The 57,671-nt window shown below is 50.2% G+C and carries 50 protein-coding genes, 1 tRNA gene and 1 other RNA gene (1 of these 52 running past the window's edge); 21 read left to right on the top strand and 31 right to left on the bottom strand.

The features are described 5' to 3' along the window. Positions 1-951 carry the 3' portion of an RNA polymerase sigma factor RpoD gene (gene rpoD, locus ABDW13_RS01895; RefSeq protein ID WP_343550710.1) on the top strand. 891 nt of this gene lie to the left of the window's left edge, so only the last 951 of its 1,842 coding nucleotides appear in the window; its start codon lies off the left edge, out of view; it ends in the stop codon at positions 949-951. Positions 952-999: 48 nt separating this feature from the next. Here the strand turns inward: rpoD and ABDW13_RS01890 are convergent, their stop codons facing one another. From ABDW13_RS01890 to ABDW13_RS01880, 3 genes are all read right to left on the bottom strand, one after another. Further along, a complete protein-coding gene (locus tag ABDW13_RS01890) occupies positions 1,000-1,758 on the bottom strand; it encodes a substrate-binding domain-containing protein (RefSeq protein ID WP_343550709.1) in 759 nt (252 codons plus the stop codon). Positions 1,759-1,847: 89 nt separating this feature from the next. Next, on the bottom strand, positions 1,848-2,363 hold the full coding sequence (mug, locus tag ABDW13_RS01885) for a G/U mismatch-specific DNA glycosylase (RefSeq protein ID WP_343550708.1): 516 nt from the start codon (positions 2,361-2,363) through the stop codon (positions 1,848-1,850). Beyond that, positions 2,360-2,947, bottom strand: a complete 588-nt coding sequence (locus ABDW13_RS01880; RefSeq protein WP_343550707.1) for a TetR/AcrR family transcriptional regulator — start codon at positions 2,945-2,947, stop codon at positions 2,360-2,362. The genes mug and ABDW13_RS01880 overlap by 4 nt, the downstream gene beginning before the upstream one ends. A gap of 135 nt (positions 2,948-3,082) precedes the next feature. On the opposite strand from ABDW13_RS01880, the gene ABDW13_RS01875 reads away from it, so the two are divergent. Both ABDW13_RS01875 and ABDW13_RS01870 read left to right on the top strand, forming a co-directional pair. Beyond that, positions 3,083-3,883: an SDR family oxidoreductase gene (locus tag ABDW13_RS01875; RefSeq protein WP_343550706.1), complete on the top strand. Its 801-nt coding sequence runs from the start codon at positions 3,083-3,085 to the stop codon at positions 3,881-3,883. A 168-nt stretch (positions 3,884-4,051) separates the two neighbouring features. Further along, positions 4,052-4,127: transfer RNA gene (locus tag ABDW13_RS01870), tRNA-Ile, on the top strand. A 140-nt stretch (positions 4,128-4,267) separates the two neighbouring features. On the opposite strand, the gene ABDW13_RS01865 is transcribed toward ABDW13_RS01870, so the two are convergent. The 13 genes from ABDW13_RS01865 to ABDW13_RS01805 all read right to left on the bottom strand — a co-directional run bounded on the left by ABDW13_RS01865 (position 4,268) and on the right by ABDW13_RS01805 (position 20,931). Further along, positions 4,268-4,714, bottom strand: coding sequence for a P27 family phage terminase small subunit (locus tag ABDW13_RS01865; RefSeq protein WP_343550705.1), 447 nt, complete (start codon positions 4,712-4,714; stop codon positions 4,268-4,270). A gap of 35 nt (positions 4,715-4,749) precedes the next feature. Beyond that, a complete protein-coding gene (locus tag ABDW13_RS01860; protein ID WP_343550704.1) occupies positions 4,750-5,196 on the bottom strand; it encodes a P27 family phage terminase small subunit in 447 nt (148 codons plus the stop codon). A gap of 176 nt (positions 5,197-5,372) precedes the next feature. Next, positions 5,373-8,018 (bottom strand): DEAD/DEAH box helicase, encoded by a 2,646-nt coding sequence (locus ABDW13_RS01855; RefSeq protein ID WP_343550703.1) that lies wholly within the window; start codon positions 8,016-8,018, stop codon positions 5,373-5,375. A 59-nt stretch (positions 8,019-8,077) separates the two neighbouring features. Beyond that, on the bottom strand, positions 8,078-9,100 hold the full coding sequence (locus ABDW13_RS01850) for a DUF1837 domain-containing protein (RefSeq protein WP_343550702.1): 1,023 nt from the start codon (positions 9,098-9,100) through the stop codon (positions 8,078-8,080). Between the two features lie 216 nt (positions 9,101-9,316). Further along, positions 9,317-11,383 carry a replication endonuclease gene (locus ABDW13_RS01845; protein WP_343550701.1) on the bottom strand — a complete coding sequence of 689 codons (2,067 nt, stop codon included), beginning with the start codon at positions 11,381-11,383 and terminating at the stop codon, positions 9,317-9,319. Between the two features lie 66 nt (positions 11,384-11,449). Then, positions 11,450-11,827, bottom strand: a complete 378-nt coding sequence (locus ABDW13_RS01840; RefSeq protein ID WP_343550700.1) for a hypothetical protein — start codon at positions 11,825-11,827, stop codon at positions 11,450-11,452. Positions 11,828-11,874: 47 nt separating this feature from the next. Beyond that, on the bottom strand, positions 11,875-12,075 hold the full coding sequence (locus ABDW13_RS01835) for a helix-turn-helix domain-containing protein (RefSeq protein ID WP_343550699.1): 201 nt from the start codon (positions 12,073-12,075) through the stop codon (positions 11,875-11,877). 79 nt (positions 12,076-12,154) lie between these two features. Further along, the gene (locus tag ABDW13_RS01830) at positions 12,155-12,772 is read right to left on the bottom strand and encodes a hypothetical protein (protein ID WP_343550698.1); all 618 of its coding nucleotides are present in this window, start codon (positions 12,770-12,772) and stop codon (positions 12,155-12,157) included. Further along, positions 12,759-14,183, bottom strand: a complete 1,425-nt coding sequence (locus tag ABDW13_RS01825; RefSeq protein WP_343550697.1) for an integrase family protein — start codon at positions 14,181-14,183, stop codon at positions 12,759-12,761. The genes ABDW13_RS01830 and ABDW13_RS01825 overlap by 14 nt, the downstream gene beginning before the upstream one ends. Before the next feature lie 322 nt (positions 14,184-14,505). Beyond that, a complete protein-coding gene (locus ABDW13_RS01820; protein ID WP_343550696.1) occupies positions 14,506-15,210 on the bottom strand; it encodes an MgtC/SapB family protein in 705 nt (234 codons plus the stop codon). Positions 15,211-15,551: 341 nt separating this feature from the next. Further along, entirely contained in the window at positions 15,552-17,375 is a 1,824-nt protein-coding gene (locus ABDW13_RS01815; protein ID WP_343550695.1) for a TolC family protein, read from the bottom strand. 5 nt (positions 17,376-17,380) lie between these two features. Then, complete coding sequence (locus ABDW13_RS01810) at positions 17,381-18,622, bottom strand: HlyD family type I secretion periplasmic adaptor subunit (RefSeq protein WP_343550694.1); 1,242 nt, start codon at positions 18,620-18,622, stop codon at positions 17,381-17,383. Then, entirely contained in the window at positions 18,619-20,931 is a 2,313-nt protein-coding gene (locus ABDW13_RS01805; RefSeq protein WP_343550693.1) for a type I secretion system permease/ATPase, read from the bottom strand. Before ABDW13_RS01805 ends, ABDW13_RS01810 begins: the two co-directional genes overlap by 4 nt. 258 nt (positions 20,932-21,189) lie before the next feature. On the opposite strand from ABDW13_RS01805, the gene ddlA reads away from it, so the two are divergent. Then, on the top strand, positions 21,190-22,284 hold the full coding sequence (gene ddlA, locus ABDW13_RS01800; RefSeq protein WP_343550692.1) for a D-alanine--D-alanine ligase: 1,095 nt from the start codon (positions 21,190-21,192) through the stop codon (positions 22,282-22,284). Positions 22,285-22,303: 19 nt separating this feature from the next. On the opposite strand, the gene ABDW13_RS01795 is transcribed toward ddlA, so the two are convergent. The 3 genes from ABDW13_RS01795 to ABDW13_RS01785 form a co-directional block, all read right to left on the bottom strand. Next, complete coding sequence (locus tag ABDW13_RS01795; RefSeq protein WP_343550691.1) at positions 22,304-23,728, bottom strand: diguanylate cyclase; 1,425 nt, start codon at positions 23,726-23,728, stop codon at positions 22,304-22,306. A 288-nt stretch (positions 23,729-24,016) separates the two neighbouring features. After that, on the bottom strand, positions 24,017-25,498 hold the full coding sequence (locus tag ABDW13_RS01790; protein ID WP_343550690.1) for a SulP family inorganic anion transporter: 1,482 nt from the start codon (positions 25,496-25,498) through the stop codon (positions 24,017-24,019). Positions 25,499-26,186: 688 nt separating this feature from the next. Next, a complete protein-coding gene (locus ABDW13_RS01785; RefSeq protein WP_343550689.1) occupies positions 26,187-26,996 on the bottom strand; it encodes a 5'-nucleotidase, lipoprotein e(P4) family in 810 nt (269 codons plus the stop codon). A 108-nt stretch (positions 26,997-27,104) separates the two neighbouring features. On the opposite strand from ABDW13_RS01785, the gene ABDW13_RS01780 reads away from it, so the two are divergent. Further along, the gene (locus ABDW13_RS01780) at positions 27,105-27,827 is read left to right on the top strand and encodes a polyphenol oxidase family protein (protein ID WP_343550688.1); all 723 of its coding nucleotides are present in this window, start codon (positions 27,105-27,107) and stop codon (positions 27,825-27,827) included. A 28-nt stretch (positions 27,828-27,855) separates the two neighbouring features. Here the strand turns inward: ABDW13_RS01780 and ABDW13_RS01775 are convergent, their stop codons facing one another. The 4 genes from ABDW13_RS01775 to ABDW13_RS01760 all read right to left on the bottom strand — a co-directional run bounded on the left by ABDW13_RS01775 (position 27,856) and on the right by ABDW13_RS01760 (position 31,945). Next, positions 27,856-29,175 carry a gluconate:H+ symporter gene (locus ABDW13_RS01775; RefSeq protein WP_343550687.1) on the bottom strand — a complete coding sequence of 440 codons (1,320 nt, stop codon included), beginning with the start codon at positions 29,173-29,175 and terminating at the stop codon, positions 27,856-27,858. A gap of 80 nt (positions 29,176-29,255) precedes the next feature. Continuing rightward, positions 29,256-30,020: a gluconate 5-dehydrogenase gene (idnO, locus tag ABDW13_RS01770; RefSeq protein ID WP_343550686.1), complete on the bottom strand. Its 765-nt coding sequence runs from the start codon at positions 30,018-30,020 to the stop codon at positions 29,256-29,258. A 9-nt stretch (positions 30,021-30,029) separates the two neighbouring features. Beyond that, positions 30,030-31,061 (bottom strand): L-idonate 5-dehydrogenase, encoded by a 1,032-nt coding sequence (idnD, locus tag ABDW13_RS01765; protein WP_343550685.1) that lies wholly within the window; start codon positions 31,059-31,061, stop codon positions 30,030-30,032. Between the two features lie 182 nt (positions 31,062-31,243). Then, positions 31,244-31,945 carry a response regulator transcription factor gene (locus ABDW13_RS01760; RefSeq protein ID WP_343550684.1) on the bottom strand — a complete coding sequence of 234 codons (702 nt, stop codon included), beginning with the start codon at positions 31,943-31,945 and terminating at the stop codon, positions 31,244-31,246. 485 nt (positions 31,946-32,430) lie between these two features. Here ABDW13_RS01760 and ABDW13_RS01755 point away from each other — a divergent pair, with 485 nt between their 5' ends. The 3 genes from ABDW13_RS01755 (at position 32,431) to ABDW13_RS01745 (ending at position 39,133) form a co-directional block, all read left to right on the top strand. After that, entirely contained in the window at positions 32,431-36,084 is a 3,654-nt protein-coding gene (locus tag ABDW13_RS01755; protein ID WP_343550683.1) for an ATP-binding protein, read from the top strand. A 99-nt stretch (positions 36,085-36,183) separates the two neighbouring features. Continuing rightward, the gene (locus ABDW13_RS01750; RefSeq protein ID WP_343550682.1) at positions 36,184-36,807 is read left to right on the top strand and encodes a response regulator transcription factor; all 624 of its coding nucleotides are present in this window, start codon (positions 36,184-36,186) and stop codon (positions 36,805-36,807) included. 322 nt (positions 36,808-37,129) lie between these two features. Then, complete coding sequence (locus ABDW13_RS01745; RefSeq protein ID WP_343550681.1) at positions 37,130-39,133, top strand: NADPH-dependent 2,4-dienoyl-CoA reductase; 2,004 nt, start codon at positions 37,130-37,132, stop codon at positions 39,131-39,133. Here ABDW13_RS01745 and rlmG read toward each other — a convergent pair whose 3' ends face one another. Next, on the bottom strand, positions 39,134-40,252 hold the full coding sequence (rlmG, locus tag ABDW13_RS01740) for a 23S rRNA (guanine(1835)-N(2))-methyltransferase RlmG (protein WP_343550680.1): 1,119 nt from the start codon (positions 40,250-40,252) through the stop codon (positions 39,134-39,136). A gap of 81 nt (positions 40,253-40,333) precedes the next feature. On the opposite strand from rlmG, the gene ABDW13_RS01735 reads away from it, so the two are divergent. Further along, a complete protein-coding gene (locus ABDW13_RS01735; RefSeq protein WP_343550679.1) occupies positions 40,334-40,834 on the top strand; it encodes a M48 family metallopeptidase in 501 nt (166 codons plus the stop codon). On the opposite strand, the gene ABDW13_RS01730 is transcribed toward ABDW13_RS01735, so the two are convergent. Next, positions 40,831-42,519 (bottom strand): chloride channel protein, encoded by a 1,689-nt coding sequence (locus tag ABDW13_RS01730; protein WP_343550678.1) that lies wholly within the window; start codon positions 42,517-42,519, stop codon positions 40,831-40,833. The genes ABDW13_RS01735 and ABDW13_RS01730 overlap by 4 nt on opposite strands. A 139-nt stretch (positions 42,520-42,658) precedes the next feature. Between ABDW13_RS01730 and ABDW13_RS01725 the strand changes: the two genes are divergently transcribed. From ABDW13_RS01725 to sstT, 3 genes are all read left to right on the top strand, one after another. Beyond that, positions 42,659-43,645: a Gfo/Idh/MocA family oxidoreductase gene (locus ABDW13_RS01725; RefSeq protein ID WP_343550677.1), complete on the top strand. Its 987-nt coding sequence runs from the start codon at positions 42,659-42,661 to the stop codon at positions 43,643-43,645. A gap of 254 nt (positions 43,646-43,899) precedes the next feature. After that, positions 43,900-44,871 carry a TerC family protein gene (locus ABDW13_RS01720; protein ID WP_343550676.1) on the top strand — a complete coding sequence of 324 codons (972 nt, stop codon included), beginning with the start codon at positions 43,900-43,902 and terminating at the stop codon, positions 44,869-44,871. A gap of 230 nt (positions 44,872-45,101) precedes the next feature. Continuing rightward, the gene (gene sstT, locus ABDW13_RS01715; protein WP_343550675.1) at positions 45,102-46,349 is read left to right on the top strand and encodes a serine/threonine transporter SstT; all 1,248 of its coding nucleotides are present in this window, start codon (positions 45,102-45,104) and stop codon (positions 46,347-46,349) included. Positions 46,350-46,429: 80 nt separating this feature from the next. Here sstT and ABDW13_RS01710 read toward each other — a convergent pair whose 3' ends face one another. Continuing rightward, the gene (locus ABDW13_RS01710) at positions 46,430-47,920 is read right to left on the bottom strand and encodes an altronate dehydratase family protein (RefSeq protein WP_343550674.1); all 1,491 of its coding nucleotides are present in this window, start codon (positions 47,918-47,920) and stop codon (positions 46,430-46,432) included. Positions 47,921-47,924: 4 nt separating this feature from the next. Beyond that, on the bottom strand, positions 47,925-49,373 hold the full coding sequence (locus tag ABDW13_RS01705; protein WP_343550673.1) for a tagaturonate reductase: 1,449 nt from the start codon (positions 49,371-49,373) through the stop codon (positions 47,925-47,927). 361 nt (positions 49,374-49,734) lie between these two features. Between ABDW13_RS01705 and exuR the strand changes: the two genes are divergently transcribed. The 9 genes from exuR to ABDW13_RS01660 all read left to right on the top strand — a co-directional run bounded on the left by exuR (position 49,735) and on the right by ABDW13_RS01660 (position 55,117). After that, positions 49,735-50,508 (top strand): transcriptional regulator ExuR, encoded by a 774-nt coding sequence (exuR, locus tag ABDW13_RS01700; protein ID WP_343550672.1) that lies wholly within the window; start codon positions 49,735-49,737, stop codon positions 50,506-50,508. A 333-nt stretch (positions 50,509-50,841) separates the two neighbouring features. Beyond that, complete coding sequence (locus tag ABDW13_RS01695; protein ID WP_343550671.1) at positions 50,842-51,519, top strand: DedA family protein; 678 nt, start codon at positions 50,842-50,844, stop codon at positions 51,517-51,519. Further along, on the top strand, positions 51,516-51,884 hold the full coding sequence (gene mzrA / locus ABDW13_RS01690) for an EnvZ/OmpR regulon moderator MzrA (protein WP_343550670.1): 369 nt from the start codon (positions 51,516-51,518) through the stop codon (positions 51,882-51,884). The genes ABDW13_RS01695 and mzrA overlap by 4 nt, the downstream gene beginning before the upstream one ends. A gap of 173 nt (positions 51,885-52,057) precedes the next feature. Next, a complete protein-coding gene (locus ABDW13_RS01685) occupies positions 52,058-52,429 on the top strand; it encodes a DUF1090 domain-containing protein (protein ID WP_343550669.1) in 372 nt (123 codons plus the stop codon). 35 nt (positions 52,430-52,464) lie between these two features. Beyond that, positions 52,465-52,770, top strand: coding sequence for a YqjD family protein (locus tag ABDW13_RS01680; RefSeq protein ID WP_343550668.1), 306 nt, complete (start codon positions 52,465-52,467; stop codon positions 52,768-52,770). A gap of 2 nt (positions 52,771-52,772) precedes the next feature. Beyond that, on the top strand, positions 52,773-53,171 hold the full coding sequence (locus ABDW13_RS01675) for a phage holin family protein (protein WP_343550667.1): 399 nt from the start codon (positions 52,773-52,775) through the stop codon (positions 53,169-53,171). After that, entirely contained in the window at positions 53,168-53,452 is a 285-nt protein-coding gene (locus ABDW13_RS01670) for a YqjK-like family protein (protein WP_343550666.1), read from the top strand. The genes ABDW13_RS01675 and ABDW13_RS01670 overlap by 4 nt, the downstream gene beginning before the upstream one ends. 207 nt (positions 53,453-53,659) lie before the next feature. Further along, positions 53,660-54,070, top strand: a complete 411-nt coding sequence (locus tag ABDW13_RS01665; protein ID WP_343550665.1) for a DoxX family protein — start codon at positions 53,660-53,662, stop codon at positions 54,068-54,070. A gap of 72 nt (positions 54,071-54,142) precedes the next feature. Next, positions 54,143-55,117, top strand: coding sequence for a glutathione S-transferase family protein (locus ABDW13_RS01660; protein WP_343550664.1), 975 nt, complete (start codon positions 54,143-54,145; stop codon positions 55,115-55,117). Positions 55,118-55,155: 38 nt separating this feature from the next. On the opposite strand, the gene mdtI is transcribed toward ABDW13_RS01660, so the two are convergent. The 4 genes from mdtI to rsmI all read right to left on the bottom strand — a co-directional run bounded on the left by mdtI (position 55,156) and on the right by rsmI (position 57,644). After that, positions 55,156-55,485, bottom strand: a complete 330-nt coding sequence (mdtI, locus tag ABDW13_RS01655; RefSeq protein ID WP_343550663.1) for a multidrug/spermidine efflux SMR transporter subunit MdtI — start codon at positions 55,483-55,485, stop codon at positions 55,156-55,158. Beyond that, positions 55,472-55,822, bottom strand: coding sequence for a multidrug/spermidine efflux SMR transporter subunit MdtJ (gene mdtJ, locus ABDW13_RS01650; RefSeq protein ID WP_343550662.1), 351 nt, complete (start codon positions 55,820-55,822; stop codon positions 55,472-55,474). The genes mdtI and mdtJ overlap by 14 nt, the downstream gene beginning before the upstream one ends. Positions 55,823-56,368: 546 nt before the next feature. After that, positions 56,369-56,747, bottom strand: an RNA gene (gene rnpB / locus ABDW13_RS01645) — RNase P RNA component class A. 33 nt (positions 56,748-56,780) lie between these two features. Next, positions 56,781-57,644, bottom strand: coding sequence for a 16S rRNA (cytidine(1402)-2'-O)-methyltransferase (rsmI, locus tag ABDW13_RS01640; RefSeq protein ID WP_343550661.1), 864 nt, complete (start codon positions 57,642-57,644; stop codon positions 56,781-56,783). Positions 57,645-57,671: the final 27 nt, after the last annotated feature.

The raw sequence follows: 57,671 nt of genomic DNA, 5'->3' as shown, positions 1-57,671 counted from the left end.
CCGAAGAAAAACTTCATCACGCTGTTTACCGGTAATGAAACCAATCCAAGCTGGTTCAAAGCTGCATTGGCCATGAACAAACCGTGGTCAGAAAAACTGCTGGAAGTTGAAGAAGATGTAAACCGTTCGCTGTTCAAATTGCAGCAGATCGAAGAAGAAACCGGCTTGACCATCGAGCAGGTTAAAGACATCAACCGTCGTATGTCGATCGGCGAAGCGAAAGCGCGTCGTGCGAAGAAAGAGATGGTTGAAGCAAACTTACGTCTGGTTATTTCGATCGCCAAGAAATACACCAACCGTGGTCTGCAATTCCTTGATCTGATTCAGGAAGGTAACATCGGCCTGATGAAAGCGGTTGATAAGTTTGAATACCGTCGTGGTTATAAGTTCTCAACTTATGCGACATGGTGGATTCGTCAGGCGATCACCCGTTCTATCGCTGACCAGGCGCGTACCATCCGTATTCCGGTGCATATGATTGAGACTATTAACAAACTCAACCGTATTTCACGCCAGATGCTGCAAGAGATGGGCCGCGAGCCGACGCCAGAAGAGCTGGCTGAACGCATGCTGATGCCAGAAGATAAGATTCGCAAAGTACTGAAAATCGCTAAAGAGCCGATCTCTATGGAGACGCCGATTGGTGATGATGAAGATTCGCATCTGGGCGATTTTATCGAAGACACCACGCTGGAGCTGCCGCTGGATTCCGCTACTTCGGAAAGCCTGCGTTCAGCCACCCACGATGTGTTGGCTGGTTTAACGGCGCGTGAAGCAAAAGTTCTGCGTATGCGTTTCGGTATCGATATGAATACCGACCACACGTTGGAAGAGGTCGGCAAACAGTTTGACGTAACGCGTGAGCGTATTCGTCAGATCGAAGCCAAGGCGCTGCGTAAGCTGCGTCACCCAAGCCGTTCTGAAGTGCTGCGTAGCTTCCTCGACGATTAATCGTTGTTGAGACGAAAAACCCCGGCTAGCCGGGGTTTTTTATTGCCATTAATAAGGTGTTAATCCTTTTTCCAACATCATCTTGCGCGCTTTGTCACTTTGCAGATACTTCACAAACTGCGCCGCCTCACGCTTTTGCTGTGTGTCACGCGTGATCACCGCGCCATATAACGTATCCTGCTGCACCGCCTGCGGAATCAGCCCAACAATGGTAATTCCCTTAACTGCTTTAAGTTCACTGTTCTGCTGAAAACCAATTTCCGCTTTGCCCTGCGCGACCGCTTCGCCGACCGGCGTTGCCGGAATTACCGCGACTTTCTGAGCAGTTTTAGGTCCTAATTCCAGTTTATCCAGCATCTTGCTTTGTATATATTTACCGCTCGCACTATCAGACACCGCAATGCTCGAAGCTTCGGTCAGCACCTGTTTAAACTTTGCCACCGTGCTAATGTCCATCGGCGCCATGCCCTGCTTCACCGCCATCGCAATGTAGGAGTGTGCTAATACCTGATGACTTGAGCTATCTACCCAATTTGCCTGCTCAAGCGGTTTGATCGCGTAATCGACCATCACTAAAACATCAGCATTATCATGACGTTTGAGCCGATTAGGGATAGCTTGTGGCGTATCGCCCATTGATGGTGCAGCTTCCAGCTGAATGTTATTGCCGGTTTGCTGCTGATAATCCTGCTTTAAACTCTCAATTACTGGATACATGCCGCCGGAACTGAATACCTTCAACGTCGCGGCCTGCGCACTGCTTTGTGTTGCCAGCAACAATGCTGTCAGCGCAATAATACCTTTCATCTTCCCTCACCTTTTTCTGCCATAAAGGATTGGGTTTAGTCAGTCACGCCATGTTAAACAACGTTTAGCTCGCACTTAGCGGATCGAGCTCACACGTTTTTCTGTAACCAATCATGCAATTGCCGATAAGAAGCCGCCATTTCATCCAACGTCGCCCTGTTCAAGCCGCTGGGATTGGGCAGCACCCACAAGCTTGTTTCACCCAGCGTTTGCGGCTGCTCGCCCCACTCGACTTTGCGCTGTCGGAATGCTTTTTGAAACGCATCCTTGCCCAACACCGCCAACGCACGCGGCCGATAATGCAAAATCTTGTTCTGCAAACGAGAACCGCCATCACGCAGTTCATCACCTGCCAATTCATTGGCTTGCACCGTTGGACGCTCCACCAGCATCGTGATGCCGCATCCCGTTTCCAATAGTCGCTGCTCCTGTTCCGGCTTCAACAAATCTTGGGTGAATCCAGCCTGATAGATCACTTTCCAGAAGCGGTTGCCGGGATGCGCAAAGTGAAATCCGGTGTGTGCTGATGACTTTCCTGGATTGATGCCGCAAAACAGCACCTGTAAATCGGGCGCAATGATGTCGCGAATATCGTGCTCGCTCATATCGTATCCAAACCCGCGCGTTGCTTTACCGAACGGCGACTGCTCGCTAACATCTGGCGGGCTTCTTCGGCATCAGGACACGCGCGCGCCAACGAAACGGCACCCACCATTTCCGCCAGCATCATGGTTGCGGCTTCATCCGCCTGCGGGTGATGCAATTCATGCAAAGTCTGGACTAAACGTTGTCGCAAAAGCTCCCTGCGCTGGGAAAACAGCGCTCGCGTTTCAACCGGCAAATGCGCCATTTCACTCACTAATGCTGGCAGCGGACAACCTTCACCCGGCGTGTTGCAATGCTGCTCTGAAAGATAGTGATCGATGAGCTGATTCAGCCGCTCAGCCGGATCCTCCAGCGCCGTGATATCCGCAAAACGTCGTGCTGAATCGGTAAACATCTCGGCGATCACCGCTTGCACCAACTCCTCACGCGAAGCGAAATGCGCATAAAAGCCGCCGTGCGTTAATCCTGCTCTTTTCATTAGCGCTGCGACGCCAATACCTTCGGTGCCGCTTTCTCGCATCACCACTGAGGCTTCATCCAGAATGCGCTGCCTTGTACGCGCTTTATGACTCAGCTTTTCCATCAATACCTATCCATCAATCGCTAATGGCAATCAGTGTAATTATTACGATCATCATATTCCAGCTTGACGACAAATATTATGATCGTCATATTAAACCATGTAAATATGACAACCATCATTTATAAGGAATCACTCATGTCACAGCAACTGGCTTTGATCACCGGCGCTTCAAGCGGTATCGGCGCGACGTATGCGAAACAACTCGCAGCACGTGGAAGCAATCTCATTCTGGTGGCGCGTGATGCCGCTAGATTGGACGCTCTGGCGCAATCTCTAAGTAAAGAATTCAGCATTGACGTTGCGGTTCTGGCTGCCGATCTAACCCATCCTGAAGGATTGCACAAGGTCGACAAGGAACTGCGCGAAAACCAGCAAATTACGTGGCTGGTAAACAATGCAGGCATGGTGGTTGATGGCGAATTCGTTGACGGTGACATTGCGAATATCCAAACCATGCTGACCTTGAATATCGTTGCACTGACACTGTTGGCTCATACCGCAGCACAACAATTCCGAGCTCGACGTTCAGGAACAATTGTGAATATTGCATCGGTACTAGCGCTGGTCAGCGAGTCGGCAAATGGCGCCTATAACGCCAGTAAATCTTACGTGTTGTCTTTATCGCGCAATATGCAACGGGAACTGGCAGACAGCGGTGTTCGCGTACAGGCAGTACTGCCGGGTTTAACCCGCACGGAGATCTTCGAACGCGCAGGAAAATCCATCAATGACCTTCCCGTCGAAAAGCTGATGGAAGTGGACGATTTAGTCGCCGCAGCGCTGAGCGGGCTTGATGCTGGCGAGTTGGTAACGATTCCATCCGTGGAAGATATGCAGCTGTGGCAAGCTTATGAAAACGCACGCATCGCAATACTGCCATTCATCTCACTCAACAAGCCTGCATCGCGCTACTCACAGAACCTTCGTCTTGAATGAGCCTGGTCTCAAAAAACGGCGATGATTGTATGCTTCTTGCACGTTAAAGCAGCGGATAAGGGATTTTTCTTTTTGAGATCAAAGAGTCAGCGATTGATGTAATTTTCACCATCCAAATGGCGAACTCTGGATCACCCCAACAAGATACTCTATAATCCCCGCTCCGCTGGCCCCTTAGCTCAGTGGTTAGAGCAGGCGACTCATAATCGCTTGGTCGCTGGTTCAAACCCAGCAGGGGCCACCAAATTTATCAATAAGTTAGCATCACCTCTGCACCACTCAAAAATATCCGGGGATACCTCGGGGATACTCCAAAATACTCATCTTTTCGCTTGAACCCTACTTTCCGATTGAGAGTTGGCTGTCGATGACCGTGAAAAAAATTTAAAATCGGTCAAATTCATTGCATTCATCACCCTTGCTACCTGAACCGCTTCGCAATGAGCTAAGTGGATCAAGCCCAAGCATTGAGCCTGCGCGAACGAGTTGATTGAATGCTATGTTTCTCGCTGTGAAAACGGGATTAGTTTTAGCGCCTCCGCTTCCACCTTCACTTGCAAGCCCACGACTGGCTTTCATACCTATCGCATTCTCAGTAATGGAAGCATCTGCCTCAACGATGTAATGCCATGCGTTGCAGTAGAGAATCAGCATCAGATGGTGCTCATTATCCAACACCCCGCGTTCAGAAAGAATTTTGGCGTGTTTTTTCCACACATCTACTGCAACCGGACTTAATAGCCCTGCCGGTGGTTGAAGTTGTACGCTGCGCTTAGTGGCTATTGGAACCACGTTCTTCTTGCGGCCTGCCCCACTAGCTCGAGTAGCCATACGCTCCCCCATTAATATGTTATCGCGCTGGAAGGTTAAAGATGCAGAAATGGATTGTATGTAGCTTCCTTCGTTTTCAATGGAGACCTGAGCGAACTTAGAGGGTCTAGCCCTAGTAATGAGCCAGCTCGGACGAATTGGTTGAAGGCAATGTTTCTTGCAGTGAAAACAGGATTAGTCTTCTCCCCACCTGAGATACCCTCACTAGCAAGCACGTTACTACTACCAATGCTGCTCGCCTTTTTAGTGAGGGATTCGTCAGCCTGCACGATGTAATGCCATGCATTGCAGTAGAGAATTAGGATGGGATGGTGTGAGGGATCTAATCTGCCGCATTCGGAAAGGATTTTAGCCTGCTTATTCCACATATCCTCTGCAACCGAACTCAGTAATTCGGAGGGAGCTTGGATTGGTTCAATCTGCTTATTACTAATCTGAACAACGTTTTTCTTGCGACCGGCTCCACTTGCTCGAGTAGACATAAGGCCTCCAGTTGATAGATGCAACTTTAGAATTGATCACAATTGATAGGATAAAGCTAGCAGAAAATTTGATCCTTATTTCGAATGCGTAAAAATACGAGCGGGCGGGCAGTCCTAGATCGAGGAAGCATGAAACTTTCACTCCCCCCTATCTAAAATAACTTTCTACTTATTATTCAAAGCGAACTCTGGTTTGTACGATTACTTTTTCCGTATCCTGCTTTCTCTAAATATTTTCGATGCAACGCTGAAACTCTATTCAAATTTAAGTTCAAAAGAAATAATTCAACAGTTTTGTCGCGATCTGCGTTATAAAATCTCGCAATTTCAAGCGCAGTGGATCTGTTTATACCATATGACATTATTTCCAAGACAACTGGATTATAACTTCCCATTTCAAGCATTGATGGTAAGTTTAATATATATGCGTATTTTTCTTTCTCTTCTTCATTAAGGAAAGAAGACAACACATTTGACCAAATTGTTAGATACTTGACTAAAATAAAGTTTAAATTTGTTGTTATATGTGCTGTTACAAAGTTCGCAACAGAGTCAACTTTACTATCATTAATACTCTTACCTTTTTGCTCAAGCTGCCTCTTTAACACATCATCAATAAAGAATCGGTATGGTTTCCCTTGCATCCATTTATTCGAATCCAATACAAGTCGACTAATAGAAACAAAATATTTTAACTTTTTAAATTTTCCTTCATCTTTGCCATTCACTTCATCTTCAATACCAAAAATCTTATCTAACCTCACGACAATACTTTTATACTGATTATAATAGTTCATTTCTGAAAATTCAGCATACTCACTTTTTAAACCATCTTTGCTTGCTGGATATTTATCTATCAACCATTTATCAACTCCATCTTTAATCATTATTTCATACAATTCATTCTGCTCTAGAGGGTCAACAAATTGATTCATGCTTAATAAAGCTGTAGGTATAGTAAGTTTGTTTTTACTTTTTTCAAGCACAGATTTCACTTCAATTATTTCATTCTCACCCAGCGACGAGCCTTTCATTATTTTTGAAAAGTGTTTTATATCAACAAAGTATTGACTTCTCAGATAAGACACTAAAGTTACAACGTCTAGATTAACACCGGAATTAATCAATTCTTTCCTTTTTATATTGATACTCCCGATTACTTCTAACTTAGCTTCATCAAGTTTCTTTAAAACTGATGATTTTATTTCTTTTTTTTCGACATTTAATATTTTATCCTCACCCCATTCTTCACCTGCAACATCTATACAGAAAATCTCCCCATAAAGTGAGGTGCTTATCCTACCAGCCCGACCTATCAAATTTAAAAATTCAAATTGAGACATTTCGTACTCACCAATTTTAGGTGAAAGTATCACTATTCGGTCCGCAGGTAAGTTCACCCCTTGTAAAAGGGTGGATGTACATACTATATTTCTTATTACTCCCTCACTATATAAGTCTTCAATTTCCATTCTGGCAATATCAAGTAGACCACCATGATGGAAAGCCACTCCTTTAGACAACATCCTTTTTAATGAATAGGAAGGATGGATTTCTTTAGATAAAAATTCAGATAGATCTTCGACTCTTTCGTCTTCAACTCCGTCAAAGACACCTTCCTCTTCAGATATCTTTATAGCCCATCTTTCAGCATTGTTTTTCCTTGGAGCATATACTATGTTTTGCTCATTTTTACTAAAAAGTGAGACTATATATGAAAGTGCATTTCCTTTAGAGCTGGTTAGTTTTGAATATAATGCCTTACCAATATTGAATTCACTTGATAGATTACTTCCTGTTGGGCTCATTATTTTAAAGTCAACCAGCTTACTCCTTGGCTTTATCGTTATAGAGGCTTTCAATTGCAAAACAGGAGTAGAAGATGTTTTATGCTCAATGACTTTTATATCAGTGATCTTTTCAAGAGATTCTTTAATATTTTCTATATATGGCCCAGCCATCACAAATTGAGTGGTGTTCCATTTTTCGGTCATTCTATAAAGGATATTTTCATAAATATTCCCTCTATGGCCGAATTCAACGTTCTGGACTTCATCAAAGAATACAAGCTTAGGTTCCGAGGATTTTTTTTCCATTAATAATTTAAGACAACGCTCCGGTGTTAAAACATATATCACTTTATCATGAACATCGCTGACATCTCTAAAAGTCGTCATCACAGTAGCCCTGTTAATGAGCGACTTCGATAACTCATTACTCACTTGGTTTATCAGAGCTTTAGAAGGTACAATATAAATAAACTCCCCCTCAGAGAAAGAGACTATTTTTTCGAGAATAAATCTTTTGATGACGAAAGACTTTCCTGACGAAGTGGGCGCGGATATAGCCACATTGCTCCCAGCTTCTAAGTCTGACCATAATCTTTTTTGAAACTCAGTAAAATATAAAATGGTTCCATCCGTGAACGTTTTTTCTAATCCTATTCGTCTTTTCACTACTTCGAGATTTAATAAAGAACCAAAATCACCATCATACTTCCCATCTTTGAGTATGCCAGGAAGATGCTGAGAAGAAACTATATTTCCAGCTCTAGACTGCAATACATAACATGTTCGTTTATAAACTTCATTATCTACATCGTAGAGATAAAGCAAACTTCCAAATGCACTAGCTATATTTTTTTGCTCATCATCACCCAATGCTGCAATTGAAGCTAGCCAAGTGGCTTTTTTTATCTTATCCGTTGTCAAAGATTCAGAAACGTACTCTTCACCTCTATTCCTTTTAAACAAAGTAAAAAGAAGCTCATCAAACACTTTAATAAAATCTTCATGTGAAGAAACTTGATAACGTTCATCCATGTTATTTTCTCATCATTTTAAATTATTAATAGTTTATAGTTTTCCAATGCCACTCTTTACTAAGGTTGAGAATCTTTTTTTGATACAGCTCTCTTCTTCACGGCCTTTGGTGGTGTTTTCTTTTCTTTAGTCTTAGGAGGTTCTTTATAATCGATCCCATGAATTGATTTATATAAAGCCTTTTTGAAATTTGAAACACTTTTCATTGGAAGTAGAAAGAAGTCTAAAAAATAGCCTCTTAACTCAGGGTATTTATTATATTTATCTGAGATAATTGAGCATATTTCATTTCTTTTACCTTCTAACCAATCATTATATAAGCTTTCAGCTTCTTTTTTGTTGCTTGCTAAGGACTCAATCTCCGAGAGATATTCATCTTCGAAAACAATTAGCACAGGATGATTCTTTAAGCACTCTTTATAAATTTCACTACCTGGAGTAAAAGCTTCATACATCAAGTCCAACAATTCAGCATTATATATTTTTGCAATATTGGACCTTGCAATAAACATCTCATGACTAAGTGCAGACCCTGAATAACTGCTATTAAATCTATTTATAGAATCAAATGCACTCTCCAGTGCACTTGAGAAGTTTTGATATATTTTTGACTCGCCTATAAGAATTGAAAGACTATCATTATACCGACCAAAAAATATCCCATCACCGCCTTTAACTTGATCATTCACATTGGTTAATGATGTTATTTTATGTGTTATCATTGGCGTATTAAGCACACTCTCTGAGAGAGCATATAACATAAGCTCGCCATATTTCCCGTCAACGATCGGATTGGTGTCACCAAAAAACTCAGCTGCTTTTCTAAAAGGTTTAACACCCTTGTCATGCATTTCTTTTAGCTGATTTGAGTCAAACACGTATTCTTCGATCGAATCAGCTATTCTCTCTGCAAGATCATTTATTTCTTGTTGTAATCCTGAAAACGGAACAGAGTAAAATCTGGCTACTATTTTTCTCTCTCTATTCTCTGGATGAATCGTTAAGCACGTTTTAATCCAAGAATGGTCAGCTTCGATCAAACTACCCCAGTCTACCCCCAAAAGCTTAGTAACACCGTCCATAGGAAAACTCGCAATTAAGTAAATTATCTAATATTTACCTAATTCAAGAATTACTACAACTGTTTATAAAACAATGTTTTTTTGTACAGTTCTATTCATATAATTCATAACTCAAATGTCTTCTTTTTTAAAAATTTGATCATGAACACGGATAAGCCCCGATACCCTAGAATTACTTACAATAAATAATAGGATTTCACGTAAGCCAGAATGAAGTCATCTCAACAAAAACAAAGGCTCATCAGTCTTAGCCGGATGCTGAGGTAAGACTTGCGTTGCACTTTCTGCGTCATAGGCAGAGAACGATGAAGGCATACAGTTATTGTCAGAACTCCAAGAGGACGCATTCGCGTCCTGAACGTCAACCTCCAAACCAACACCCTGCTTTGGCACCAGTTTCCACTGACTTACACGAGTGAGGATGTGGGAATCACCACCAACGGTTAAAGTCTGTAACCCCTTTAGACGCACAACCTCTTCACGGTATTCATTCAGGTAATCATCAGGCTGATACCAAGGCCGTACCACCAGCTCATCACGATGCACAAACGGGCCACCTTGCGCTTTGATGTAGCCCGCCCAATCGCCTGCATCAGCCGCATCATGTGCCTTAGCAAATTCCGGGCTGATGCGTTGAGCGGCGGCACTATCTGCCATGCGCCGTAGCTCACGATAAACAGTAACCGGCGCACCACCGATAAACTGGAACTGCCGTATGTGCCAAAGCGATGCCCATGCCGAAACCGCTGATGCTGTGTCCTTCAACGGTTTCCCGCTTTCATCGTCCAGCTCTTCATCAAGAGCATAGCCATCAATGTTTTTGGCGATGTATTTAGCGATGTAGCCCGTTGCACTTCCTTTGCTTGGATCAATGTTCTCAGCATGAAAGCGAGCCTTGCGAGCTTTGTCCGTTACTAACTCCTCGGCGTGCTCCTGATATGCGTATTCACGCATGATCATGCGCAAGCGTTCTACATCTGTTGGCAGCATGAACAGCAGCAAGTGCCAATGCGGCGTTGCATCGTGATGAGGTTCAGCAACGCGAATGCCGAAAACACGGATTTTTTCGCGCTGTAGTTTGGCGCGAATCTTCTGCCAAAGCTTGCAGAGATAAAGCTGAGTTTCAGTGGGGCTAGGCCCGATCCATTTGGGATTAAAATGCCCGGTATTGATGGTAGCGTGGTAACAAGATGGAGCCGTCAGTGTGCAGAACAGGCCAACATAGCCCATCTCATTACTGATATTTTCAAAGCCACGGATTCGCGTCATCAGTTCGCAACGACGAATGGCTGGATTGGCAACACTGCTTTCGTAAGCATCAATCAGATTGATGCGGTTGCCCTCCTCGTCTTCCAGCTCCATGCGTTCGAGGTAGTCGCGCTCGCGCCGTTTTTTTTCATGCCAATCAGACACTGCCATGCTGCTGGCGTAGGCATTATGTTTTTTGCTGACGGTGCCGAGTGCGATTTGCAAATGCTCTTGCCAGGATTCCGCGATGTGGCGTAAACGCCCATTCCACCATTTAGGTGAGAGCATGTGCAGGATCGAGGACTCGACTTCACTGAATTCGAAGCGTTTTTGAGTGACCAGATCCCACTTGCACGGGGTCTCTTTTAACTCCAGTGTAATAGCCGCCACAGCCATGTAGCTCTGATATAACCGTTCATATTCTGAGCAAGCTGAGCGAGCGCTTAGCCCCATCACCTCATTCAAAAAACATGCGATGCCATTAGCAAGCCGTTCAATATCCGCACGGCTCATCTCATGAAGACGATTAAAACGGCGCTTCAGATCCACCAATCGCCCCAGCAAACGTGCAGCAGCCGTTGCACTCTGAGCGATGGTAGAAAACTGCATACGAACTGCTTCGCTGACGTCATCTAAGCGATAACGCATATTCACGCTTTCAATACGTGGCAACAGACTTTTTTTGACGTTATCGGCTAAGTAAGCAGCAGCGCTGGCAATACCTTGCGCGCTTTCTCGCGCAGAAAGGCGGCGTTCGATTTCAGTGCGAACAAATTTTGGCAGCTTGCCAAGAATCTCACGCTTCTGAGCTGCGAACGTATTTCGTGCCACAGCATCTAGAACGAGCTGATGGTTACGGCGATAGATCTCAGCATACGTTGGATATGGGCTGGCGATTGCCTTACGCGGATAATTCCACGGGTATGCATACGTCTTAATGCACACACCTTCGCTACCTTTTTCGGAAGTGATTGCATGCACTAGGTTATTGACATCCAAGCCTTTGTGATTCGGCTTGATATATACATTCCGCATCGTTGTGATCCTATTTTTGGGCAAAGGGAAACCCGGCGGTTTCACGCCATAATTTTGTTAAATCTGTTACTCGTTAATAAATTGGTCAGCGGTCGGGAAACTCGGAGGCATGGCTTTTCCCAGCTTCGATAATTCGTTCATTGCCTGAATCAGCAGCAACCGCTGTTTCTGGGTGAAGCACTCAAACGGCAAACCAATTTCAGAGGTCTTAAAAGCGCCAGGTACTCGCTTATTTGCTTGGCTCATAACCGTTGACTGAAAATAAGCATCATGGCTGTTGAAATAACGCATTGAGTAGTTTGCGTTGCTTTTGATCTGATGGCGGCAAGTCTTCTGGAACTCATCCTGATCCATCGCCCTTACTCCCAACAGGTGGCGGTGCACCGGGCTACCCCACGGATCAGCCAGAATATTAGAGTGTTTATTAGCAATGCGACTGCTCATGCATCCTCCTAACCTGATTAGCTTGGTTGATCGGTTCGTGAGAGCCTTTAGAAAGGCTGGCGAACAGAGTCCAGGAAGGCATCGAGATCGGACTGACGGTAGATGGTTTTTTTCTTGCCGACTTTGTAGAAGGGGATTTTGACGCGGCCCGAACTGTGCCAGTTGGCAAGGGTGCGGGTGGCAACGCCGAGATACTCAGCGGCTTCAGGGCGGGTGAACTTACGTTCGTTGAGAGTGATAGGTTTCATTGATGCACCTTAGTGGACATTAACTACAGTAACGCCACTATGGTGTATATTTTTTCAGCTAGGTAGAGATCACAGCATGCTATGATCCCTGATCTTCAATATCACTTGGAATTACCAAATTAAAGGTAAGGCTCCTGTCTGTTCTATATTCAATCGGCCTCAAATTCTCGTTTTTGATCCACCTTTTGATGCTGATATCACTAATCTTATGTGGCCCGAATTTTTTCTTTATCTTAACAATCATCTGCCCTTGAGATGCATGCGGATATTTTCCCCATGTTGCTATAATAATTTTAACAACAACATCATGTAATGGATGTCTAGGCTCACTAGCTTTTACACTTCTGCGCGACTTAGCTCGCTTATCTAATTCATTTTCAACAACTTGAGGAAAATCAGATAGCAGTATTTTCATTCTTGCAGTAACTTCAGCTAGTCGTAATGCCATAACTTGATGCCCCAAAAGGCTAAAAAAAAATTTTGCATGAAACAATGTCTTTTCATGTTCACTAGTATTTTCAGGGTATGTGAACTCATCTGAAAAATCTGCCAATTTTTCCAACAGCTCTTTTTCATTTTCTACAATACTAATAGGTCCCTTCATTCTGAAATTATTGAGCTTGCCGAGTTTTTCGTAATCATCGCTAAGTGTTGAAAAGAAAGGTTCAATCAAATACGCATACTCATTTTCGCTCATTAACCATCTCCTCATTTTCAGGATTAAGTATTGAAAAAAGTAATTCACGCTTCTCACCTTCGCTCATTCTGCTTAAAGCTGATATGAGTCGATTATCCAGCCCACCAGCCTTCTCAACCAGCCCTGCATGCTCCAAGATCGTCTGCTCAATCTTCTTCGCTGGCTCTTGCAGTTCATCAGCGGAGAAATGCAGATAACCCTGCGTTACATCAGCGCTACGCAATGTGCGGTGGTTCATCAGCCGTTTGAGGATGTACGAGCCAACCCCGGTTAACTCAGCAACGCTACCAAAGGTGCGGCGGGCATCATGGCAGGTGAATTCGATGGGATGTTCGGTGCCATCTTTACCCGTTTCAGCCGTGATCAGGTTGATGATCCGGCGTGGTTCTTGAATCATCCCGCCCTTGGCTCCTGCGAATACATAGCGCTCATTGCCTTTGCGCTGCTTCTTGCGGCGGTCAAAAATCTGGTAGAGCGTATTGGTTATGGGTAGCTCAAGCGGATCACCGTTCTTAGTCTCATCGATCCAGAAATAGCGACCGCTAAGATTGACGCGCGACCACTCCAAACCGAAGACTTCTGAACGACGTAAGCCTGTAAACAGAGCCACATCCAGCGCATCGCAGACCGCAACAGCAAAAACGTCTTTGATAGAAAGCGAATACTGTCGAACTACATCGACGGAAGAGAGCCAGCGGGCAAGCTCGTTGTTACGAATGCGGCTAGTGCGGCGATGGGTGCCATGCCATTTGCGCTTGCTGCTCAGCACCATTGTGGGCGGATCAGGCAATAAGCATTTGCCCTCAGCATCGCGGTAGTGATCGTGTGAATAGCGATAAACAGCACGCAGCGCTCGCGCCCATAAATCAGCCTGGGCTTTGCTTCCGCTTGCTACGCGAGAACGACTTGGTGTGTCTCCAAACCAAACACTTCCTTCTGTTATCGCTTTATGGCGAGTTTCAACTCGAGTCCTATCGATTGAAGCCAACGGCTTACCGAACCAGTCCTTTGAGAAGTTTTGGAGAATGGATTTGTATTGCTTCGCCGTAGTGGCTTTCAGCCGATCACCACGGGATTTGATGTATTGCTCGAATGCTTCAGATAGCGTTACGACCGCTCTTGCGCTTTCTCGTCGCCCTTCGTTTGGATTTTTGCGCGTAGAGGCAACTTCACCGATGGCATGTGATGCCAGGTCGCGGGCTTGATCAACAGTTAGGTCGGGAAACTTACCAAGGGTTACCCGGAAGAATTTACCGTCACGCTTTCGGGTAACGCAGAAGCTTTTAGCACCCGCAGCCGTAACACGCAGGCGAAGACCATTAACAACGCTATCGGCATACTCTTCGCGCTTACCTTCTGGAGCGGGCAATAACTGCCCAATTGCGGCTTTGGTAAATCTAAAAGTCTTCACGTCGTTACCTGAAAAATTGCTCTGTGGGGATACTCTGGGGATTCCGGGATACCCCGGGGATTCCGTAAATAGGTCATTTTAGGTAAGTATAGTGATATACCAACACCCGTCAAACCCCCGCCATTACTGACTTTTCCATAAACGTGACACATAGGTAATTATTGGATCTGAAACTCATAATCGCTTGGTCGCTGGTTCAAACCCAGCAGGGGCCACCAAATTTAGTGATTGAATTCATAAAATTAAGCCACCCATCTCATAGGTGGCTTTTTTGTTTAGGCGATAAAGTGGCGATGAAATGTCGCACCAGCCGCTACTACATTCACTCGCGTTCCATTTCGCTTACCTGCCAGCGCACTGAACTCACTCCTTTCTCCAGGCTAATGCGGCTGACCAGGCTTTCAAGCTGATCGGTCAAGGTTGGGTTGCCAATCACTTCGGCGTTCACTTCCATGCGATGCGGCGGATTCATGTCTTCACTGTGCAGTGATTGCAGGCGCAGGCCGCTGCTGCCCAAGGTGTGCAACATCAAGCTGCGTACTTGTACTTCATCTTGCGCGAGGCAGATGATTTGTACTTTGTAATGTTGAACCACTTCCGCTGGTGAGACGATGGTTTGGCGATTGATGCCAAGCGCCAGTTCGCGCAGCAGAATGTTGGCGCACAGAATAACCATGCAGCCAATCGCTGCCTCCAGCAGTAATCCCATGCTGCACAACACGCCAATCGCAGCAGTGCACCACAGCGTTGCGGCTGTGTTTAATCCACGGATATTGAGACCATCACGCATGATCACGCCACCGCCGAGAAATCCGATACCGGAAACAACATAAGCTGCTACGCGTGAGGCATCGGCCGCTATGCCTGGCACACTTTGCGTCATCAGAACAAAAAGACAAGCGCCTGTGCTCACCAGCGCATTAGTGCGAAGTCCCGTCATGCGTTGGCGGAGTTGACGTTCACAACCAATCAGCGCGCCCAAAACCAGCGCGACAGTGACGCGCAGTAAGAAAATTTTCCAATCCATAATAAAATCCTCAATCCGCAGAGCTAAATATGCGGAAAAACGAGTTAAATAAATGGATTACAGACAGTGCCAATACCGCCACTCATTGGCAGCATTTCGCTAAAGCAAAGGGGGAAATTCTGGAGGGAAATCCACCGTCTTAACGTGCAGCTAAGACAGCGTGTAGGCTATCTTACCGCGAGGTCCTGCTGTAATCGTTCGGGACTTGTGTCCAATTTTTGATCCTCTTGAGTAAAATTCGCCGCGATTCTAAAACTTTTGCCGCGGTTTAACCAACCACAAAATTCATTTCGTTTAAGCTGGGTTCAGCACATAGAAAAACCCGCCGAAGCGGGTTTTAATCAACGCCCTGTCGTCAACCAACGACTAAACGTTCCTGAGTTAGCGTAGCCGCTAATGATGGCGGCGTAGCTATCGAAGCGGTTGGTCACTTCACTGACCTGGTTGTTGTACAAATCGCTTTCCGCGCTCAGCACATCCAGTAATGAACGGCGTCCTAAGTGATACCACTGATCGAAGAAATCTTTGCGAATACGATCAGATTCCACAATCAGACTCTTATACAGCACCGCACGTTCCGCTGTTGAATGCGCATTCTGGCTGGCTGCACGTACGCGATTCTCTAAATCACGGCGCTGCTCTTGCACCTGCTGACGGCTGGCTTCTGCACGCTTTATTGCAGCTATTTCTTGGGCATTGGTTGAACCGCCGCGGAATAATCCCCAACTGACGTTCAAGCCGGTTTGCCATGCTTGCTGTCGCCCGAGTTGATCTTCTCGTGTGTTTTTATTCACCGTCCAGTTGAGTTTTGGCAAACCAGAAGCCTTGATAGCTTCCGCTTCCTTGAAGGCTGCGCGTTCTTCTGCGCTGGCACGCAAGATCAGCGGGTGCACGTCCAGGCTGGTTAACTGGTGATCAAGATTGCCAAAAGATAATGCCCATTTATCGCTGGCAGGCAATGTAACACGGCTATCGCCCATCAAACGATTGAGGGTAATTTCCACATCACGTGCGCGAGATTCCGCATTTTCCAGGTAGCTTTGTGCTTGCAACAAGCGCCCCTTTGCCTGGGTCAATTCGCTGCGACGCCCAGTATCCGATTGCACAATGCCGCTCAGCATTTTGGTCAACTGCGCCATACGCGCTAAATATTGTTTGCTTATATCAATCACATGCTGCTGCTTATTCCATTCGATCAAAGCATTACTGACCTGCATCGCCAGATCTTCACGCTGCGCCTGGACTGATTGCTGTGCTGAAGTGACTCGCTCTTCACGGCTCTCAATGGTGCGGCTGGTTTGACCAAAATCGATCAGGTTAGTGGCAACAGAAATGCCTAATGATGGTGTATTACCCTGATATTCATAATTTTTTGTTCCCTTTCCAAACTCTTTAGTCGCTGAAGATGCGCTGACATCAACCTGCGGCCAGCGTTGCCCTTTGGCTTCATCAACGCTCGCTTCCGCTGCATCGCCCTGCGCAATGTAGGATTTCAGCGCCGGGCTAATCCGCCAGGTGATGTGTGCCGCCGTGAGTAACTTTTGGCGAATTTCACTTTCTGCGACGGTTTCATTCACCGTACCGCTCAATGTCACCGGCGAACTTTTAACGGCTTCTTCGGCCGCTAGCGGGCTGGCGTAATTGAAATTAGGCTCTTCACTCGGTGCTGGTGCAGAAATCACCGTTTGTGTCGGAGATGGCTGATTAACACGCTGTACGGGATTAAACGGCTGAGGCGCTGGACGTCGCTGCTCCTCAGTCAGGAACCCGCCACCTTGCACCTCGGCAGGTTGAATTGGCCGCGGATTAGCAGGAGCCACTTGCTCCACCAGCGGGTTGCGTGGCGGAGCGGCAGTAACCGGGGCTGGTGCAGGCACAGAAGGCTGAGCAAACACTGGCGCTGGTCGTTCAGCATAAATCGGCTGCTGCGCCGGTGCTGAAACCACCGGGCGGGCAATCGTTGGAGCGGATTGAATACGCGTCGGCGCAACGGGCACTGAAGCTGGAGGCACCGGACGCTGGCCGCTCATCTCAGCAAACATCATCAATTCATTGGTCGAATTTGCCATTACGCTGATTGCCGGAGCCATCACCACCGCGACACAAACGGCGAGCGCAGAGAGTCGACGCGCCTGTGTGTGGCGCACCTTGTTATTATTTTTCATGATTATTAACGCTCGCGGAATGCTTCTTTGGCTTTCAGGACCGGCTTCAGCAGGTAATCGAGAATGGTTTTTTCACCCGTGCGCACTTCAACGGTAGCGATCATGCCGGGAATAATCGGCAGATCTTTATTACCCGCATGTAGCGTGCTTTTATCGGTCAGGATCAGCACGCGATAGTAGGTATCATCCGGGCGCCCACTGGCCGCTTTCTGATCGTCTTTCAAGGTATCCGGACTGATGTACTCAACATGTCCATCAAGGCCACCGTAAATCGCAAAATCATAGGCAGTGATCTTAACCTTGGCGGGTAAACCAGGCCGCAAGAACGCCACATCGGAAGGACGGATCTTGCCTTCCACCAGCAGTTGTTCTTCCAGCGGCACAATCTCCAGAATGTGTTCGCCCGGCTGGATAACGCCGCCAATGGTGTTAACGCGTACGTTTTTCACCGTGCCGCGCACCGGCGCATTAATGGTGGTGCGATCAACGATATCTGCGCGGCCAATCAGGTTTTCACTGACCTGGCTGAGCTCCAACTCCATGCGCCCTAATTCACCATTTGCCTCGGATTGATAACGGTTACGACGCTCTACAATCTGTGCCTGAATATCATTCGCCTGGCGCTGCATACGCAGCAGTTCGACTTCTGATAACAAACCTTTCGCTGCCAACGGTTCGGCCAAATTAATTTCGCGCATCGACAACGCGTAACTGCGCTGTAATGAGGTTACGCTGTCATTGAGTGCACGCTTGCGCGCTTCATAAGCTTTAGTTTCCTGCTGTACAACCGCCGGATCGCTTTTCACTTGCTCATCAAATACCAGCGGCTGTGCGTAAGCTTCGGCACGCAAACGCGAAATGCTGGCTTTTAGGCCGACTACTTTGCTGAGCACTTCGCGATAGCTCGATTGCGCACGCGTTGGATCGATTTTCAGCAGCACATCACCGCGATCCACCACCGTACCTTCCCGCACATTCATTTCCGCCAGGATGCCGCCTTCCAGACTTTGGATAACCTGCTCGCGACTGCGTGAAATGACTTTGCCATCACCTTTAGTGATCTCCTCGACGCGGGCGTAATTGGCCCACGTAATGCCAACACCTAATACGGCGATGATGATCCACATCACCAACTTGGAACCAGGCGTGGTTTGCGACAGAAGAGAAGCCTGCACATCATTCATAAATTCGGCATCAGCAGCGGAAAGACCTTTCTCACTTTTACGCCATGGCATTAATTTGCTCATACTGCAGCCTCCTCTGTCGCAGCATTAGCGGGCGCTGTCGCCGCTAACGCATCATTCGCCGGTTCTGGCGCTCGCACCGGTTGCTCTACCGCTTGGCGTGGTTGCTGGCGCGCCTTATTTTTTCCTTCCAGCGCTGCCAGCACCTGATCTTTCGGGCCATCAGCGACCACTTTTCCTTCTTCCACCACGATAATGCGATCAACCAACGCCAGAATTGATGGACGATGGGTAACAACAATCAGCGTGTGTCCTTCGCTAGCGCGGCGTAAGTGCGCAAGGAACTGGTTTTCAGTCATGCTGTCCATCGCGCTGGTAGGTTCATCCATCAGCAGAACTTTAGGGCGCGTCAGCAATGTGCGAGCCAGTGAAACCAGTTGACGCTGACCGCCGGATAAACCTTCACCGCCTTCACCGACCGTCAGGTTGATGCCGCTTGGATGGCGCGCCGCAACATGATCTAAACCTGTCAGGTTCAGTACGCGCAGCAGTTCGTTGGCGGTGGCATCTGGACGGCCAATCATTACGTTTTCGCGCAGCGTGCCGTAAAACAGACGCGCATCCTGACCCACGAAGCCGACGGTCTTGCGCCAATCCGCTGGGTCGATCTGGTTTACATCCAAACCATCGGCGGAAATCTGGCCTTTAACCGGCTGATACAGACGCGCCATCACACGCAGCAAAGTCGATTTGCCGCTGCCGATACGCCCCAGAATCGCTACGCGTTCTCCGGCTTTAATATTCAGGGAGATATCTTTGAGGATCTCTGGATTGGGCTTCATCGGCGGTGCCGGATACGAGAAGTTGACGTTGGTCAGCGAGATCTGGCCGCTCAATGGCGGATCGGTGAGATAGGTTTTACTGCTATCGCGATCGACTGGCATTTCCATCAGCTTGTTCAATGAGGTCAACGCGGCTTTGGCTTGTTGATAACGTACCGCTAAGCCAATCACCTGACCCAACGGGCCCGTTGCACGGCTGGCAAGCATGACGGTAGCGATCATCGCACCCATGGTGAACGTACCTTCGTTGATCAGATACACACCGGCCACCACCAGCATCACCGTTTGGAATTGTTGCAGGAACGTCACCACGCCAGTTGCCAGCGTCGAGTAGCGCTTGGATTTCATTGAGTTCGCTGATTGCAGTGCGCTGAAGTTTTCCCAACGACGCTGCATGTGCGCTTCTCCGCCCACCGCTTTCAGGGTTTCCATGCCCTCAACAGATTCGATCAGCACACCTTGCTTTAATGACGCATCGCGCAGGTTCTCTTTCATGATGCGTGCCAGCGGCCACTGGATCGCCGCACTGACAATGATGATCATCGGGATCATCATCAACGGAATGATCGCCAACGGACCGCTAATAAAGAAGATCACGCCAACAAACATCAGGATGAACGGCAGATCAGAGATCGCCGCCAGTGTGGCGGACGCCACGAAATCGCGCACCGATTCATATTCTCGAATCTGGTTGGCGAAGGTACCGGATGAAGCGGGTTTGTGTTCCATCTGAATCGAAAGCGCCTGACGGAATAGCATGCTACCGAGTACCAAATCCGCCTTTTTACCGGCCATATCCAGCAAGTGCGCTCGAACGAAACGGGTAATCGCTTCAAAAATCATCGCGATGGTGACGCCAATCGCTAATGACCACAGCGTCACAAACGCCTGGTTTGGCACCACGCGGTCATACACGTTCATGGTGAAAAAGATGCTGGAAAGCGCCAATACGTTGATCAGCACCGCTGCAATCGCCGCGCTGCGGTAATAACGGCGGTAACGCCACAGCGTGGTGAACAGCCAATGTCCTTTGACTTCCGGCAGCATTTCGCTGGCGCGTTCGTCGACCACCGCAGCGGGTTTTGCCAGCACGGCAAAGCCTGCGTAGATCTCATTTAGCTCTGCGAGACTCAATTCGACAGCTTCTGCACTGACCTCTGGCATCACCAGCTGGAAACGCAGTTCGCGCTGGTTTTCCTCATTAGTGTGGATGCGACGCGACAGCACAATGCAGCCGCCGCCATTTTTGCGCAGCAGAATCATCGGCATTAATTGTTCAGGAAGATCCTGCAAGCGGCGCTCCACCATGCCGCCGGTTATGCCTGCATTCTCCAGTGCCGTCATGGCTTGTGAAGGTGATAACAATGTCGCTTTAGGCAAACCTGCCACCAGCGCTTCTTCGCTTTTCTCGCGTTTGTAGTGTTTGCAGATCCAAGCCACGCTTTTCAGCAGCGTGTCATCCACCGTGGTTTCAATACGAGCAACAGAACGCGCATCCTGCTCCACAGCATCCTGCTTCTGGTCGACCATTTCCCGACTCCTGTAAACCTGACAAAAAAACGGTGAGCGCATTGCCCACCGTTGAACCTGTTTGAATTGGGAAAATTCTGACAGAAGGCAGGTTTCAAGCCGTCCAAGACTTGTCTCAAACGGTGTTCACTATTTGTTTAACAGCATGTTTAAAGGCGCGAGATAGCGCTTTGGGGCGGAGAAAATTGCGCGGCTGTTGATGCTTGTCCTGGGCGTGATATCTTACTCGCTCGCTTGATAGCAATCGGACAAATAACAATGGCAAAACAGCGTGTAGGAATCGTGTTTGGTGGGAAATCGGCCGAGCATGAAGTGTCATTACAATCAGCCAAAAATATCCTTGAAGCCATTGATAAGAGCAAATTCGAGGTGGTGTTGCTGGGGATTGATAAACAGGGCGAATGGCATCTGAATGATGCATCAGGTTTCTTACTCAACGCTGAGAATCCGAAGCTGATTGCGCTTAATCGTTCTGGTGAAAATGTTGCATTGGTGCCCGGCAGCGCGTCGCAGCAGTTGATCACCCGCCAACAAGCACAACCCTTGTCGCAACTGGATGTCATTTTCCCTATCGTGCACGGCACGTTGGGTGAAGATGGTTCACTGCAAGGTTTGTTGCGCATGGCCAATCTGCCGTTTGTCGGCTCCGACGTGCTCGGTTCCGCCGTTAGCATGGATAAAGATTTCACCAAACGTTTGCTGCGCGATGCCGGATTGAACGTGGCACCGTGGCTAAGCGTCACTCAGGCGCAACGTGCACAGGTGGATGCACAAGCGGTGATTGACCGCTTCGGACTGCCGCTGTTTATCAAGCCGGCCAATCAGGGCTCTTCGGTTGGCGTGAGTAAAGTGGATAGTCTGGATGCGTTCGATGCCGCGCTGGATCTCGCTTTCACTTTTGATCGCAAAGTCTTGATCGAGCAAGGGATTAAAGGCCGCGAGATCGAGTGTGCGGTGCTGGGTAATGATGCCCCAGAAGCCAGTCCGTGCGGCGAAGTGGTGGTGCACGATGCGTTCTACTCATACGACACCAAATACATCAGCGAAAGCGGTGCGCAAGTGGTGGTGCCAGCGGCGATAAGCGATAAAGCCAGCGCGGCAATTCGCGCCGTGGCGATTCGCGCATTTCAGGCGCTGGAGTGCTTTGGCATGGCGCGTGTCGATGTGTTCCTGACCGAATCAGGCGAGATTATCGTCAATGAAGTGAATACCTTACCGGGCTTCACCAACATCAGCATGTATCCAAAGTTATGGCAGGCAGCGGGCCTTAGCTACAGCGATCTGATCACCCGCCTGATTGAGCTGGCGCAGCAGCGCCATCAGCAAGCCAGCCAGCTTAAAAGCAGCGTGTGATGTAATAGCATGGCGTGGTTTAGGCCACGTCATGCATGATGTTGCGCGGTTCCATTGCCGGTGAAGTTTGGTTGCGGCCATTACGTTTGGCGAGATAAAGATTTTTATCCGCCGCCGAGACCAAACGGTTGATCACGCTCGGCCATTCGCGCTCGCTCAGCGCGCTGCCGCGCGCCAAACCTAAGCTGGCGGTCACTGTCACGGTGTTGCCCTGGATCCAGAATTTCTCTTTCACCATCGCTTGCCGCACCATCTCGGCGAGGTTGTATAACTGGCCGTGATTGTAGTCAAACACCACCACCACAAACTCTTCGCCGCCAAAGCGGCACACCATGCCGCGGTTGCCCACCACTTGCTGAATACGACGCGCAATCTCTTCCAGCACGCCATCGCCGGCATCATGGCCAAAGTTGTCGTTAATGGCTTTGAAATAGTCGACATCTAGCATCACTACGCCCGCTTCACGTTGCAGTGAAAAAGGCTCGTTCTTTAGGCTTTCATATAAGCCAGAGCGTGACAGCAGCTGGGTGAGAAAATCAAAATTGGCACGTAACGCCAGGCGATGATTGAGCTGGCGAATCGCGTCCATGCTCACCGCCACCAGCAACGGGCTGAGCGCGACGGTCGCCACGCCAAGTCGTGCCGAGGTGAGATGGCTGATTGGCAGCAGCGCATCGTCGCCCTGAATGTTCATCACGCCGTGCGAAACCAGTACGATCTCGGTGATGCCGGTGATCAGGATTACCAGGCTGGTGAGCGGAATCGGTAATACAATCGCGCACCAGATTAAGGCCGGAACCGGGAACGTCAGGCTGCCAGCACCACCAATCATCGCCCCAACAATCAACGACAGCACCACCGCTGCCAACGGCAGCAATTTGCCGGGATGGCGCAAGATGCGCGGTGAAACCGTACGTAACGGACGCGCCAGCATCACCGGTAGCAGCATCAGCGACGTGGAGAACTGCTCGCTAAACCAATCGCCCCACGCAACAATGAAACGCGCATTGAAATCAATATCCTGCGCCCACGCGCCCCAGGTGGCGCAGGCTGCGGCCGCGAGAAAACAGGCCGGGAAAATGCGCATCGCATTAAACACTTGGCTATTGGCCGACGGGCGTTGCAGATGTTTGATCAGCATGCTGACCGCAACGAGGATAAACAGAATATTGGCGAAGTTAACCGTAAACGCGGGCAGCGCCCAGCCGGAAAATACTGTGTCGTTAAAAATCATCGCACTGAAGCACACCAAATAGCTCGAGGTGGTATGCAGATGCGGATTACGCACGATTAAACCGGCAACCAATGCATTCACCGGCCAGAACAGCGAGAACTCTTGCGGAATGCGTAAGTGGCTGCCAATAAAGCAGAAAAATAGCGTGATGAAGAACAGCGTGAGGGCATTCTTTTTAAAATTATTCTCTTCAAACAGCATAACGCGCATACGTCTGAACCCTGTAACCTGGAAATAGCTGCCATCAGCCATTGGCATCAGCAAGCATTAAACCTGAAATCACCTCACGATGATTCGGTAATTAAGCGAGTGTTCGTCATCCTACTCTGCGGCTGGACGGCGCTTAATCTGCCATGAAAGCAGAATCGGAGCCAAGTGGCATTGTGGAAACGCCAGAGATTGAGGATAAAACGTGCGGCAATTATGCCCTGCAAATAAAAAAATCGGCTATCCGAGATATCCGATTTTTAGCTTGAAAACGTGTTTTCCAGTCGAGACTTATTGCAATTTAACCGCAGCGGGCCATCGACTTAGGCGAATTCCGCGTTGTGGCGCATTTTCACCAAAGTCCTTCAGCACCGCTTTGACATCGGGATCCATGTAATCCGCATTGTTGTTATCGACCACCACCACGCTGTTTTCTGGAATTTCTGCCAGCAGACCCTGCAGTTTAGGGTTGTGCATAAAGGTCAGATTCTGTTTCAGGCGCAGCACGTAGTGATCGTCATGGCGCGTGAGCTGCAAGGCATTGCGATGGCTTTTATAGATGCTGCACAGAATCTGGGTAGCGATGCCCAAGCCGATGCCCGCTAACATGCCCAACACGATGATGCCGCCGATGGTGGCAAGGAACGGCACATACTGCTGCGGCCCCATGCGTATTTGCTCGACGAACAATCGCGGCGTCGCCAGTTTGTAGCCGGTATACAACAGCACTGCCGCCAGGCTCGCCAGTGGAATGGCGTTGAGCAGATTGCTGAACCACAAACCGCAGATCAGCAGTAGCACGCCATGCAGCAAAATAGATAATTTGGTCTGTGCCCCCACGCTGACATTCACGGAGCTGCGCACGATCACCGCCGTAATCGGCATCGCACCGAGAAAACCGGCGGTTAGATTACCGATGCCTTGGGCAAACATCTCTTTGTTTGGCGAGGGCGCAGGATGTTGCGGACGCAGCTTTTTCAGCGCTTCCTGGCTGAGCAATGTTTCGAGGCTTGCCACCAACGCCAGAGTGATCGCAACAACCCACACTTGTGGATTTTGCCATGCTAGCCAATCTGGCGTTTCAAGCTCGGCGACTACTGCAGACAGGCTATCGAACGCTGGCAGCGTAATGCGCGGCAAACCTTCTGCCAGCATCGGCAGCAGGCGATCACCAAACACCGTGGCGGCACAGCCGAGCAATACCGCCACCAATGGCCCAGGAATCCAACTCAAGGCTTTCACCGCTTTGATCAGCGGCGTGGTCCACAACCATAAAACCAGCAAACCCACGCCAGCCACCAGCATGGCGCTGACAGAGAATTGAAATTCGCCATTGACCAGTGAAATCAGTTCAGCATCGCCTGCCGCGCCGAATGCGACCGGAATCTGCTGCATGATCAGCAGCAGGCCAATCGCCGCCAGCATGCCTTTAATCACGCTGCTAGGCACCAGAGCGATGAAACGCCCCGCGCGCAGTAAGCCGAAAACACACTGCAATATGCCCGCCAAAATCAAGGCGGTAAGAAAAGCGGAGAAACTGCCCAAGGTAGCAATAGAAGCCACCACGATGGTGACCAATCCCGCGGCAGGTCCGCTAACGGCAAAACGTGATGGGCTCAGCGAGGTGACCAACAGGCCGCCAATGACACCAGTAAGCAAACCGGCAAAAGGCGGCAATCCGCTGGCTTGAGCAATCCCCAAACACAGCGGCAAGGCGACCAAAAAAACCACCAGGCCGGCAGGAATATCCTGACGCAGCGTATTTAAATTCATGTTTACGTTTCCTTTGCATATCGAGCAACATCAAATTGGTGCTTACCGCACGGCAAAGCTCCGCTGCGATTATTCGCTAATAAGGTTTTAGGTATCGCCACAATAATCTTTTGTTAGCGCGCGGAAATAACGCTTTCCGGCTAATAGCGCTGCGAATTGGCGTATTGATACCGAGACACTGCGCGAGAAAGAAGAGCCCCCTCACATAAATTGTTTATAGACGCTAATGCATAGAGTTGCACCAGGCCTATATCCGCAAGCGGAAACATGCCTTACTTTGTAAATTAAGGTTTAGTAACTGCATGATTTATGTAAAGTTATTTAAGCAGGACGCCATTAACAAACACGAGTAAAAGCCAATAATAACAATCAGGTAATCCCATTATTTAATCATCCATTCTCAATGCCATTACAAAACAATACACATAATATTTTCAAGCCTATTAGTTGGATGAATAAATTAAACCTTTTGTGTTGGGATGATTCTTAATTATAAAATTTATGATTGGCGTGATTAACTGCCTGATAAGGCAATTGGCGAAATTATTCACTGAACGCACCGGGTAAAATAAGAGAGAGATAATGAAATTAATAAGGGGAATAATAATAACCGTAAAAAGTAAATTACCGTGGCCCTGAAATCAAAATTACAGCGCCCGCAGGTGCAGGCGCTAATTCGCTTGACGAATTATTTACCGTTCCACGCTTTCATACGTTCTTCACGCACTTGCAACTGCTGCTGTGGCGTCAGTTTGTTGTAGTTTTCCGCCATGCCACTTTCCCAATCGCCATACAGTGGATTGGGCAGCACGATAAATTGGGTACCGAAACGTTGGTGATTGAGGCTGACGAACTGCTGACGCTGCGCGTTACCCTGATGCCAGGTGGCGCCGCCAAAATCATTTAGGTTGTCACCCACGTACAGCACCACGTTGTAACCGGCATTTTTCACCGCATCAAAGCGCTCTTGCTTGTTGGAATTGCCGGTACTGAGACGTACGGTTTTATCGCTGACGCCGCTGAAGCCCAATTTATTCAGGTTCTCCACTGTCGCGGCATAGTCTTTTTGATCGCGGTTGGAGATATAGAACATGGTGCCGCCGTGGCTGTTGACGTAATTGGCAAACTCCACTGCGCCGGGCACTGCGGTCGCCTGTCGTGCCTGGGTCCACGCTGACCAGCTCTTACCCGAGAAAGCCTTGCCATTTTTCGCCTGCCACGCACTGTACGCGCTGTTGTCGATCATGGTTTCATCAAGATCGACAATCACTGCTTTGGGTTTTCCCGCCAGCGATGGTGCCTGATCAAACGCCATGCGCGCGGTGTTAAATGCCTGCCAGCTCAGCGCCTGATACTCGCCGGATTGCTGGAACCAATTCACTGCCAAAACCGATTGCTGACTGAGTTGCTGCTGAGCCTGCTCCTTTGCAGGTTGTGCACAACCCGACAGAGCCAACGCCATGAGGCCGGACGCTGCCAGCAAGGTGGTGTTTTTCATCATTTCATCCTTAAGTGATTATGGTCAGTTTGTGTAAAGCTTTAAAAATGTAGCAGTTAACGTAAGCTGTGGGCACAAGAATGCTGCCGTCAGTTAGAGGAGACACTTATGGCTCAGCACGAACAGCGCGGTCCTCGTTCAGCGCTGCTGGATGGATTTTCATGGCTGGAGTACGCGTTTCAGCCCGCAGGTCAGCCGGTTCCAGCCGCTGCGGCGTATGGCCAACAACGTCATAGCGCCAATGTGGTATTGGCGAGTCAAAATCTGCCGCCGAAGAGTTGTGAATCCGATGGCGTGATCGGGGAAAACGGTCTTCCCGTGGCGGTTTATACCGCAGATTGCTTGCCGGTGTTGTTTGCCGATCCACAACAACATCAAGTGGCGGCGGTACATGCGGGATTGCAAGGTACGTTAGGCGGCGTGTTGAATAGCGCTATCGATCGTCTAGTCGAGCGCGGGGCGCGCTATGAAACGCTGCGTGTAGCGATTGGGCCAGCCATCGGTCCGTGTTGTTACGAGCTCGGCAAGGATCGGATTGCGCACATGCAGGATCGCGACGATCTGCCACCGCTGCGCTGGTCAACTGAGCAGCCGCACAATGCGCAAGCCATTCGACCGCAGGCGCGTGCGCAACAGGAAGGCATTTGGTTCGATCTGCCACAACTGGCACGGGGATTATTGTTACAGCGCGGGCTTCTGGCGGAACATATTGAAGTGCTGGGCGTGTGTACCTATTGCATGGCGGAATCGCAATCCAGCTATCGCTACAACACCCATTTTGACAGCGGCTACCAATCGCGCTTTTCGTGGATTCGCAGCCTTGAGGAATAGCTTCACTTCCCTGTGAAGCCTGCGCGGTTTAGTGAATAACCGCGTTGAGCGCCAGCACGCCAGCTAAGCCCAGCACCGAGATCAGTGTTTCCATCACCGTCCAGGTTTTCAGGGTTTCGACCACGCTGAGGTTGAAATAGCCTTTAAACAACCAGAAACCTGGATCGTTGACGTGCGAAGCGATCACGCTACCCGAACCGACCGCCAGCACCATCAAAGCCGGATCGGCATGAGTGGCCGCGATGATCGGCGTCACGATGCCTGCGGTGGTGATCGCCGCCACCGTGGCTGAACCCAACGCCACGCGCAGCATTGCCGCTACCGTCCAGCACATCAACAGCGGCGACAAGGACGATCCTTTCATCATATCGGCGATGTAATTACCCACGCCGCTGTCCACCAGCACCTGCTTGAATGCGCCGCCGCCAGCAATGATGAAGATGATCATGGCAATCGCGGCAATCGACTCGCCGCACATATCCATTACTTCTTCCATCTTGCGACCGTTACGCAGACCAAGCGTGAGTACCGCAATCACCACCGCGATGAATAGCGCCACGGCTGGATTGCCGACAAACTCAAAGAACTGACGCAACGGGTTTTCTTTTGGCGTGGTCAGCTCAAACACCGCGGCAATCGCCATCAGCACCACCGGGATGACGGCAGCAAAGATGCTGATCCAGAAACCTGGCATCTCATGTTCTTCAAAGATTTTCGGGTTATACAATCCTTCCGGCGGTGATTTCTCAAAACTCTTCAGGAACTTAGAGAAAATCGGACCGGCGATGATCACCGTAGGAATGGTGATAATCATGCCGTACAGCAGCGTGGTACCGAGATTGGCACCAAAGATGGTGGCAATCGCCGTTGGACCGGGGTGCGGCGGCAGGAAGCAGTGCGTAACGGACAACGCCGCCACCATCGGTACACCCACATACAACAGCGGCAAACCTGATGCGGCAACGATGGTGAACACCAGCGGCAACAGCAGCACGAAGCCGACTTCGTAGAACATCGCCAGGCCGACGATCAATCCGGTCAACACCAGCGCCCATTGCAGCCGCTCTTTACCGAAAGCGGCGATCAGCGTGGTGGCAACGCGTTGCGCCGCGCCGGTATCCGACACCAGCCGCCCGAGCATGGCACCAAAGCCGAGAATCATCGCCAGACTACCTAAGGTTGAGCCGATACCTTTTTGAATCGAGGCCATAACATTCAGTGGCGTCATGCCTTCGGCAATCCCGACCACCGCAGAAACAAACACCAATGCGATAAAGCCATTGATTTTAAATACAATCATTAACACCAGCAGCAGTATCACACCCAGCACAATGATGGTTATTGGCATTTTTTATTATCCTTTTTGAATACAGAGGGGTGCTTAAGGTTTAGGCGCGGCCTGGCGATAATGCCAGCCGCGCCATGGCATTACACGGCGACGCGCATGCCACCATCAACGAACAGCAGATGTCCGTTGACGAAGTTCGACGCACCCGATGCAAGGAATACCGCCGCACCAATCAGCTCTTCCGGCTTGCCCCAGCGCGCGGCAGGCGTGCGTTTCGTCAGCCAGCCAGTAAAGGCTGGATCGTCCGCCAGCGCTTGCGTCATCTCCGTAACGAAATAGCCTGGCGCAATCGCGTTGACCTGAATGTTATGGCGTGCCAATTCCACACACATGCCGCGCGTCAGCATAGTGACAGCGCCTTTTGATGCGGCATAGGGCGTGATGGTGTCGCGGCCCAACTCGCTCTGCATCGAACCGATATTGATGATTTTGCCCTGTTGGCGCTCGACCATCTTTTTCGCCACCGTTTGCGATACCAGGAACACCGCGGTTTGGTTTACCGCAATCACGTCATTCCAGTCTTGCTCCGGAAATTCGAGGAAAGGACGACGGCGCTGAATGCCTGCGTTGTTCACCAGCACATCAATCGCGCCCCACTCGGCTTCAATCTCGTCTATCGCCTGCTTAACCTGGTCGGATTTCGTCACATCAAAGGCTTTAGCATGGGCGCGCAGTCCTAATTCACGCAGTTGTGCCGCGCCCTTTTCAGCCCCTTCTGGCGTCGTGGCGTTAACGATCACTTCAGCTCCGGCTTCTGCCAAGCCACGCGCTAATAAAAATCCAATGCCACGCGCCGAACCGGTGAGCAGTACACGTTTACCTTCGAGGGAAAATAACTGATTCATCACAACTCCTTAAAAGGTCAACTGGACTTTGGCGGCCTGGGTTTTATCACCGGCAAATTGCAGCGCGGCATCGATGTCCTGCAAGGCATACTCGCCGCTAAACAGCGGCAACGGATTCACCACGCCGGTTGCCAGCCACTCAACTGCAGTATTGAATTCATGAGTGAAACGGAAGGAACCGACCAGATTAATCTCTTTGGCGATCAACGCCATGATCGGGAAGTCAGGAATGGTGCCGCCCATGCCAACCTGCACCAGCGTGCCTTTGGCGCACACCACATCAAGGCAACGCTGCAAGGAGGAAGGATGTCCAGAAGCTTCAAATGCCACATCGAAATAGCCTTTGTCGGCGAGATACGGCGAGAAATCGCCGTTGGCAGCATGGATCACATCAGTGGCGCCCATTTGTTGCGCCATCGCCAGCGAACGCTCGCTGATATCGCTGCACACGATCGACGCCGCACCGCGCGCTTTTGCCGCTGCCGCAATCAAGCAACCAATCGGGCCGACGCCAGAGATAAACACGTGTTTGCCGGTGAGATCACCTGCCTGCTGCGTGGCGTGGATGCACACGGCAAGCGGTTCCGCAAACACCATTACCGTTTCATCGGCATCCTGCGGGAACGGCACACATTGTACGCTATCCACCACTTTGTACTGGGTGAAGCCGCCATCAACGTGTGGAACATACATCGCGCTGCCGAAGAAACGCATTGAGGTGCACTGGTTTTCCTGTCCGCGCTGGCAATATTTGCACTCGCCGCAAGGCTTAGAAGGATTAACGGCGACTTTTTGCTTGGGCTGCAAATTTGGGTTATCGCTTTCCACCACGTAACCAATCACTTCATGACCGAGGATCATCGGCATTTTTATTTCAAAACTGCCGACTTTGCCTTCCTGGTAATAGTGCAGATCCGAACCGCAGATGCCGCCACGTGTGATGCGTACCAACGTTCCTTTGCCATCCCACTTCACTTGCTGCTGTGCGACGCTGACTTGTTTTTTTCCGGTGATCACACCGGATTGCGTGTCGATATTCATAACTTCCCCATTTATGGTGATGCAATGGGGGCTATGAAAGCGGGATATGCAGCTTGAAACTGTGACGAACATCACTCAAAAATATGTTACGGCGGAGCTGTTACTGGGAACGTGATGTGTGCGAGGCAGAAAGGGAAAGTGTTGGTGAATGGGTCACCATCAATGGCGACCCACGGCAAAGATCAATATCCTGACATCAAATCGTGGCTGTATTTGAACAACTCTGAATCGGAGCGCAAACCGAGTTTTTTCAACGCCGATTGCTTTTGGCCACTCACGGTTTTACGGCTGCGTTTAAACTTCACCGCAATTTGCGACACGCTTAAGCCATCGAGGAAACAACGCACCACTTCAACTTCACGCGGGCTGAGGGTTTTCACCTTCTCGTACATATTGCCTTTGTTATTGAAATCCATGTTTTCATCCAGCGACTCTTCGCTCATCACATAGAGATTTTCAACTTCATAGGCCACTTCTTTCGACAGGAATAAACGCCCTTGTGCCACCTGGCGAATCGCATGCGTAATATCCTGCATATTATGGCTTTTACCGATAAACCCTTTCACGCCTGCGCTCAACACCATTTTGACGATGGCTGGGCTTTCCATGGATGAAGAGATCAGAATCTTTTGCTGCGGGTAGTGATTGCGCAATTGCTTAACCAAGGCAAGGCCATCCAATTCTCGCTCACCTAACAAGAAATCTAATACCAATACATCAACTGGCGTGCTTCTCAGCTGATTAAACAATTCATTACTTGAAGCCCAGGTACCTACTAAATGAATGTCGGGCTCATGCTTTAAACACAACTCGAAAACAGTACGTACCATTGGGTGATCATCAAGGACAGCAACACGCACTTGTTTATTGTGTGCATATACCATTTATTTATTCCCTTATTGCAGTTCTTTCTTTGTCCAATTGTGATAACCACACCAGTTGAAATGACCTGATGACATTAATAAGCGACAATTGAGTTCATTAATTTACCTCAACGCTTTAAACATTAAAGTTAACGTATCGACTAAATGGCAACACCGCCTGCTGGAGTCGAATATCTTTTTATACTTGAAAATTTAATGTTGCCCACTCACGTAAAAGTGCGAAAATTCTGACTTAACACAGCAACAAGACCACATAAGAATTGTCTTGAAAGGACTCATCATGATTATCACTTTGAATAACATGAATAATTAATAAAATTTCACGCTCAGCAAATCGAATGTTTTCTTTAACAAAAGTGCGTATTTTTGAGAATCGTCGCAAAATATTGGTAGCAGCAAATTAGAATGCGAGAAATATTAAAATATCTTTATACTCCAATGTCCTTACTGCAATTAATGTGGTTTATCCTTTTCTAGAGAGTGCCGTGCTCAATCTGCCCGCTATTTTCCGTTTGGCAACTTTATTGTTCCTGCTGATATTATCACCGTTCTTATTTGCCAATGAAAAAACATTGCAACTGCTGGCTCGATATGACACGACGCAGCCAACTTTGCAATTAGCAGAGCCTATATCTTCGGGATTTCGTCAAAAAATTATTAAAGTTGCGGTAGCAGGGCAGCCACAACCTCCATTGTATATGGATACCGATCCGCGCCGATTTGAAGGGCTGAGCGCTGATTATCTCTCTCTGATTCAAAGTATGCTTGATACCACCATCGAACTATATCAGTACCCCAGTTACAGTGCCGCTTATAAGGCCGTGATCAGCGGTGAAATGCAGATGTTGGCTATCCATGTGGAGGTTCCCTCATCGGGACCACAAACACTCATCGCCAGCGAACCCTGGATGCTGGATTACAGTGTGGTAGGTTATAAAGCCAATCATCTCTTAAGCTTAAATAGCACGCTTGAGCAGCGCATCGCTTGGTCTGGCGCGCCATTTTTGCGCGAGTATTTAAATCACACCTACAAAAGTGATCAACTGGTACGTTATCCCAGCAATTATGATGCCGTAGCAACGGTGGCATTTGGTCAGATGGGCCAGATATGGGGCAACGCCGCCACAATGAATCATCTTAATCGTTACGTGTTTGCCAATGCTTTGAAAATCGCACCTGATCCACACAGTATTCCATTGAATGTTAGCTTTGGTATCAGTCCGCAACTGCCACAATTGGCAGAGGCCATCGATCAGGCATTAATTCAGATTCCCCTCGCTATTCGCCTACAAATAGCTAAACGCTGGCAACTTGATGCCCACCATGTTTTACAGCGTAATCCGCTGGCATTGACTCAAGAAGAGGAGCAATGGCTTAAAGAGCATCGGGAGATAGCGACCACACTTTCTCAAACTTTGGCACCTTTAAGTAGTCGCTACGCCAGAATGCCTTTTCGTGGCATGATTGTGGATGTGCTAGAGCTGATCTCTAATCTCAGCGATCTGAATTTTGAATTTCAATTCACTCAAGAGACTCCGTCTAATAATGCCCCTCGTCTATTTCCGTTAGAACTCATTGAGCGCGCGGATGAAGCACACCCAGAATTAAATACACGACCGTGGTTAGTTTCGCATTGGGTCATTATTCGCAATCAAAAACCGCGCAGCATTCTTGGCCTCGATACGTTTCCTTTTGGTACGGCATTAATCTTGAGTAATCAAGCGGTGAAAGAGTGGATGATGCAGCATTACCCGAATTTGAACCTCGTTAACAGCCAGGATCCCGTTGATGCTTTGCATAAACTGCGCGAGCACAGAGTTGATGCAGTAGTGGTGCCAAAAATATTTTCCGATTATCTGCTGCGCAATGATTTCAGTGATGGATTAACCGTTGAAAGCACACTCGGCGCGGAACCAGCGCGTTTTGTTATGCGTGTTGAACCGGGCAATGAAATGCTGGTGAGTATTCTTAATAAAGCGCTGTTAGCTATTCCACCTGAAACATTATTTAAGTTGTTAGCGCATTGGCGGCAGGCTGAGACGCCTTTTCTCAGCGCATCCTGGCAGAATTACAAACAGGCAATCTTAATTATTGTGCTGGTTTCAGCCGGAGTCATTGTGCTGATTCTGTTGTGGAACCGCCATTTACGAAAGATCATTCAGCAGCGTATTCAAGCTGAAAACGCGCTGAAGAATCAGCTTAATTTTACGCATACTCTTTTTAACGATTCGCCGGTTGCGATGTACATTCGCGACAAGAAAGCCCGATTAGTTGACTGTAACAAAGCCTATCTTCGCTTTATGAATTTCCGCCGCGAGGAGGTCATCGGTAAACGCCTTTCAGACGTGCTAACCGGCAAAAATTCCAGCATCCACAGCATTGAAGATGGCTATTTGCAAACCTTGCAGGACGGTGAAGCGGTTATGCGCGATATACAAATGGCGTTTAATCAACAAACGTTCCAGCTTTATCACTGGACGCTTCCTTTTCGCGATCGGCATGGCGATGTCGCCGGGGTAATTGGCGGTTGGTTAGATATCACTGAACGCAACGCTTTATTACAAGAACTTCAATTGGCAAAGGACGCAGCAGACAAGGCAAATCGCTCTAAAAGTGCCTTTCTCGCCAGCATGAGTCATGAAATCCGCACCCCGTTACATGCCATTATTGGCTTGCTGGAATTGGAAACGCGATCGCAACCAGCCGATTCACTGTCAGAAAACATTCGCGTGGCATACAGTTCAGCGCATGCTCTGCTGTCATTAATTGGCGATGTACTCGATTTATCAAAGATCGAATCTGGCTTATATCAGCCCACGCTGGAAACCGTTTATTTACCGGACGTGATTGAACAGGCTGTGGCACTGTTTCGTAATAAGGCGGAAAGCAAAGGGCTGAATCTACTGATTGAAATGGACATCGCCGCTTATTGGGTCAAAACCGATCCACTGATGATTAATCAAATTCTCTCTAACCTCTTAAGCAACGCTATAAAATTCACCGATGAAGGCACGATAACCGTGGTGTTGATGCAGGGCATTGCTCAAGAGGAAGAAGGCAACGAATTCGTCATTGAAGTGAGCGATAACGGCTGTGGGATGACGGAAGATCAGCAGCATGCCATCTTCGAACCTTTCGTTCAGGTTGGCGAGCGACATCAACAGAAGCTTGGCACCGGCTTGGGACTTAGCATCTGTCACAATCTTGCCCACCTTTTGGATGGTGAATTGATAGTAGAGAGCGCACCTGGCGAAGGTGCGGTTTTCTCGTTCTATTTTCGCGCTCAGCAAGGCGAACCGCGCGATCAAACACAACCTCATCTATCGCAACCACAGCTATCAGACAAGCTTTCGGTATTAGTGATAGACGATCATGCGCCCAATCGCCTGTTATTGGGTAAACAGCTTGAGTTGGCAGATCATCAAGTGGTGGTCAGTGAGAGTGCAGCAGAAGCGTTAGCACTGTGGCAACGGAATCCGCTCCGTTTTGATTTAATCATCACCGACTGCAATATGCCCGGCATGAACGGTTTCCAGTTTGCTGAGGCATTACGCGAATATGAGCATCAACATCATTTGCCGCCAATTATGCTCTATGGACTGACAGCTTCTGCTGAGGAGCACATTTTGCAGCGCTGCTTGCAATCTGGCATGAATGACTGCTTATTTAAGCCATTGAATTTAGATAAATTACTTAAAAAAATTGCGCATTGTATTCACCGTGACTCAGATAAGGTTATGACAGGTGAGGCGGTAGAAACGGTTGAAATGCTCGAAAGTGTTGAGATGGTCGAAACAGGCATAACAATTTTTCCGCCTCTGTTAACTCAATTGGCTGAACGCGATGCTGATAGCTGTTTGGCATTAATTACCAGCATCCGCACCAGCCACCAACAACTGTTGGCAGAATTGCAGCAATCTCAGCGAGCCAGTGCGTTATCGCAATTGGGTCATAAACTTAAGGGTGGCGCAGCCATGATCAATGCGAATGCATTGATGCAGTTGGGACGTCGCCTGGAAAAGTATGAAGAAGAAGATGCGCAGCTGATAATAAAAGAAATTACTTTAGAAATAGATCGCGTAGATCAGGCATTAATTGAATTCGTTACGTCTCGCCTGAAAAAACAGCAGATTTTCTAGAATCATAATCTTAACGAGACATTTCTCGGTTCGCCCTATTAATCCGCCGGACATAATAACCGTCAACGTTATCATTACGGTGACGTTAAAGGGAGATATATGTTTAATGCAAAAATTCTCATCATTGATGAGCATCGGTTGGCGGCCGCGGGTGTACAGGCATTATTATTGATGAATGGTTTTAATTGTGTCACTACTGCACACACAATTAACGATGGTATAGATGATATCATTCATCATCACATTGATATATTGATATTGGATCCAGATTTCAAAGAAAAAAATGGTATCGCATTTTTACGCGACATCGTTAAATCAAAAGCCTGGATGAAGGTCATCCTGATAAGTCAGGGCGGTAACAACCACCCTTCCATACAATCACTTAGCCAGGGAGTAAATGGATTTATATCCACATATGATCCTATTCAAACCCTGATTGCAGCCATTGGCTGTGTATCCAATAATGTTAATTATCTTCCTGGTGATATTTTAGATAAACTTCAGCGCTACACGAATGAGCAAGATATGCTTTCTCGATTAACAGATCGTGAAAATTTAATCCTGCGTCAACTCGCGCAAGGAAAATCAAATAAAATCATCGCTTGTGAATTGGGGTTAAATAATAAAACTATTAGCACCTATAAAACAAAGATATTCCAAAAACTTGAATCAAAAAACCTGGTAGATATCATTGAACTCGCCCGCCGCAATGGTGCCTGTTGATAGAAAAATCAAGACTAGTCTTGCGGATTATTCGTGCTGTGTCGTGTCATGATACATCTCGTTCATACCTCGAACAGTTTTTAAAAAGATTGAGTCTTAACAGAATTAATAACCACAGAGCTAATTTATTAGCCCCTTCTTCATGCTATTACAGGGCGAGCTGGTTTCTTCCCGTGCCTGGCGAAGGCAATCCGATGCTTTCGTCTGCGACTGGCCGCCCTGCTTTTTTTTGATGCTTCTCACAGGCTGAACGCCACACACTTTCTTCCCGCTAAAATCCCGCTAGAGTTCACTCATCCGACCACTTTATGAGTATGTGATCATGTCTGAGCACTATGCCCACCTTTTTGCCCCGCTGGATTTGGGCTTTACCCAACTGAAAAACCGTTTCCTGATGGGTTCAATGCATACCGGATTGGAAGAGCATGCAGATGGCGCTGAACGCTTAGCCGCTTTTTATGGCGAACGCGCACGCGAGGGCGTGGCGCTGATTGTCACAGGCGGCATTGCCCCCAATCCGCAAGGTGTGGTGGCACACGGCGGAGCGATGCTCAATCAAGAAGATCAATGCGGCTGGCACCGCGTCATCACCGATGCGGTGCATGCTGAAGGCGGGAAGATTGCGCTGCAAATTCTGCATGCCGGGCGCTACAGTTATCAGCGCGATTTAGTCGCCCCTTCGCCATTACAAGCGCCGATCAACCCTTTCACGCCGCATGCATTAAGTGATGTTGAAATTCGCCAAACCATTCAAGACTTCGCGCACTGCGCCAAACTGGCACAGCAAGCAGGTTACGACGGCGTTGAAATCATGGGCTCGGAAGGCTATCTGATTAATCAGTTTTTAGTGGCGCACACCAATCAGCGTGATGATGATTGGGGCGGCGATATCGAGCGGCGACAACGCTTCGCGTTGGAAGTGACCCAAGCTGTGCGCAACGCTGTTGGTCATGAGTTCATCATTATTTTCCGTCTGTCGATGCTCGATCTGGTCAATAACGGTAGCTCTTTAGAAGAAACGCTGGCGCTGGCGAGCAAACTTGAGCAGTGCGGTGTGACGATCTTTAACAGCGGCATTGGCTGGCATGAAGCGCGCATTCCGACTATCGCCACCTGCGTGCCGCGTGCCGGTTTTGCCTGGGTTACACAGCATCTGCGCGAACAGGTTTCGGTGCCGGTGATTGCCACCAACCGCATCAACCATCCGGAGGTAGCAGAACAACTACTTCGTGATGGCATTGCCGATATGGTATCGATGGCGCGCCCTTTCCTCGCCGACGCCGCGTTCGTGCGCAAAGCGCAATTTGGCCAGCCGGATGCAATCAATACCTGCATTGCCTGCAATCAAGCCTGCCTTGATCAGATTTTTGTCGGCAAAGTGACGTCGTGCCTGGTGAATCCGCGTGGCTGCCACGAAACCTTGATGCCAGTGATCAACGCTGAAAAGCCGAAAAAATTAGCTGTTGTCGGTGCGGGCCCCGCTGGCATGGCTTTCGCGCTACAGGCCGCTCAGCGCGGTCATCAGGTTGCGCTGTATGAGGCGGATGCGCATATTGGCGGCCAGTTTAATATCGCTCGACAAATCCCCGGAAAAGAAGAGTTCAGTGAAACGCTGCGCTATTTCCGCCACCAATTAGCGGCGGCTGGCGTAGTGATTCATACCAACCAACGCGTCTCCGCCGAGGAACTTGAATCAGCCGATGAAGTGATCATCGCCACCGGCATTACGCCGCGACAGCTCACCCTTCCCGGCATCGATCATCCCAGCGTGCTCAGCTACCTCGACGTCATTCGCGATAAAAAACCGGTTGGCAAACGCGTGGCGATTATTGGTGCCGGCGGCATTGGCTTTGATACCGCTGAGTTTCTGCTACATCAATCCAGCCACGAGGATTTCTACCAAAACTGGGGCATCGACCACAGCTTGCAAGCGCGCGGCGGTTTGATCGCGCCCAAGCCGCAGCCCGCCGATCGTCAGATTTGGCTACTACAACGCAAATCCGGCAAACCGGGTGCGGGATTGGCGAAAACCACCGGCTGGATTCATCGCGCCAGTTTGCAAGCACACGGCGTGCAGTTGTGGGGCGATGTGGAGTATCTGAAGATTGATGATGCGGGCCTGCATCTGCGCCATCAGGGCGAAGCTATCACGTTAGCCGTGGATAACGTGGTAATTTGTGCCGGACAAGAACCGCTGCGGCTATTGGCGGATCAACTCAGCGCGCGTGGCAAAACGGTGCGGGTGATTGGTGGAGCGGACGTGGCGCAGGAGCTGGATGCTCGCCGCGCCATCGCTCAGGCGACTGAACTGGCGCTGAGTGTGTAATTAGCGCAGTTTGACCGAACGCAGTACCACGAACTTGGCGTTGGAGGCCACCAGTTCGCAGTTGCCAAACAGCTTTTTCATTTTGACGTGATAACCGAGGTGGCGGTTGCCGACGATGCGCAACTCGCCGCCATATTGCAGGCAACGCTTGGCATCGCGCAGCATTTGCCACGCCAGATGATCGGTAACCGCGTGCTGCTGATGGAACGGCGGATTACACAGCACCGCGTGCAGACGATCCGACGGGAAGCCGCTCAGCACGTTGTTAACGCGGAACTGGCAGCGCGCCATATCCTGCGGACGGTTCACTTCCACGTTCAGCTGGCTGGATGCCACCGCCATGTAAGATTCGTCATAGAACAGCACGTCGGCATTGGGGTTCTGCTCCAGCGCCAGCAAGCCAATCACGCCATTGCCGCAGCCAAGGTCGAGAATCTCACCTTCAATATCAAACGGCAGATGCTGCATAAAGAAGCGTGCACCGACATCCAGCGAGGCGCGCGAGAAGACGTTGGCGTGGTTATGAATCTGATAGGCTGAATCGTCGAGCGGCCAAACGGTGGTCGCAGACTGCTCGGCCAGTTTTGGTGCGGTATAACGGCTGTAAATCAGACGCGCTTTTTTCCATGCCAGTGAAGTTTTGCTCTCACCGAGGATGCGCTCAAACAGTTGCAGCGTAGAGTTGTGAATATCTTTGGCTTTCGCCGCCGCCAGAATCAGCGTGTCCGGCGTCACCACTTCACGTAGCGCACGCAACTGGTGTTCCAGCAGCGCCAGCGCTTTAGGGATTTTGATCAGCACCACCGCCGGAGCAGCCGGCAATGGCGCAAGGCTATCGAGAAAGTGCACCTGATCCTCGTCCATCTCATTGAGACGCAGGTTTTGTTTCGCCGCCTGCTCACTCAGCAGCGAATCACTGACATGCCACACTGGACGTTCGCCCAAGCCGCAAGTCAACGCACCAAAGCTGTCGTTGAACACCAGCACCGGTCCTTCTGGCAGCTCTTGCTGCAACAGGTATTCATCGGCGGAATCCCACGCCTGTAGCGGGCTTTCCTCGCGCATAGGCGGGAAGCGGTGCAGTGTCAGCGTGCGATTGGTCAGTTCAAGTTGGCTCATGGAATCTCCGGCGTGGTACACTTTGCGCGATTTTCGCCCTAAAAAGGGGGCGCAGTATACTGTCTTTCGTCGGGAATCCCAATGTCATTAATTTACTTGCAGGGTTACCCTGAAAACATCCTCGAACAAGTGCAGACTTTAATCGAACATCAGCGATTAGGTGCCTTTTTGCAGGAACGCTATCCCGATACCCATAATATCGTTAGCGATCGCGCGCTTTATGATTACACCCAAAAACTGAAAAACCGTTACATGCGCAGCGCACCGCCGGTAAGCAAAGTGATTTGGGATAATAAAATCAAGGTGATGAAGCATGCATTGGGGTTGCATACCGCGATTTCTCGCGTGCAAGGCGGCAACCTGAAAGCCAAAGCCGAGATTCGTATCTCGACTTTCTTCCGCCTCGCGCCAGAACCGTTTTTGCGCATGATCGTGGTGCACGAACTGGCGCATCTGAAAGAGAAAGATCACGACAAAGCGTTCTATCAACTCTGCTGCCACATGGAACCGGATTACCATCAACTGGAATTCGACGCTCGCCTGTGGATGACCGATCAGGCGATGCGCGGCAACGCGGCTTAAAGAAACTCCTGCGCTTTTTGAATCAGGCTGGTTTTCGTCAGCGCGCCCATAAAACGGCGCTCTTGCGGATTATTCAGCACCGGCAAACGCTCCAGCGTCACGCGAGCAAACGCTTCCCAACCTTCACGCATACTTTGATTCTGATAAATACACGGGAAATCGTTGTCCATCACGCTGCTTACCGGCGAATGCAAGGTGATCTCCTCAGCCAGCACTTTGCGTGAGATGTCGTGAATCGATACCACGCCGAGAAATTGCCCGGCACCGTTAATCACATAAACATAACGCTCACGTTTCAGCGAACTTACCGCCAGCGCTTGCCCCACCGACTCTTCTGGTTGTAACGCCGCGCCGGGAATAATCAACTGGTCGACGCGCATATTGTCGAAATCGTACTTAGCATCGGAACGGCTGAAGTGATTGCTTACCACCGGATAAGTGCTGGTCGATTGCAGGCGATACACCACCATTGAGGCTAAAACCGAGGCGATCATTATCGGGAACAGCAGGCTGCTATTGAGAGTCATTTCTAGCACCATCAACATCGCCATCAACGGCGCCTGGCTGACCGCCGCCAACACCGCCGCCATGCCAATCGCCGCGTACAGCAAGGTATTACCAACCGGCAAATGCAACACTACGCCGATCTGCGCCAGCGCCACACCGAGCAGTGCGCCGATCAATAATGAAGGTGTAAACAACCCGCCGACCGCGTTGGAACCAACCGATAAGGTGGTCGCCAACGTTTTCAAAACCAGCAATCCCAGCAAGCCCATTAATAGATAGTGGCCTTCGATGATTTTGACGATAACTTCATAGCCGTTGCCGAGAATATCGGTGGAGATCAGCGCCAAAAAGCCCACCGCTAAACCGCCAGCGCCGAGACGTAATGGCAGCGATTGCACACGCGCAAACAACGCCTTGCTACGCGCAATCAGTTTGATCAGCAGCCAGCCCGCCAATCCGGCGACAAAACCAATTACCATGGTCATCAGCAAACTACTGACATCCATCTGGAATAGCGCATCAGATAATGGATATAGCGCGCTGCGAAAACCCAGCGACCACATGGTCATCACTGCAACTGCCGATGCCACAATCAGCGGAATCAGCCGTTGCAGCGCCGAGATACCAAAGGCAATTTCCGCGACAAAAATCGCTGAAGCCAGCGGCGCGTGATACACCGAGGAGAGTCCGGCAGCGGCAGCCATCGCCACCACATCGCTATTGCGCAGATTCAATGACGCCGGCAACCAGCGGCCAATCAAACTGCCGCTGAGTGCCGAAAGCTGCACCATCGGCCCTTCTTTACCAATCGATGCACCGCTGCCGATACTGGCAATTGACGACAGCGCCCGGAACAGCGAGGTTTTGGTCGGCACCGCATCAAGACGCGCATTGATCACTTCCAGGTAATCGGTTTGCACCGTTTCCTGTTTTTCAATTGTCACCGCATAACGCAGGAACCAGCCAGCCAGCAAACCGCCAGCACCCACCAGCAGCGGCCAGAAAATCCACGGCCAAACGTGCATCGCCACAGTGATTTCGTTATCGCTATTGAATAGCAGGCGGTTAATCACGTCGATCACACCACGAAAAGCCAGCGTGACCAGCGAAGCCACACATCCAACGGGAATGGCGATCAGTAATGTGGTCCAGTTCAGAGCATGTTTACTTCCACTCACCCGCGCGTCCCCGCTCATTCGGTTAAAAAGTTGTGCGGCATCATCATATTGGAATGCGGATCTCAGGATCAAATTTCGCCTGCCAACCAGCCAAATGAACATGCTACTCTGCCGCTTTACTTTAGCAGGAGAGCAGCACGTGATTCGTTTCGCCATTGTGGGAACCAACTGGATTACCCGCCAGTTTATCGACGCCGCACATGAAACCGGCAAGATGAAACTCAGCGGTGTCTATTCACGCAATCAGCAGCAGGCCGACGCGTTTGTGGCGGATTATCCTTGCCAGCTGACTTTCACCTCATTGGATGAACTGGCCACCAGCAGCGAGATCGATGCGGTCTACATCGCCAGCCCCAACGCGTTGCACAGCGAGCAGGCAATTCTGTTTATGTCGCACGGTAAGCATGTGATTTGCGAAAAACCGATGGCTTCCAACTTACGTGAAGCCGAAGCGATGATCGCCTGCGCGCGTCAGCATCAAGTCGTGCTTTTCGAAGCCTTTAAAACCGCCAGTTTGCCAACCTTCCTGCAACTGCAAAAAACCTTGCCGCAGTTGGGCAAGCTGCGCAAAGCCTTGATTAACTATTGCCAATATTCATCGCGCTATCAGCGTTATCTGGATGGCGAGAACCCGAACACCTTTAATCCGCGCTGGTCGAACGGTTCGATCATGGATATCGGCTTTTACTGCCTCGCCGCCGCCATCACGTTGTGGGGCGCGCCGCAGCAAGTGAAAGCGCAAGCTTCACTGCTGGAAAGTGGCGTTGATGCACACGGCGTGGTGGTGCTGGGCTACGGCGATTTTGATGTCACTTTGTTGCACTCAAAAGTCAGCGACTCGCTGATTCCTAGCGAAATTCAGGGCGAAGCGGGATCATTGGTGATCGACAAGATCTCCGAATGCCAGCAACTGCGCTTTATTCCGCGCGGCGGCGAGAGCCAGAACCTGACGCAACCGCAGCACATCAACACTATGCTGTACGAAGCAGAAACCTTCGCCAGATTGGTGGAAGCCGGGGAAGTGGAGCATCCAGCGCTAGATACGTCGCGCATTACCGCACAACTGCTGACAGAAATCCGTCGCCAGACCGGCGTGGTGTTCCCGGCAGATCAGGCAGAAGTGTAAATATTGCAAAACATTTCTGCGCCCTCTTGCCAGCAACAAGGGTCCTAAGTATCTTGAGCGCTGCAAAGGGGAGTAACTTCTACGCTGATTGATCGTCATTACGTTGCGTAAGCATCCGGTCATCAGGCAACCCGGAATCTATTCTGAGTTGTAAGTGAGACCTTGCCGGAAGGCGAGGTTTGCTTGCAGCACGATCAAAGCGGCTGACGTCTTCTGACTTCAGCCGTTTTTTTATGTCAGAACAGGAGACTACGATGCAATCAGTAGGCACACCGTTACTCTGGGGCAGCTTTGCTGTCGTTGTTGTCATCATGCTTGCCATCGACTTGTTATTACAGGGTCGACGTGGCGCGCAAACCATGTCATTCAAACAAGCGGCAATCTGGTCGCTGATTTGGGTATCCGTTTCATTGCTGTTCAGCGCGGCTTTCTGGTGGTATCTCGACGGTACTGCTGGCCGTGAAGTGGCAACCGCACAAACCCTCGCCTTCCTCACCGGCTACGTTTTAGAAAAAGCGCTGGCGGTGGATAACGTCTTCGTCTGGCTGATGCTGTTTAGCTATTTTGCTATTCCAGCGCAACTGCAACGTCGGGTACTGATTTATGGCGTGTTAGGCGCGATCGTGCTGCGAACCATCATGATTTTCGCTGGCAGCTATTTGGTGACGCAGTTCAGTTGGATCCTGTACGTCTTCGGTGCTTTCTTACTCTTCACCGGCCTGAAAATGGCGCTGGCGAAGGAAGAAGATGGCAGCGCGGTGGGCGAGAAGCCAGTGGTTCGTTGGCTGCGCAAGCATCTGCGTATGACGGATGATCTGGATGGCGAAAAATTTTTCACCCGCAAAAACGGCGTATTATTTGCGACGCCGCTATTGCTGGTGCTGATTATGGTGGAGCTCAGCGACGTGATTTTCGCCGTTGATAGCATCCCGGCCATCTTCGCGGTGACTACCGATCCGTTCATTGTGCTGACCTCAAATCTGTTCGCGATTCTCGGCCTGCGTGCGATGTATTTCCTGTTGGCGAACGTGGCAGAGCGCTTCTCAATGTTGAAGTACGGACTGGCGATTGTGTTGGTGTTTATCGGCATCAAAATGCTGATCGTCGAGTTCTATCATATTCCGGTAGCGATCTCGTTAACGGTGGTGGGCGTGATTCTTGGCGGCACGCTGCTGATTAACGCGTGGGTAAACCATAGAAACGACCAGAAGCACATCTCACCATAATCTTCTGTAGGGGCGCTAATCGCCCCTGCTTTATTTCGCCAGTAGCAAACTTTGCCTTTTATATATCTGTCACATTTCCACTCATTAGCAGATCAAAAAACCGACCTGCCGCGCAAGCTCAGAATTATCTCTTTCATCATCAACTCTTTTCCTTATACTCCGCCGGGCAAACCGTTGGGCGTGGTGGAATTGCGCACAACTCTCATGGCCACAATAAAAAGACCTGTGATATGCAAAACAACTTTATTGGACGTCTGGGCGCGCTGTTCGCAGGAAGCCTGGTAAAACAAATTATGATCGGCCTGGTGGCTGGCGTGGCGCTGGCGTGGTTCTCACGCGATGCGGCATTAGCTGTTGGCTTGCTGGGTGAACTGTTCGTGCGCGCACTGAAAGCTGTCGCGCCGTTGCTGGTATTGGTGTTGGTGATCTCCTCAATTGCCAACCATCAGCAGGGACAAAAAACCAACATCCGCCCGATTATCATGCTCTATCTGCTCAGTACCTTCTTCGCCGCAGTCGTGGCAGTGATCTTCAGTCATTTGTTCCCACAAACGCTGTCGATGAACGTCGGTGCCACGCAGATCACGCCGCCGTCGGGCATCACCGAAGTGCTGCATGGCTTGTTGATGAGCATGGTGTCGAACCCAATTGAAGCGTTGATGAACGCCAACTACATCGGCATTTTGGTGTGGGCGTTGGGATTAGGTTTGGCGTTTCGCCATGCCAGCCCAAGCAGCAAAGCGTTTCTTAATGACGCGTCCAACGCCGCAACCTGGGTAGTACGCTGCGTGATTCGTTGTGCGCCAGTGGGGATTTTTGGTCTGGTGGCATCGATTTTGGCCTCAACCGGCTTCGATGCAATTTGGGAATACGCCAATCTGCTGGCGCTGTTGTTAGGTTGCATGCTGATTATGGCGCTGGTGGTCAACCCCATGTTGGTGTTCCAGAAAATTCGCCGCAATCCTTATCCATTAGTATTCACCTGCTTGCGCGAAAGTGGCGTCACTGCCTTCTTCACCCGCAGCTCAGCGGCCAATATTCCGGTCAATATGGCGCTGGCGAAACGCCTGAATCTGGATGAAGACACCTATTCCGTGTCGATTCCACTCGGTGCCACCATCAGCATGGCGGGTGCGTCGATCACCATCACCGTGTTGACGCTAGCGGCGGTGCATACACTGGGAATTTCTGTTGATGTGCCAACCGCGGTTCTGCTGAGTTTGGTGGCCTCACTGTGTGCTTGTGGCGCATCCGGCGTGGCGGGCGGTTCGCTGCTGTTGATTCCGGTTGCCTGCAATATGTTTGGTATTCCAAATGATCTGGCAATGCAGGTAGTGCCGGTCGGCTTTATTATTGGCGTGCTGCAAGATTCCGCCGAGACCGCGCTGAATTCATCAACGGATATTCTGTTTACTGCGGCGGTATGCCAGGCAGAAGCCGAACGCGAACCGCGTCGTACGGTGTCAGAATCGGAATAATTGCCCAGGTCACCATCAATGGCGACCCTACAGATATGTGGCGAGGTTTTTGTAGGGTGCGCATTCATGCGCACCTGGTTTTAAAGCGTAACGCCGCTTTTAAAGATGGCTAACTCGCGGAAATCATTGGTTTCATTCCGTGCGGGCTGACCATTCGCAATCGCCACAATCATATCGACAAAATCCGCCAACATCTCCGGCATGCTCATTCCTTCAATCAAACGCCCGGCATTGAAATCGATCCAGTGCGGTTTCTTCTCGGCTAATTGCGTATTGGTAGCAATCTTCACGGTGGGCACAAACCCGCCATACGGCGTGCCGCGTCCGGTGGTGAACAACACCATATGGCAACCGGCACCCGCCAGTGCACTGGTTGCCACCGCATCGTTGCCCGGCGCACTGAGCAAATTCAGCCCCGGCGTGTGCAGGCGTTCACCATATTTCAGCACATCGACCACCTGACTTTGCCCAGCTTTCTGCGTGCAACCGAGTGACTTCTCTTCCAACGTGGTGATACCGCCCGCTTTGTTGCCCGGCGAAGGGTTCTCGTAAATCGGCTGCTGATGATCGATAAAGTAGCGCTTGAAATCGTTGATCATTGCCACGGTTTTCTCGAAGGTGGCTTCATCGCGACAGCGGCTCATCAGAATGCGTTCGGCACCAAACATTTCCGGCACTTCCGTCAGTACCGTGGTACCGCCGTTGGCAATCATTTGGTCGGAGAAACAGCCGAGCATCGGATTCGCGGTGATGCCGGAAAAGCCATCCGAACCGCCACATTCCAGGCCAAACTTCAGCTCGCTGAGTTTGCCCGGCTGGCGCTGATCCTGACGCATCACCTGATAAAGCGCATGCAAACGTTCCAGTCCCGCTTCCACCTCATCATCCTGTTTTTGGCACTCCATAAACTGCACGCGATCGCTGTCGAAGCCGCCGAGCGTGTCGCGGAATACATCGACCTGATTATTCTCGCAGCCAAGCCCAATCACCAATACCGCGCCCGCATTGGGATGGCGCACCATGTTTTGCAGCATGGTGCGGGTGTTTTCATGGTCTTGACCGAGTTGCGAGCAGCCAAACGGGTGGCTGAACAGGTGCACGCCATCAATCCCGGCAGCGTCATCGGTCTCTTTCATAAAGCGCGTCAGGATTTGTCGCGCGATACCGTTGACGCAACCCACGGTTGGCAAAATCCACAGTTCATTGCGAATGCCCACTTCACCACTGGCGCGACGATAGATCTGCACCTCACGATCACCGGCTTGCGGCGGCAGATCAAGAAAGTCAGGCTGATAATCGTATTCATCGACATCGCTGAGATTGGTGCGCGCGTTGCTGGAGTGAATGATCTCACCCGCTGCAATGGGCTGCGTGGCATGGGCAATCGGCAAACCGTACTTAATCACCAGCGCGTCGCTGGCTAACGGCTGCAAAGCAAACTTGTGACCACGGCCAACCTCTTGCTGCAAGGTTACCGCGACGTCATCAATCACCACGGAACTGTTCGCCGCCAAATCGCGCAGCGCCACCGCAACGTTGTCGCGGGTATGAATTTTGATCGCATCTTGCATCGCGTTATCTCAGTTGTGTCAACGCCGTCCGCATCCCGTGGACGATGATGTTTTGCAGGTTTTGGCTTACCGCGGCCACTAATCCTGGCCGCTGAGTGAGATCTTCGCCCCAATGATTGGCATCGCTGAGCACCGCACGCACCAACAGTTCTGGCGTTTGTTTATCGTGGTTTACCGCCGGCCACAGTTCAGCAAAACGTTGCAGCCAATGTTCATCGTCCTGCAACGGCCAGTGGCGATCGCCCTGCTCGCCGCGATAAAACGCCAGCAAAGCCGCAAAGGCGAACGTCAGGCGTTCGGGCCACTTGCCGGTTTGCTGCTGTGCGAGAAGCAGTTGCGGTAATAAACGGGTGCGGAATTTGGTCATGCTGTTAAGCGCAATCGACAGCAACGCGTGGCGAATAAATGGATTGCGGAAGCGGCGCTGCACCGCATCGGCGAAGGCGTGCAATTCCTCACGAGGCAGATCCAAGGTGGGAATCACCTCTTCGCGCAGCAACACGTCAACAAAGCCAGCCAATTGCGCATCACTCATCGCCTCACCCACGCTTTCTACCCCAGCCTGAAACGCAACCGGCACCAGCGCGGTGTGCGCACCGTTGAGAATCGCCACTTTCTGCGCTTTGTAAGGCGTGATGTCATCGACCATCTTCACTTCAGGCGCCAGCGCGTGCAGCTTGAGTTCTTGCGCCAGCGTATCCGGCCCTTGAATCACAAACTGGTAATAGACTTCACCTGCCACTAAATAACGATCTTCGTAGCCCAACTGCGCGCTAATCTCAGCGCTGTCGGCGGGATAGCCGGTGACAATACGATCCACCAGCGTGTTGTAAAACGCGCAATGATCCTGCACCCAGCGGGCGAATTCGGCTGGCAGCTGCCAATGTTGGCTGTATTGCAGAACCCGCGCTCGCAGCGTGTCGCCGTTGTTGTCGATAAGCTCACACGGCACCACCAGCCAACCTTTATCGCTGGCGGCGGCAAAGTGGTTGAAGCGCGCCCACAACAGTTGCGTCAGCTTGCCGGGGAAGGACGATGCGGGCGCACCATCCAGTTGATCCTGCGGGTTAAAGACAATCCCGGCTTCGGTGGTGTTGGAAAACACAAACCGCATTTGCGGCGCGTGAGCGAGTGCGAGGAATGCATCAAGCTGCTGATAAGGCTGGATTTCACGGTTAATCGTGCGAATTAGCCGGGTTTCGCTCACTCGCTCACCTGCCGCATTGAGCCCGCGAATCAAGGTGGTAAACAAGCCATCTTGCTGGTTCAACGAATCATCAACCACGCGATTACGCGGCCGCACCACCACGACACCCGCATCGGTGGCTTGGTGTTGGTTCAACCAATCAAGCTGCCAATCAATAAACGCGCGTAAAAAATTACCTTCGCCAAACTGAATGACGCGATCGGTGTAGTGCGCGCCGGGAAAATCATTCCGGTTCAACCGCTGCATACTTGCTTCCTCAATTCCGTCGCTATCGAATAATAAAACAAAAGTTATCATACCAATTTTTAGAATTAACAGAATTTTTTGCGATGCAGTTCACAATAATGATGATTATATTGTGGGTAATAAGCAGTATTGAATTTTAAATCCATTAATAACAACATGATAAGTAAAACCCGCATTACTCACTTTTCGGTACGCAACTTCTTATCATGTATAACAACTCGTCCATTTCGCTCTTCTCATTGTTTCCCTACAAAGCATTAGCAGGCGTTTCTTGCTTCCAGAGACGTACACGCCAATCCGTTTCCTCAACGCCGCCAAAGTGGTATAACAACTCAACTTTTTTCACACAGTGGAGCGCGTGATGGACCTCAACGAATCCCGTCGCCTGTATCAACAACTCGCCAGCGATTTGAAACGCCGTATTGAAGCGGGCGATTACGCCGTTGGCGACAAACTGCCAGCCGAGCGCTTGATTGCGGAAGAAATGCAGGTCAGCCGCACCGTGGTGCGTGAAGCGATCATCATGCTGGAAGTGGAAGGTTACGTGGAGGTGCGCAAAGGTTCGGGCATTCATGTGATCAGCAGCCAGCAGCAGAATCGCGTGGCGACGCCGAGCCAGCTTGAGTTCGCCCATTTCGGCCCATTTGAACTGTTACAAGCGCGGCAATTAATTGAGAGCAATGTGGCGGAGTTTGCTGCCACCCAAGTGACGCGCCAGGACATTTTAGCGCTGATGGCGATCCAGGAGAAAGCGCGCCAGGAAGATCATTCACGTGATTCCAGCTGGGATATGGAGTTTCACGTGCGTATTGCTCAGGCGACGCAAAACAGCGCACTGGCGGCGATTGTCGAGAAGATGTGGCTGCATCGCCTGCACAATCCCTATTGGCTCAAACTGCACGAACACATTGATGCCAAAAACATCACCAGTTGGTGCGATGATCATGACCAGATTCTGAAAGCACTGATACGCAAAGATCCGGCCGCCAGTAAGTTGGCAATGTGGCAACATCTGGAAAATACTAAGCAGATGCTGTTCAACGCCACCACTGACGATTTTGAATTTAATGTGGATCGTTACATGTTTGCGGAAAATCCGGTCATCCTGCCTGGAGGCAGTGACAACCCACGCTGATCCTGCTTATTTTTCAGGCATTTTGCTGCTGAAAAAGTCAGTTAGTCTGCAATAGTGTCAGCTCATGTAAAGCTCCTTTGGACCATCCGCGTCTAAAGGTAAAACTCCTGTGGGCAGGCACTTTCCCCTGTCTGGATAACGTTATTTTTGTTACAGTTATCGCCCTTTTATTACCCTTTGCGACAGGGCTGTAAAAAGTCGCTGATTTAACAATCAATTCTGGAAGGACCCGGAAAATCCTGCTCAGGCTGCTTATCTAAAATGTATAACCAACGCCAGTCTGCGCCTAAGCCCCTCACGGGCACGTTTAACAATGATGTTCAGGAATGATTGATGGATATTTTGAAAGCATTGCTGCATGCCTTGTGGCAGCAGGATTACGAAATGCTCTCCGACCCGACATTGGTTTGGGCCATTTACGGCGTGTTGTTCATGATCCTGTTTTTGGAAAATGGACTGCTGCCAGCCGCATTTCTGCCGGGCGACAGCTTACTGATTTTAGTTGGCGTGCTGATTGCCAAAGGCACCATGAGTTTCCCACTGACCATTTTGATTTTGACCACCGGCGCCAGCCTGGGCTGCTGGGTTAGTTACATTCAGGGCCGATGGCTGGGTAATACGCCCACTGTACAAAATTGGCTATCGCATCTGCCCGCACAATATCACCAACGCGCACACGCCCTGTTCCACCGCCACGGTTTGTCTGCGCTGTTAATTGGCCGCTTTATCGCCTTCGTGCGCACCTTGCTGCCGACCATTGCTGGGCTGTCTGGCCTGAGCAACGCGCGTTTCCAGTTCTTTAACTGGATGAGCGGCTTCCTGTGGGTGGTGATCCTCACCGTGCTGGGCTTTGCATTAGGCAAGACGCCGATTTTCCGCCGTTACGAAGAAGAGCTAACGTTAGGATTGATGCTGCTGCCGCTGGTGTTACTGGTGATCGGTTTGGTGGGTTCTCTTGTGGTGCTGTGGCGTAAACGCCAGTCAAATCGCAAAGGGAACTCACAACCATGATCAAATTCAGCGGATTCCCAAGGCACTATCTACCTTGGGCGTTGGGTGGTGCGTTGGCATTGCTGGCGGTGTGTTTTATTCCGGCCATGATGCAGCATGAAACCGTGGTGCAAATCCGAGTTTCAAACAACAGCACTAATCTACCTGACGGTTTTTACCTTTATCAGCAACTTTCGGCGCAGGGCGTGCGCATCAAAAGCATTACACCTTCTGGCGACGCGCTGGTGATTCATTTTGACAATGAAGAGCAAAGCATCGCCGCGCAGAAAGTGTTGAAACGCCTGTTGCCACAAGGTTTTGTCGTGGCCGCTGGCCCGCAAGCGTCACAACAAAATTCTGATAGTAATCGCCCAACCTACAGCTAATCTTTGCCGCCTGCGCGATAAGCCAGGCGGTGAGTTAATCCTCGCTATCCCCGCGTCTTCTTTGAATTTTTTCGTCTGCTGACTATCCTTAGAGGTAGCGTAAGCCTAAGACATGCTGGGATGCCCTTTTGCCCGTCTATGGCAAGTCATCAACAATGGAAGGTCACAACCTGATGAAACATCAATTACTGCTAGGTGCTATTCTTTTCTCTCTTTCAGGTTCGCTATTGGCAGCTGAATCCCTTTGCCAGCAAAAGGAGCAGGATATTCAGCGTGAAATCGATATGGCGAAACAGCACAACAACCAGCGCCGCGTCACCGGGCTGGAGCGCGCGCTGACCGAAGTCCGCGCCGGCTGCACCGATGAGAAATTGAAATCTGCTCATAGCGAACGTATCGCGGCGCAAAAACACAAAATTGCTGAACGTGAGCGTGAACTGAAGGAAGAGCGTCAGGATGGTGACAAAGGCAAGATTGAGAAGCGCGAACGTAAGCTAGAAGAGGCGCAGCACGAGCTTAAAAAGCTTGAGACTGAACCTTATTAATCGGACTTAACTACATGCTGTAAAAGGAGATTTCCATGGCTAAAGAATCATCATCTGAACATCTGCGCGCTGAACTGAAAAATCTGGCGGATACCCTGGAAGAAGTGCTGAGCAGCTCAGCGGACAAATCCAAAACCGAACTCGACAAACTGCGCAGCAAAGCGCGTGGTGCAATCGAAAGCTCGCGTGAACGCCTCGGCGACTCCGGCGAACGTATCGCGCAAACCACACGTGAAGCGGCGGAAAAAGCCGATGAATACGTGCGTGATAATCCATGGCACGGCGTAGGTATCGGTGCAGCGGTAGGCATTTTAATCGGCATTCTAATCTCACGGCGTTAATGATGAGTGATAGTCAGCAAAGCCACGGCCCCGGCAAAGGGGTCTTTAACATTGGTCAGCGCATCGTAACCACGCTGGTTAGCATGGTTGAAACCCGTGTTCGACTGGCGATTGTCGAGCTGGAAGAAGAGAAGGCGAACCTGATTCAGATGCTGATGATGGTTGGCCTGACCATGTTGTTTACCGCTTTCGGTTTGATGAGTTTGATGGTGCTGATCATCTGGGCGGTGGATGCACAATATCGTCTGATGGCGATTGCCATCACCACTGGCGTGCTGTTTGCCTTAGCGCTGATCTTCGGATTGTGGACGTTACACAAATCGCGCCAATCAACGCTGTTACGTCACACACGTAAAGAGCTGGATACCGATCGCAAATTGCTGGAGGAGCATCGCTCATGAGCCGCCGCGAACGTGAAGCACGTATTCACGAATTGCTTAATCAAGTTCAGCAACAGCGGCTTGATCTCAGTGCTGGCCGCCGCGATTGGCTGGCGGGCACAGCGCAGTACGATCGCGGCTGGCTGACGTTGATTGGCATGCGTCGTTATCTGGCGATTGGCAGCAGCGCTCTGGCGATTTGGTCGATTCGCAGCCCCAACCGTTTGCTGCGCTGGGCGAAGCGCGGTTTTGGCGTCTGGAGCACCTGGCGCATGATCAAATCCACGCTGGATACGCGATAAATCTCTCTATTAAAGGCCGGGCCGAAAAGGTTCGGTTTTACTCCATCAAAATCCCTGAACAACATTAACAGTTTATCTCGCTTACAACTCTTTCATCCTGCGATTATCATCTCCCTCCATCAGCCCAATGAACTTATTTAAGCGGTTCAACGGGATTCAAACCCCGCAGGCCAACAACCTGCAACAAAAACCTTGTTGGAGTAGATGATGAAAAAATTCGAAGACTCAGGCCTGTTGGCAGCACGTATCTTAATGACCATTCTGTTTATTACCGCAGGCTGGGGCAAAATTACCGGTTACGCTGGTACCGCACAATACATGCAAGCCATGGGCGTGCCGGGCTTCTTCCTGCCGCTGGTTATCCTGTTGGAGTTCGGCGGCGGCCTGGCAATTCTGTTCGGTTTCCTGACGCGTTTCACCGCACTGTTCACCGCGGGCTTCACGCTGCTGACTGCATTCCTGTTCCACAGCAACTTCGCTGAAGGCGTTAACCAGCTGATGTTCATGAAAAACCTGTCTATCGCCGGTGGTTTCCTGGTGTTGGGTTTGGTGGGTCCAGGTGCTTACAGCATTGACCGTCTGATTCGCCAGCGCTTCCAGCCGGCAGCAGCACGCTAAACGCGGCAACACCACATATACTGATTGTCAGGGGCGGGGATTTTCCTCGCCCCCTTTTTTTATGGAGGGCTTATGGGACAGCTGATTGACGGTGTCTGGCACGACACCTGGTACGATACGAAGTCAACCGGTGGCCGCTTCAAACGCACTGAAGCCGTATGGCGTAACTGGATCACCGCGGATGGCAGCGCTGGCCCAACCGGCAAAGCGGGTTTCGCCGCCGAACGCGGTCGCTATCATCTGTATGTCTCACTCGCCTGCCCGTGGGCGCATCGCACCTTATTAATGCGCCAACTGAAAGGGCTGGAAGATATGATTTCCGTTTCGGTGGTGCATCCGCTGATGCTGGAAAACGGCTGGACCTTCGACAGTGATTTCCCGGCCGCAACCGGCGATGCGTTGTATCAAAAAGAGTTCCTATACCAGCTCTATCTACATGCCGATGCGCAATATACCGGCCGCGTGACCGTGCCGGTGCTGTGGGACAAGCAGCAACAAACCATCGTCAGCAATGAATCCGCCGATATCATGCGTATGTTGAATAGTGCGTTTGATGCGCAAGGTGCACGCGCCGGTGATTACTATCCCGCTGAGCTGCGTGACAAGATTGATGAGGTGAATAGCTGGGTTTACGACACCGTGAACAACGGCGTGTACAAAAGCGGTTTCGCTACCTCACAGGCAGCTTACGATGAAGCGGTGACGGCGCTGTTCCATTCGTTAGCGCGACTTGAGCAGATTCTCGGTCAGCATCGTTATCTCACTGGCAATCAGCTAACCGAAGCCGATTTGCGCCTGTGGACCACCTTGGTGCGCTTCGATCCGGTCTACGTCACCCACTTTAAGTGCGATCGCCACCGCATCAGTGATTTCCGCAATCTAAGCGGCTTCCTGCGCGACATTTACCAAATGCCGGGTATCGCCGATACGGTAAACCTGCCGCACATTCGCCATCACTATTATTGCAGCCATAAAACCATCAACCCCAGCGGCGTGATCTCGCTCGGCCCCGCTTTTGATTGGGATGAGCCACACGGCCGCGATTGATGGATGCATTCACCTCTCCGTGCGAGAGGTGAATCATTTTAGGCAAATTTAATCAGCACCATGCCAAACAGCAACAATGCCACACCCAACCAGCCAATGCGGCTCAGCCGTTGTCCAAACAGAATCCAGCCCGCCGCCACCGTCGCGACTAAACCCAATCCGCCCCATAAAGCGTAAGCGACAGTCAAATCAATCCCTTTCACCGCCTGCGCCAGCGCACTGAACGCTGCCAACACCGCCGCTAACGAGAGCACACCAAACAACGGGCGACGAAAACCGTTGGAGTATTTCAGGAAGATATTCGCGGCAATTTCCAACACCACCGCCAGCACTAACCACGCGATGTGCAATCCGTTAAACGTTGCCATGGTGCAGCTCCTTGCGGGTCAACGTGCCGGATTTAATCAGCACAATGCCGAGCACTAATGTCAGCAAACCGGCAACTTTCACCACGGATAGAGTTTCATCAAACAGCAGCACGCTAAACAGCGTAATAAATAGAATGCCGACACCTTCCCACATGGCATACGCCACGCCGAGCGCGATTCGTTTTATAGCGAAAGACAAGAGAATATAAGACAGCGCGATCATCACCAGCATAAAAATATAACCAGCGTTGCCGCCATTAACGCTGGCCCATTTCATTGACACCGTGCCGATAATTTCCGCCACGATTGCCAGAGCTAATAAAATCCAATACAGCATGATTTCTCTCCTAATGAGAAATAAACGCCAGCCACGCGAAAAATAAACGTGTTAGCCAATTAAATTAAAAATGTAGAAAAGGAGAGAACGAGACTAAAGCGCGAAGCGCCAGTGCTGATCGCAGATAGAGCAGTTGGAGGTAAAGAGAGATGAGAATAGTGATGCTTTGAATGGTGCGAACATTTTGTCCATAAAATTACAACTTATCCACGTTGTTGCTTCTCGTCAGTGTGGATTAAATTTGTCCTCAGTAGTTAAACACGCGCTTATTCTGGCACAGGCAAAATATTGTTTTCAGGGATTTTCATTTCTTTACGTGAGAACGTTTATTTATTTCCGTGCGTGCTGATGCCCTCACCCTAGCCCTCTCCCACAGGGAGAGGGAATTGTATGGCGCGCTCTGGCAGAATGAGCTCAATATTAACTCATCGCTCGATCGGTCCCTTCTCCCGCTAGCGGGAGAAGGTTAGGATGAGGGCCAGCGCGCACCCAGCGACACAAAGTAAAACGCCCACAAGATTTCTCTTGCGGGCGTCTTTTTCGAAAAGTCGAAACTGACCGATAAGCCGGGTTCTGTCGTGGACAGTCATTCATCTAGGCCAGCAATCGCTCACTGGCTCAAGCAGCCTACCCGGGTTCAGTACGGGCCGTACCTAGTGAACCCCTATTTGGCCTTGCTCCGGGTGGAGTTTACCGTGCCACGAACTGTTGCCAGCCGCGCGGTGCGCTCTTACCGCACCCTTTCACCCTTACCTGATCCCATTACTGGGCCATCGGCGGTTTGCTCTCTGTTGCACTGGTCGTAGGCTTGCGCCCCCCAGGCGTTACCTGGCACCCTGCCCTATGGAGCCCGGACTTTCCTCCCCTTTGCCCGTCTCCCCCCGAAAGAGGACGACGACAAAGCGGCGACTGTCTGGTCAGCTTCGGCGCGGGATAATAGGCGATCCGCCGCCGTTTGTCACGCCTCTTGCTGCTCGAGCGCGTACTTATACAGAGCGTTCTTCTTAACGCCATGAATTTCTGCCGTTAGCGCAGCGGCTTTCTTTAATGGCAGCTCTTTTTGCAGCAGCGCCAGCGTGCGCAACGCTTCGGCAGGCAGGGCTTCTTCATCGGCTTTATGGCCTTCAACAATCAGCACCATTTCGCCTTTGCGGCGATTTTCATCCTCCAGCACCCATGCCAGCAGTTCGCCGACCGGTGCACCTTGGATTGATTCCCAGGTTTTGGTGATCTCGCGCGCCAGCACCACATAGCGCTCAGCACCCCACACGCTAACCATATCTTGCAAACTATCGATCAGGCGATGTGTCGATTCATAGAAAATCAGCGTGCGCGGCTCCTCGCCAAGCGCGCGCAGCACATCACAACGCCCTTTGCTTTTGGCCGGTAGAAATCCTTCGTAACAGAAACGATCGGACGGTAATCCCGCTGCGCTTAATGCTGTGATGGCCGCGCAAGCACCCGGCAATGGCACCACGCGCACACCGGCTTCACGGCAGCGACGCACCAAATGGTAGCCCGGATCGTTAATTAATGGCGTGCCCGCATCGGAGACCAGCGCGATGCTCTGGCCCTCTTGCAGCTTGGCTAACAGCACTTCGGCTTTCTGCTGTTCGTTGTGGTCGTGTAATGCGAAGAGTCGCGCATTGATGGCGAAATGTTGTAGCAACAGCCCGGTATGACGTGTATCTTCCGCTGCGACGAGATCGACGCTGGCGAGCACCGTTAACGCTCGTTGCGTAATATCACCCAGGTTACCGATCGGGGTAGGAACGATATAGAGCGTGCTGGCAGAAATCTCTGCCCGATCGAGTTGTTTCATTGTTTCATCCGAATTGCCGATTTAATA

The sequence above is a fragment of the Pantoea sp. genome, from assembly GCF_039594315.1.
Lineage (GTDB): Bacteria > Pseudomonadota > Gammaproteobacteria > Enterobacterales > Enterobacteriaceae > Pantoea.
Note: the sequence above shows the minus strand (reverse complement) of the source record. Positions and strands in the feature narration are given on the sequence as shown.

Excerpts from the sequence above, each read along its gene's own strand:
- ABDW13_RS01890 (WP_343550709.1), bottom strand. The coding sequence starts at position 1,758 with ATGAAAGGTATTATTGCGCTGACAGCATTGTTGCTGGCAACACAAAGC.
- mug (WP_343550708.1), bottom strand. The coding sequence starts at position 2,363 with ATGAGCGAGCACGATATTCGCGACATCATTGCGCCCGATTTACAGGTG.
- ABDW13_RS01880 (WP_343550707.1), bottom strand. The coding sequence starts at position 2,947 with ATGGAAAAGCTGAGTCATAAAGCGCGTACAAGGCAGCGCATTCTGGAT.
- ABDW13_RS01875 (WP_343550706.1), top strand. The coding sequence starts at position 3,083 with ATGTCACAGCAACTGGCTTTGATCACCGGCGCTTCAAGCGGTATCGGC.
- ABDW13_RS01865 (WP_343550705.1), bottom strand. The coding sequence starts at position 4,714 with ATGGCTACTCGAGCTAGTGGGGCAGGCCGCAAGAAGAACGTGGTTCCA.
- ABDW13_RS01860 (WP_343550704.1), bottom strand. The coding sequence starts at position 5,196 with ATGTCTACTCGAGCAAGTGGAGCCGGTCGCAAGAAAAACGTTGTTCAG.
- ABDW13_RS01855 (WP_343550703.1), bottom strand. The coding sequence starts at position 8,018 with ATGGATGAACGTTATCAAGTTTCTTCACATGAAGATTTTATTAAAGTG.
- ABDW13_RS01850 (WP_343550702.1), bottom strand. The coding sequence starts at position 9,100 with ATGGACGGTGTTACTAAGCTTTTGGGGGTAGACTGGGGTAGTTTGATC.
- ABDW13_RS01845 (WP_343550701.1), bottom strand. The coding sequence starts at position 11,383 with ATGCGGAATGTATATATCAAGCCGAATCACAAAGGCTTGGATGTCAAT.
- ABDW13_RS01840 (WP_343550700.1), bottom strand. The coding sequence starts at position 11,827 with ATGAGCAGTCGCATTGCTAATAAACACTCTAATATTCTGGCTGATCCG.
- ABDW13_RS01835 (WP_343550699.1), bottom strand. The coding sequence starts at position 12,075 with ATGAAACCTATCACTCTCAACGAACGTAAGTTCACCCGCCCTGAAGCC.
- ABDW13_RS01830 (WP_343550698.1), bottom strand. The coding sequence starts at position 12,772 with ATGAGCGAAAATGAGTATGCGTATTTGATTGAACCTTTCTTTTCAACA.
- ABDW13_RS01820 (WP_343550696.1), bottom strand. The coding sequence starts at position 15,210 with ATGGATTGGAAAATTTTCTTACTGCGCGTCACTGTCGCGCTGGTTTTG.
- ABDW13_RS01815 (WP_343550695.1), bottom strand. The coding sequence starts at position 17,375 with ATGAAAAATAATAACAAGGTGCGCCACACACAGGCGCGTCGACTCTCT.
- ABDW13_RS01810 (WP_343550694.1), bottom strand. The coding sequence starts at position 18,622 with ATGAGCAAATTAATGCCATGGCGTAAAAGTGAGAAAGGTCTTTCCGCT.
- ABDW13_RS01805 (WP_343550693.1), bottom strand. The coding sequence starts at position 20,931 with ATGGTCGACCAGAAGCAGGATGCTGTGGAGCAGGATGCGCGTTCTGTT.
- ddlA (WP_343550692.1), top strand. The coding sequence starts at position 21,190 with ATGGCAAAACAGCGTGTAGGAATCGTGTTTGGTGGGAAATCGGCCGAG.
- ABDW13_RS01795 (WP_343550691.1), bottom strand. The coding sequence starts at position 23,728 with ATGCGCGTTATGCTGTTTGAAGAGAATAATTTTAAAAAGAATGCCCTC.
- ABDW13_RS01790 (WP_343550690.1), bottom strand. The coding sequence starts at position 25,498 with ATGAATTTAAATACGCTGCGTCAGGATATTCCTGCCGGCCTGGTGGTT.
- ABDW13_RS01785 (WP_343550689.1), bottom strand. The coding sequence starts at position 26,996 with ATGAAAAACACCACCTTGCTGGCAGCGTCCGGCCTCATGGCGTTGGCT.
- ABDW13_RS01780 (WP_343550688.1), top strand. The coding sequence starts at position 27,105 with ATGGCTCAGCACGAACAGCGCGGTCCTCGTTCAGCGCTGCTGGATGGA.
- ABDW13_RS01775 (WP_343550687.1), bottom strand. The coding sequence starts at position 29,175 with ATGCCAATAACCATCATTGTGCTGGGTGTGATACTGCTGCTGGTGTTA.
- idnO (WP_343550686.1), bottom strand. The coding sequence starts at position 30,020 with ATGAATCAGTTATTTTCCCTCGAAGGTAAACGTGTACTGCTCACCGGT.
- idnD (WP_343550685.1), bottom strand. The coding sequence starts at position 31,061 with ATGAATATCGACACGCAATCCGGTGTGATCACCGGAAAAAAACAAGTC.
- ABDW13_RS01760 (WP_343550684.1), bottom strand. The coding sequence starts at position 31,945 with ATGGTATATGCACACAATAAACAAGTGCGTGTTGCTGTCCTTGATGAT.
- ABDW13_RS01750 (WP_343550682.1), top strand. The coding sequence starts at position 36,184 with ATGTTTAATGCAAAAATTCTCATCATTGATGAGCATCGGTTGGCGGCC.
- ABDW13_RS01745 (WP_343550681.1), top strand. The coding sequence starts at position 37,130 with ATGTCTGAGCACTATGCCCACCTTTTTGCCCCGCTGGATTTGGGCTTT.
- rlmG (WP_343550680.1), bottom strand. The coding sequence starts at position 40,252 with ATGAGCCAACTTGAACTGACCAATCGCACGCTGACACTGCACCGCTTC.
- ABDW13_RS01735 (WP_343550679.1), top strand. The coding sequence starts at position 40,334 with ATGTCATTAATTTACTTGCAGGGTTACCCTGAAAACATCCTCGAACAA.
- ABDW13_RS01720 (WP_343550676.1), top strand. The coding sequence starts at position 43,900 with ATGCAATCAGTAGGCACACCGTTACTCTGGGGCAGCTTTGCTGTCGTT.
- sstT (WP_343550675.1), top strand. The coding sequence starts at position 45,102 with ATGCAAAACAACTTTATTGGACGTCTGGGCGCGCTGTTCGCAGGAAGC.
- ABDW13_RS01710 (WP_343550674.1), bottom strand. The coding sequence starts at position 47,920 with ATGCAAGATGCGATCAAAATTCATACCCGCGACAACGTTGCGGTGGCG.
- ABDW13_RS01705 (WP_343550673.1), bottom strand. The coding sequence starts at position 49,373 with ATGCAGCGGTTGAACCGGAATGATTTTCCCGGCGCGCACTACACCGAT.
- exuR (WP_343550672.1), top strand. The coding sequence starts at position 49,735 with ATGGACCTCAACGAATCCCGTCGCCTGTATCAACAACTCGCCAGCGAT.
- ABDW13_RS01695 (WP_343550671.1), top strand. The coding sequence starts at position 50,842 with ATGGATATTTTGAAAGCATTGCTGCATGCCTTGTGGCAGCAGGATTAC.
- mzrA (WP_343550670.1), top strand. The coding sequence starts at position 51,516 with ATGATCAAATTCAGCGGATTCCCAAGGCACTATCTACCTTGGGCGTTG.
- ABDW13_RS01685 (WP_343550669.1), top strand. The coding sequence starts at position 52,058 with ATGAAACATCAATTACTGCTAGGTGCTATTCTTTTCTCTCTTTCAGGT.
- ABDW13_RS01680 (WP_343550668.1), top strand. The coding sequence starts at position 52,465 with ATGGCTAAAGAATCATCATCTGAACATCTGCGCGCTGAACTGAAAAAT.
- ABDW13_RS01675 (WP_343550667.1), top strand. The coding sequence starts at position 52,773 with ATGAGTGATAGTCAGCAAAGCCACGGCCCCGGCAAAGGGGTCTTTAAC.
- ABDW13_RS01670 (WP_343550666.1), top strand. The coding sequence starts at position 53,168 with ATGAGCCGCCGCGAACGTGAAGCACGTATTCACGAATTGCTTAATCAA.
- ABDW13_RS01665 (WP_343550665.1), top strand. The coding sequence starts at position 53,660 with ATGAAAAAATTCGAAGACTCAGGCCTGTTGGCAGCACGTATCTTAATG.
- ABDW13_RS01660 (WP_343550664.1), top strand. The coding sequence starts at position 54,143 with ATGGGACAGCTGATTGACGGTGTCTGGCACGACACCTGGTACGATACG.
- mdtI (WP_343550663.1), bottom strand. The coding sequence starts at position 55,485 with ATGGCAACGTTTAACGGATTGCACATCGCGTGGTTAGTGCTGGCGGTG.
- mdtJ (WP_343550662.1), bottom strand. The coding sequence starts at position 55,822 with ATGCTGTATTGGATTTTATTAGCTCTGGCAATCGTGGCGGAAATTATC.
- rsmI (WP_343550661.1), bottom strand. The coding sequence starts at position 57,644 with ATGAAACAACTCGATCGGGCAGAGATTTCTGCCAGCACGCTCTATATC.